We start from the raw sequence: 55,078 nt of genomic DNA on the forward strand, positions 1-55,078 counted from the left end.
CCCGATCAGGGCGACCATTTCGCCCGGCATCACGGTAAGCGCCACCTCGTCGAGCGCACGGCGGCCGCCCCCGAAAGTCTTGGTCAGTCGCTCGATTCGAATTGCTTCGTCCACGGGTCACCTGTCAATCGACTCGCCGGTCCGATCCGATGCTTTCCCGCTAACCGCGCCCCAGGGTGGGAGCACGTCGCCCGCATCGCTCGACTAGCTGTTTTGTGGCAATTTGTGCCAAAAGTGACAGCAGTCTAAGAAGTGCCGATGACAAGACAGTGACAATCGATGAGCTTTTCGATGGGCGTTGAAAATCCTTATTGGGTCAAGGAGTTAACAACGTTTTCGGCGCGACAGCGCGCACGGATGTGCGGGTGCCGAAGTCGCGCCGAGCGGGGCGCGACGTCATCGGCCTCGGGGTCGAGCGCCGATGTTGTCTACACATTTACGCGATGAGGAGTTCCGGGCCGCGAGCGCGCAGTTGGGCCAGCATGCTCTTGTGCGGCGCGGCGTCGCTGATGAGGTAGCGGGCCGCCTCGAAATGGCGGATACGCACGGGCGTCACGCGCCCGAACTTGGTGTGGTCCGCCACCACGGCCGAGATGTTCGCACACAGCAGCATGCGCGCGCGAAGCTCGGCGGCCGCGCGGTTGAAGTCGGTAATGCCACCGTCCTCGGTCACGCCGCCTACGCCGATGAATGCGAAGTCGGCATGGTATTGCGATATCTGGTTGATGGCATCCCAGCCCTGCACGGCATCTTCGTTGTCCTGCAGTTCGCCGCCGAGCAGCGTCACCTGATTGTCGTGATGACGGCCCAGCAATCGCGCGATCTGCCAGTCGTTCGTGTAGATGCGCAACCGATGCTTGGCAAGCAGCGCCTGCGCCACCGCCCGCGTGGTCGTGCCGTAGTCGATGATCACCGACGCCCCGTCGGGCACGAGTTCCGCCGCGCGCATGCCGATGGCCCGCTTGCCCACGGCGTTGACGTTCTCGCGCAGTGTCCAGTCGGGTTCGCTGCGATCGGCGGCCAGCGCGCCGCCGTGCGTCATGAGCAGCAGCCCGCGCGCGGCGAGCGTGTTGAGGTCGCGGCGCACCGTCTCGCGCGACACCCCCAGCTCACGCACGAGATCGCTGATCGCGAGGGCCCCGGTCTTGGCAAGTTGTTCAAGCACGTACTGTTGGCGTTGTTCGGCAAGCATGATGTGGCAATGTCGGTGGGACTACGAATTCTGGGAGGGCATCGGCGCGGGCGCCGCCGCTCATGCGTGGGTGCGCGGGCGTCCTATGCCTGTAGCGCGACGCGCAAGCCCAGGCCGATGAAAATGGCGCCGGCGGCACGGTCGAGCCAGCGCCCTGCCCCGGGGCGTCGCTTGAGCCACGTGCCCAGCACGCCGGCGAACCATCCGTAAGCGCTGAACACGACAATGGTCTGCGCCATGAACACCAGGCCGAGCAACAGCATCTGCGCGCCCGGATGGGCCGTGTCGGCACTCACGAACTGGGGCAGGAACACCAGGAAAAACAACGTGACCTTGGGGTTGAGCATATTCGCCAGCACGCTTTGACGAAAGACGGCCCCGAGCGGTTGCGGCGCGGCCTCGTTGGCCAACGCCAGAGCGCCGCGCGCGCGCAACGCCTTGATGCCGATCCAGATCAGATAGGCGGCCCCCGCGAGCTTGATCCCCTCGAAGGCCCACGGCGACGAACGCAGCACGGCGGCCAGACCGACGGCCGCGACGCTCGTGTGAAAGAGACATCCCGACGTGAAACCGGCCGCCGCGGCCAGCCCCGCCCGACGCCCCTGCGCAATGCCGCGCGCGATGACCTGCATGTTGTCCGGCCCCGGTGCAAGCGTGATCGCCACCGAGGTCAGCAAGAACAGCCAGAGATTGGGCATCGGCGCGTCCGAAGTCGGGTGATGGGGATGATCAGGGAAACGGGGGACGCGGCAAAGCGTCCGCTCAGGCAACCGGGTTCAGTGGCCTTCGAACGAGCACAGCAGGAAGAGCGGCAATCCGGCGTCTCGAATCAGGCGCGAGCCGCCCAGCTCCGGCAGGTCGACGATGGCCGCCCCTTCGATGACCGTTGCCCCCAAGCGCTCCAGAAGCTTCTTGCCGGCGAGCATCGTGCCGCCGGTGGCGACCAGGTCGTCGATGAGCAGCACGCGGTCGCCGGGGCCGCAGGCATCGGCATGAATCTCGACCGTCGCACTGCCGTATTCGAGTTCGTATTCCTCCGCGACCGTCTGATACGGCAGCTTGCCTTTCTTGCGAATCGGGATGAAGCCGATGTTCAATTCGTACGCGAGGATCGATCCGAGGATGAAGCCGCGCGCGTCGAGACCCGCAATGTAATCCGGACGCTGCGTCATGTACCGATGCACGAACACATCGATGAGCACGCGCAAGGTGCGCGGGTTCTTGAGCAACGGGGTAATGTCGCGGAACTGCACGCCCGGCGCGGGCCAGTCCGGCACGGTGCGAATCTGGCTCTTGATATAGGCGGCAGGGGACTCGTCGATCTGCACGGGGATCCTTCTTGGGATACTGAGGGGAAACACGCCACATTATGCCAAAAATCGCCCGGCGCCCCGCGAGGGCGCGGGCAGCGCCGCCCGGCGCATGGTGCGCGCCCCGGCAGCATGCCCCTTCGCGGCCGGGTCGTCCATTCGTCGCCGTCTATTCGTGGCCGCGCAGACGCGCCTCGGCCTCGACCAGCTTGTCGGGCAATCCGCGCAGCACCACGATGTCCTCCGCCATCAGACGCGTCTCCGACACCGGCTCGACCCCGCGAATGCCATGCCGACGGATGGCCGTGACCGTCACGCCGAGCTTGTCGAGCCGAAGTTCACCGAGCGTGCGCCCGACCGCGTCCGAGTGAAGCGTGAGCGGCACCGATTGCAGTCTGACCTGCTCGCGCTCGCCGCCCTCGTCCTCGTCGTCGAGGCCGTGGAAGTAACCCCGCAGCAGGCTGTAACGCTCGTTACGCGCCTGCGCCACCCTGCGCAGCACGCGGCGCATCGGCACGCCCAGAAGCACCAGCGCATGCGACGCCAGCATCAGGCTGCCCTCCACGATCTCGGGCACGACTTCGGTCGCGCCCGCCGCGATCAGTTCGTCCATGTGGGTGTCGTCGACCGTGCGCACGACCACCGGCAAGGTCGGCTCCAACGCCTGCACCTGTGACAGCACCTTGAGCGCCGCGGGGGTGCTGTCGTAGGTCACCACGATGCCGGCGGCGCGGTGAATCCCGGCCGCGACCAGCGCCTCGCGCCGGGCGGCATCGCCGAAGACGACCGTCTCGCCGGAGCTGGCCGCCTCCATCACTCGATCGGGGTCGAGATCGAGTGCCACATAGCCGATGCCCTCCTGTTCGAGCATGCGCGCCAAATTCTGGCCGCAGCGGCCATAGCCGCAGATGATGACGTGGCCCGACGTCTTGATGCTCTGCGTGGCGATCTTCGTCATCTGCAACGACTGCATCATCCATTCATTGGCGACGAAGCGCAGCGCGATACGGTCGGCGTTGATGATGAGAAACGGCGCGCACAGCATCGAGAGCAGCATGCCCGCAAGCACGGCTTGCGACAGCGACGGGTCGAGCAGGTGCCGGTCGATCACCAGATTGAGCAGCACGAAACCGAATTCGCCCGCCTGCGCCAGGCCCAGGCCAGTGCGGATCGCCGTGCCGGGCGGGCTGCCGAACAGGCGCGCAAGCCCCGCGATCAATGTGAATTTGACGACCAGCGGGCCAACGAAGAACAGCAGCACGAGCAGCGGCTGCTGCACCACGATGGACGGATCGAGCAACATGCCGGTCGTGATGAAGAACAGCCCCAGCAGCACGTCGCGAAATGGCTTGATGTCGTCTTCCACCTGATGGCGGAACGGCGTCTCGGCGATGAGCATGCCGGCGATGAACGCGCCGAGCGCCATCGACAGGCCAAGGTTCTCGGTGACATAGGCCAGCCCGAGCGTGAGCAGCAACAGGTTGAGCATGAACAGCTCTTGCGAGCGCCTCGCCGCCACGATGTGGAACCAGCGTCCGACCAGTTTCTGGCCAATCCAGAGCAACAGCGCGAGCGCCCCGGTGATCTTGAGCGCCGCCAGCGACAGTGCCAGGACCAGCGCCTTCGGGTTGCCGCCCAGCGCGGAGATCACGATCAGCAACGGCACGACTGCCAGATCCTGGAACAGCAGCACCCCCATGATGTTGCGGCCATGCTCCGTCTCGAGTTCCAGGCGCTCCGCCAGCATCTTGGTGACGATGGCCGTCGAGGACATGGCCAGCGCGCCGCCCAGCGCCACCGAAGCCTGCCAGGAGAACGACCAGAACAGGTTGACGAGCGCCCCCAGTCCCACCGCCACGAGCAGCGTTCCCATGACCTGGGATACGCCCAGCCCGAGCACGATCCGGCGCATGGTCCTGAGCTTCGGTAGTGAAAATTCGATGCCGATGGAGAACATCAGGAAGACAACGCCGAACTCCGCGAGATATTGCACGCGCTGCGTGTCGGCGGCCAGCGCAACCGCGTGCGGGCCGATCACGATGCCCACGCTCAGGTAGCCGAGCATCGGCGGCAGATGAAGCATGCGGAACAACACCACCCCGACGCAGGCGGCAAACAGCAGGACGAGAGTGAGTTCGAGCGGTGATGCCATCGGCTAAGGTGGGTTTCCTGAGTGAATCTGAATGCTGGCGGTCTGACGGAACGCGGTACTTGCTATGCAAGTGCCGTGCCAGATAGCGTCCGCACGGCGGTCTCCGACGAGGTACCGGGCCGCTTCCTGGGAGGTCTCGAACGGTGCGGGGTCAAGCCTGGCGCGGCTGTCCTCGGCGCCGCGTGCGTTTTGATATACTCCGCGCATGATAGCGAAAATCAATCCAGGCCGGGCACTCGAGGTCGCCCGGGAGGTGTTGCGCACCGAAGCCGACGCCATCGAACGCGTCTCCGCGCACCTCGACGACAGCTTCTTCGAAGCGATCTCTCTGCTGCTCGCCTGCCGCGGGCGCGTGGTCGTCACCGGAATGGGCAAATCGGGCCACATCGGCCGCAAACTGGCCGCCACGTTCGCCAGCACCGGCACACCCGCCTTCTTCGTTCACCCCGCCGAAGCCAGCCACGGGGACCTGGGCATGATCACGACCGACGACGTCGTTGTCGCCCTGTCCAACTCCGGCGAGACGGGGGAACTGGTCAGCATTCTTCCGATGATAAAGCGCATCGGCGCGAAGCTCATCGCCATGACCGGCAACGCCGCGTCCAGCCTGGGGCGCCTGTCCGACGTGCACCTCGACGCGCACGTCGACCGAGAAGCCTGCCCGCTGGGCCTCGCACCGACCGCCAGCACCACGGCCGCCCTCGCCCTGGGCGATGCGCTTGCCGTCACGCTGCTCGACGCGCGCGGTTTCGGCGCCGAAGACTTCGCCCGGTCGCATCCGGGTGGCGCGCTCGGCCGCCGTCTGCTGACGTTCGTGCGCGATGTCATGCGCACCGGCGAGCGCGTTCCGCGCGTGCGCTCCGATGCCAGCCTGTCCGATGCCCTGCTCGAGATGACCGCCAAGGGTCTGGGCATGACGGCCATTGTCGATGCCGACGATCGCGTCGTGGGCATCTTCACGGACGGCGACCTGCGCCGCCTGTTCAAGCGCACGCTCGATTTCACCACGCTCACGCTGGCCGACGTCATGAAGGCCGGCCCGCGCAGCATCGGCCCCGACCAACTCGCCGCCGAAGCCGCCGAACTGATGGAACGTTTCGGCATCACGCAATTGCTCGTGACCGAGAACGACCGCCTCGTCGGTGCGCTCAACGTGCACGACCTGTTCGCCGCCAAGGTCGTGTGAGCCGCTTGCCCATGAATCAGCCCAGTATCGCCCACCCCATCCATTCCGCCCCGTTCGACGCCACCGCTGCCGCAGCGCGCGCCGCTCGCCTGCGTGTCATGGTGTTCGACGTCGACGGTGTCCTCACCGACGGCGGTCTGCGCTACGGCCCGGCCGGGGAAGTCATCAAGACCTTCGATTCGCTCGACGGCCACGGCCTGAAGCTGCTCGCCGAGGTCGGCATCGTCACGGCCATCATCACCGGGCGCCAGTCCGAAATCGTCGCCAAACGCGCGGCCGATCTTCGTGTCGCGCACGTCTACCAGGGCGTGCAGGACAAACGCGCCGCGTTCGAAGACCTGTGCGTCAAGGTGTCCGCGACGAGTGAGGTCTGTGGCCATATCGGCGACGACTGGCCCGATCTGCCGATCCTCAGCCGCGTCGGCTTCGCAGCCTGCCCGGCCAATGCCCACGCCGAAGTCAAGGCACGCTGCCACTGGGTTGCCGCCACGCGCGGCGGCGAAGGCGCCGTGCGCGAGTTGTGCGACTTCATCCTGCGCGCCCAGGGACGTTACGACGCCCTGCTTGCCGACGCGCTCGCCTGACGCGTCGAGGAAGCCGATCATCCATGGCCACTCAACGCCTCTCACCCGCTTCGCTGATCGCCATCGTCGTGCTGGCCGGCCTGGCCGCCGGCACCTACTGGCTCGTGCAACGCACGCTGCCGTCGGATGCCGACCGCGCGCCGTATGTAAAGCAGCACATTCCGGATTACTTCGCCGACGACATGGTGATCTCCACTCTGTCGGCGACCGGCCTCACGCAATACCGCGTCAATGCCGTGCACATGACGCATTTCGAGGACGACCAGACCACGGCCATGACCATGCCCGCCGTGCGCGCGTTCACGCCGAATCAACCGGAAGTGACCGCCACGAGCAAACGCGGCACCCTCAATGCCGACATGTCGGTCGTCGATCTGTACGACGATGCGGTCGTGGTACGTCAGGCCGGACCGCGCGATCCGGAGATGCGCGCGCTGTCCGAGCACTTCCAGGTGCTCGTCAACGACGACATCGTTCGCACGGAATTGCCAGTCCAGCTGTTCCGCGGCGCTTCCGTGATGTACGGCGACGGCATGATTTTCAATAACATCTCACGCGCCGTACAATTGCTCGGCAATGTTCACGGCACGATCCAGCCGGCGGAACTGGGCGGCACTCGCCCGACACCGGCCGCCGCGCCGAGCGCGCCAACTCAGACCAAACCGGGCCCCAAGACCCCATGACCGATCGCCGCCAACCGCGCCCCGTCTCCCTGTCGCTGCGTCGCCTACGCGCACTGGCCGCCGCCTTCGCCGTGCTCGGCGCACTCGCGTCGCCGCTTGCCCATGCCGAACGCGCCGACCGCGACAAGCCGCTCAATATCGAGTCGGATCACATGAGCTACGACGACCTCAAGCAGGTCAACATCTTTACCGGCAACGTGACGATGACCAAGGGGACGATTCTCCTCAAGGCCGATCGCGTCGAAGTGACCCAGGATCCGGAGGGCTATCAGTACGCCACGGCCTATTACAAACCGGGCGGCCCGCTCGCCTACATGCGCCAGAAGCGCGACGGCCTGGACGAATACATCGACGGCTGGGGCCAGACGATCTATTACAACGGCAAGACCGAAGTCGCCACGCTGACCACTCAAGCCACGCTCAAGCGTCTGGCCGGCGGCACGAGGGTGCTCGACGAGATTCACGGTAGCGTGATCACGTACGACACGTACAACGAGGTTTATACCGCCAACAGCGGTGCCGATCAGGTCAACGCCAACAATCCGAACGGCCGCGTGCGCGCCACGCTCGCCCCGCGCAATGCCACTGGCGCGAACCAGGCAAGCGCCGGCGACGCGAGCAAGCCGGCGGCCGCGCCCAAGGGCGATCTGCCGCCGCTGTCTCCCTCCAAAAGCATCGGGAATCCGCGTGAGTAATCCTGTCAACAGCAACGCCTCGACGATCCATCCGGGCGACGGTCAATCCGGCAAGCCGAGCGCGCTCGTCGTGCGCTCGCTCAAGAAACAATACGGTGCCCGTACTGTCGTCAAGGACGTCTCGCTCGATGTGAAGAGCGGCGAAGTCGTGGGACTGCTCGGCCCGAATGGCGCGGGCAAGACGACATCGTTCTACATGATCGTGGGCCTCGTGCCCGCCGACGACGGCGAGATCCAGCTCGACGGCAACGTGATCAGTGAACTGCCGATTCACGAGCGCGCCCGCATGGGCGTCTCGTACCTGCCGCAGGAAGCGTCGGTGTTCCGCAAGCTCACCGTCGAAGACAACATCCGGGCGGTGCTCGAATTGCAGCTCGACGCGCACGGCAAGCCGCTCAAGCGCGACGAGATCGACCGACGCATCGAAGCGCTGCTCGACGAGTTGCAGGTGAGCCATTTGCGCGAGAATCCGGCGATGTCGCTCTCGGGCGGCGAACGCCGCCGCGTGGAAATCGCCCGCGCCCTGGCCACGCAACCGCGCTTTATTTTGCTTGACGAACCGTTCGCGGGCGTCGATCCGATCGCCGTGCTGGAAATTCAGCGAATCGTGCGTTTTCTGAAAGATCGTGGCATCGGTGTCCTGATTACCGACCACAACGTACGCGAGACGCTCGGCATCTGCGATCACGCCTACATCATCAGCGAAGGCTCGGTGCTCGCCGCCGGCACGCCCGACCAGATCGTGGCCGACGAAAGCGTCCGGCGCGTATATCTGGGCGAAAACTTCCGGATGTAAAGCAAATTTTTCGCATGTAAACCCTGCCTCCGATAGGGGGCCGGGCTGGTTTCGCTGGCGTGACAAAGCCTCTACAATGAAGGCGAGAAATGCTATGAAACCGACTCTTCAACTCCGCACCTCGCAGCACCTGACCCTCACGCCTCAGTTGCAGCAATCCATCCGATTGTTGCAACTGTCGACGCTCGAACTTCAGCAGGAAGTCGAGCACGCCCTCACCCAGAATCCGATGCTCGAGCGCGAGGACGATTGGCTCGCCGGCACGATCCGTGTGGGCACTGACGGATCGCTGCGCAATGAACGGAGTTCGTCGAGCGGCAGCACGAACGACGCGCCGGAATCGGCCAGCGGCCAGGACGACGCCCGCGAACTCGACGGCGAGACCCGCTTCGACGACAACGCACGCGACGGCGGCAACGACTGGAGCCTGAACGACTTTGCCCGCTCGGGCAGTGCGTCGGACGACGACGACAATGAGCGACCGCAACTGCACGTCGATCATCCCAATCTTCGCGAACATCTGCTCGCCCAGTTGCGCCTGACGAAAGCCAGCCCGCGCGATCGCCTGCTGGTGGAATTCCTGATCGAATCGCTCGACGAAGACGGCTATCTCGGCACCCTGCTCGATGAAATTCAAGCGGAAATATCCGAGGAGCTTGGGCTCGAGACCGAAGAGATCAATGCCGCGCTCGCGCTGCTGCAGAGCTTCGACCCGGCGGGCGTGGGCGCCCGAACGCCGTCCGAATGCCTTCGCCTGCAACTCCAGCGGCTGCCGGCGAGCAGCGTGCGAACGCTGTCGCTGCGCATCGTCTCCGATCACCTGGAACTGCTCGCCGCGCGCGACTACACGCGCTTGCGTCGCCTGCTGGGGGTGAGCGAAGACAGCCTGCGTGCCGCGCATCAACTGATTCGCTCGCTCGACCCCTTCCCGGGCGCCGCCTACGGCTCGCCGCAGGCGGATTACGTCATCCCCGACGTGCTCGTGCGCAAACAGGGCGGCGGCTGGACCGCCGAACTCAATCCCGAGGTCATGCCGCGCCTGCGCATCAATGAAATGTATGCGCGCATCCTTCGCAACAACCGCAATGCGCCTGGAACCGGCAACCTGCAGCAGCAACTTCAGGAAGCGCGCTGGCTCATCAAGAATATCCAACAGCGGTTCGACACGATCCTGCGCGTGTCGCAGGCGATCGTCGAGCGCCAGAAGAACTTCTTCACGCATGGCGAAATCGGCATGCGGCCCTTGGTTTTACGCGAAATTGCTGATACGCTGGGTTTACATGAATCCACGATTTCACGCGTGACAACCAGTAAGTACATGCTCACTCCGTTCGGAACCTTCGAGCTTAAGTACTTCTTTGGTTCACACGTGGCCACGGAAGCCGGGGGCGCAGCTTCATCGACCGCCATCCGCGCACTCATCAAGCAACTCATAGGAGCAGAAGATCCGCAGACCCCCCTTTCCGACAGCCGTATCGCGGAGCTGCTGGCAGAGCAAGGGTTCGTGGTAGCGCGACGCACCGTCGCGAAATACCGCGAAGCCATGCGAATTCCCGCAGTGAACTTGCGCAAATCTTTGTAGGACGGTCCTGGTGTGCCATCTTGGCTCGCTGGGGCATCACGCCGCAGTGCGACATTGCGTCACGCCAATGGCTCGCACTCCCGCTAGCCAGCGTTGCTTGTGATGCGGCCTGCACTTCGGCATTTCAGCAAGGAGAGCAGCTATGAATCTGAAGATCAGTGGACATCATCTCGAACTCACGCCGTCGCTGCGCGAATTCGTGGTCAACAAGCTTGAACGCGTGTTGCGCCATTTCGACCAGCTCATCGGTGCCGAGGTGATCCTATCTGTCGACAAGACCAAGGAGAAGACCGGACGCCAGATCGCCAGCGTCACCGTGTATCTCAAGGGCAAGGAGATTTTCGTCGAGAAGTGTGACGAGAATATGTACGCCGCCATCGACAAGCTGATCGACATGCTCGACCGCAAGGTTATGCAATACAAGGACAAGGTTCAGGATCATGGCCGCGAGGCCCTCAAGCACCAGGAACCTCCCGAGGCGGAACCGCTGCAATGAGTCTGTCCGGGCAAGGTAGCCGCATCGACCGACACTGACGGCGATTCGCGAGGAAGCCCACGCGCGCATCGACGTCTGTCGTAAATCTGGCATCACCCACCGCGGGGCCGTTGAACGGCCCCTTTTGCATGCTCTCGCGCATCGCCGGGAGCGCATCGACGGGTGGTCTATAATGCGAGGTCAACCGGGGGGCTGGAGGGCGACCATGCGTTCGCCCGCATTACAAGATGAACCGTTTAGTCAAACTCTTACCTGCGTCCAACATATTGCTTGGACTGTCTGTCACCAGCAAGAAGCGCGTCTTCGAGCAAGCCGGGCTTCTCTTCGAGAACAATGCCGGCCTGTCGCGCGCGCTTGTCACCGACAATCTGTTCGCCCGCGAGCGTCTCGGCTCGACCGGACTGGGAGAAGGCGTGGCCATTCCGCACGGGCGCATCAAGGGCCTCAAGCATCCGATGGCAGCCTTCGTGCGCCTGGACGATCCGATTCCCTTCGAGGCCCCCGACGCGCAACCCGTGTCTCTGCTGTTCTTCCTGTTGGTACCGGAGCAGGCAACGCAGCAGCATCTCGAGATACTGTCCGAAATTGCGCAGTTGCTCTCGGATCGCACGATGCGCGAGACCTTGACCTCCGCGCCGAGTGCCGACGATATCCACACCGCGCTCGCGAACTGGCAACCCTGAGCCGGCGCTGGCGCGGCGATCCCCGTGTCTCGGGGTATCGCGCCGCGACGCCGGACGAACTCCGTAGCACCCAACCCCAACCGAACGAGGCGACGCGGTGGAACTGACCGGCATCAACGCGCAAAGCATTTTCGACGACAACGCCGCCACGCTGCGTTTGTCGTGGCTGACCGGGCACGAGGGGTGGGAGCGCGGCTTCACGCCCGAGAGCGTGTCGACGGCCACCTCCAGCGCCGACCTCGTGGGTCACCTGAACCTCATTCACCCGAACCGGATCCAGGTCCTCGGCGAGGCCGAACTGCGCTACTACCAGCGCCTGACGGACGAAAACCGCAAGCGCCACATGGGTGAAGTCATCGCGCTCGAGCCACCGTTCCTCGTAGTGGCCGACGGCCTCGACGCCCCGCCCGATCTCGTGCTGCGCTGTACCCGCTCCTCCACGCCGCTGTTCACCACGCCGATGTCGACGGCGGCGGTCATCGACAGCCTGCGCATGTACATTTCGCGTGTGTTCGCCCCGCGATGCACGATGCACGGCGTATTTCTCGACATTCTGGGCATGGGGGTGCTGCTCACCGGCGATTCCGGTCTCGGCAAGAGCGAACTCGGCCTGGAACTGATCAGCCGCGGTCACGGACTGGTCGCAGACGATGCCGTCGATTTCGTGCGCCTCGGGCCGGATTTCGTCGAGGGCCGTTGCCCGCCGCTGTTGCAAAACCTGCTGGAAGTGCGCGGCCTGGGTTTGCTCGACATCAAGACGATCTTCGGCGAGACGGCGGTGCGCCGGAAGATGAAGCTCAAGTTGATCGTTCAGTTGGTGCGCCGCCCCGACGGCGAATTCCAGCGGCTGCCGCTCGAAGCGCAAACCGTGGATGTGCTGGGCCTGCCCATCAACAAGGTGATTCTGCAAGTGGCGGCCGGGCGAAACCTCGCCGTGCTGGTCGAAGCCGCCGTGCGCAACACGATCCTGCAATTGCGCGGTATCGACACCCTCAAGGACTTCATGGAGCGCCAGCGCCAAGCCATGCAAGACCCGGACGGCATGCAGAACCGGCTACTCTGAGCCATATCCCGCCGGGCGAATGCCCCCGGGTTTACCGCAATTTTTACGTCTTTCTGTCAACGCCGCGCGATTGCGGCGCGTTTTCTTTCATGTTGTAATCGCCACGCGGTCCAATCCCGTGCGTGTCGACCTTATGGAGAGACGATCATGAAAAAAGCATTCGCTGCATTGCTTCTGGTATCCCCGCTGCTCGCATCGCCCGTGTTTGCCCAGACGGCCGCCCCCGCACCTGCGCCCAAGGCCGCCAATACCCAACAAAGCAAGATGGGCGTCTGTAATACGCAAGCTGGCAGCAAGAAGGGCGACGATCGCAAGGCCTTCATGAAGGAATGCCTGTCGAACAAGCCGGCCGCCGCCAAGCCGACCCAGCAGGAAAAGATGAAGACCTGCAATGCCCAGGCTGGCGACAAGAAGGGCGACGATCGCAAGGCGTTCATGAAGTCGTGCCTGTCGAACAAGTAACCGCACTGGGGGGCTCTCCCGCGCCGACCTTCTGACGAATAGACGGATGGGCGGATAAGCGGCGAGACGCCCACAGGCTGACGCAACGGCGCCCCTCGCGGGCGCCGTTGTCGCTTCTCGCGCATCCATTCTCGCGAATGGAGCAAAAACGCACGGAACGTTCTTCTTTTTGGCGGCTCGACACCCATACGACACAATCGCTTACCATGATCGCTGTATCCGGGGAATCTCATGAAGATCGTACTGATTACCGGCGTTTCGGGTTCCGGCAAATCGCTCGCCCTGAACGTCCTCGAAGATGCGGGGTATTACTGCGTCGACAATCTACCGTCGCGCTTCCTCCCTGAACTCGCCGAATATCTGGAAACGCAGAACTACACGCGTCTCGCCGTCGCCATCGACGCGCGCAGCGGCGGCTCGCTTGCCGATCTGCCCCCGATCATTGGCGGCCTGCGTCGCTTCGGTCACGACGTGCGAGCCCTGTTCCTCAACGCCACCACGCAAACGCTGGTTCAGCGCTTCTCGGAGACACGTCGCCGTCACCCGCTCTCCGTGACGGGCGACGATACCGTCTCGGCCAATGGTTCGCTCGTCGAGGCGATCGAGACCGAGCGCGAAATGCTCAACAGCGTGGCCGAACTCGGTCACCAGATCGACACCAGCAATTTGCGCGCGAGTGCGTTGCGCCGTTGGATCCGCGAGTTCGTCCAGCACGATCACACCGGACTCACGCTGATGTTCGAGTCGTTCGGATTCAAGCATGGCGTGCCGCTCGACGCCGATCTCGTCTTCGACGTGCGCTCGCTGCCCAATCCTTATTACGACACGCAGTTGCGTCCGCTGACCGGCCGCGATCAACCGGTGATCGACTTCCTGTCGGCCATCCCCGAAGTCGACGAGATGACCAACGACATCGGCGCCTATCTGCAGAAGTGGCTGCCGAGCTATATGCGCGACAACCGCAGTTACCTGACGGTGGCGATCGGCTGCACGGGCGGTCAACACCGCTCCGTGTTCATCGCCGAAACGCTGGGCAAGCGCTTTCGCACCGAAGCCAGCGTGCTGGTACGCCATCGCGAACTCGCCCCGCTCGAGTCGACGACCTGAACCGGGACAGCCCGCTCAGGTCGGCAACGACAGTTGGCCGTCGCTCGGTGAACCGATCGACAAGGCGTCGGCAATCTTGCGGATCGGCGAGGGTAGGCCGGCGGCGGCAACACCTGCGGCGTCCAGCCACGCGTGGCGTGAGCCGTTTGACGGCGCCGCGGCGCTCGCGCCCAGCGTCACCCGCCACGGCCGCAAATGCAGCCGAAAATGTGTGAAGACGTGCGTGAGACCGTGCAGCGGCTCGAGCGACTGCACCCTCCCCTCATCCGCACCGAGCGCGGCGGCATGCGCGCTCAGACGCTCGCGCAGCGACGCATCGTCGGCGTCGCGCGCGTCGGTCGGCGGGGTCAGCTCCGGCAGGCTCCACAAACCGCCCCAAATACCGCTGTCCGGCCGTCGCTCGAATAACACGCGCTCGCCCGCGCAGATCACCAGTACATCGACATAACGCTCCGGCTGCACCTTTTTGGGCTTGGACGTCGGCAACGTGCGCTCGCGTCCCGTCGCATGCGCGACGCAATCACCGTCGAAAGGGCACTCGCCGCAACGCGGCTTGCCGCGAGCGCACAGTGTCGCCCCCAGATCCATCATCCCCTGGGTATAGGCGGGCAAGTCGCACTGCGGCAGCAGGGACTCGGCCAGCGTCCACATCTGCCGCTCGATCTTCGGCGTGCCTGGAAATCCCTCGATGCCGAACACTCGCGCGAGGACGCGTTTGACATTGCCGTCGAGAATCGCGGCGTGTGCATCGTAGGCAAACGCGGCAATCGCCGCGGCCGTCGAACGGCCGATGCCCGGCAGCGAGGCGAGCGTCTCGGGGTCGGACGGGAAACGACCGCCGTGCTCGGCCACCACGACCTGCGCGCAGCGGTGCAGATTGCGCGCCCGCGAGTAGTAGCCGAGGCCGCTCCAGAGCGCCATCACGTCGTCCTGCGCGGCACTCGCCAATGCGGCGACGTCGGGGAAGCGCTCGAGGAACCGCGCGTAGTAAGGGATCACCGTCGCGACCTGGGTCTGCTGCAACATGATCTCGGAGAGCCAGATGCGATAGGCGTCGCGCGTGTTCTGCCACGGCAGGTCGTGACGGCCATGCTCGGCCTGCCAGGCAATCAGACGCTCGGCGAAGTGGCTCGCCAGCGGGCTGGCGATGGAGTCGTTGGGGGAATCGTTCATATCGATATTTGGGGGCGTCGTGTACGGCGGCAGTCGAGGCCAAATCGCCGACCCGTCGCGCGATCTGCCAGTGCCGCTTGCGTTATTTCTGACAATGCGGGCAGAAGAACGTGGAGCGCTGCCCTTGCACGATCTGCCGGATGGGGGTGCCACACACGCGACAGGGTTGCCCGGCACGATCGTAGACGAAATATTCCTGCTGGAAATAGCCGCGATTGCCGTCGCTGCCGACGAAGTCGCGCAACGTGCTGCCGCCTTTCTCAATCGCCGCGGCAAGCACGTCCTTGATGGCCTGGGCGAGCTTCTCGGCGCGGGGCCGCGAGAGTTTGCCCGCCGCCATGCGCGGTGCGATGCCCGCGCGGAAGAGGCTCTCCGACGCATAGATATTGCCCACACCGACCACGATGCTGCCCGCGAGCAACGCCTGCTTGATGGCGACGGTCCTGCCGCGCGTGCCGGCGTAAAGCCATCGGCCGTCGAAATCGTCTGTCAGCGGCTCGACACCGAGACCGGCGAGCAGCGGATGCGCCAGCACGTCGCCTGCCGAGCGCGGATGGAAAAGCACCGCGCCGAAACGACGCGGATCGCGATAGCGCAAGGCGCATCGCTCGAACACGAGATCGATATGGTCGTGCACCCCGGCGGCCGGCAGCGCCTGCGGCTCGGGCAGGACACGCAACGTGCCAGTCATGCCCAGATGCACGAGCAGCCAGCCGGCGGCATATTCCAGCAGCAGGTACTTGCCGCGACGGGTCACGCCGACGAGCGTTTCGCCGCGCAGTAGCGTGTCGAGTCCGTCGGGCACCGGCCAGCGCAACGAGGCGTTGCGCACGTCGATGCGTGCAACGCGTGTGCCCGCCACGTGCGGCGCAATCCCGCGACGGGTAACTTCGACTTCTGGGAGTTCAGGCATGCCTGCGAACGTTTGCTGAGGATTTAGACTCTATTGTATCGGGCGCGCTACAATCGCTCGAAACCTGTTGTGGATCCCTATGCCGAACACCCGATTCCAGTCCATCCCCGCCGCGACCAGCACGGCGCTCACCGTGGCACCCGTGGTTTTGCGCCTGCGCGGCGCCTTGGCACGCGGGGCGTGGGCCGGTGCAACGGCGCTTGGCGTGACCTGCGCCAGCGCCATCATGGCATTCCTGCCGTCGTCGAACGCGTTCGCACAGTCCCGGCCGACGGCGCAAGCCGCGCCGGCGAGCGCGCCGGCAGGGGCGAGCGACGCTGGCGCGGACGCCGGCAGCGAGGCCGCGGCGTCCGATGCAAGCGTCCCGCGCGAAAAGCTTCCGAATGTCGCGCTGTCCAGCGAGATCGTCTTCGAAGTGATGGCCGCCGAGTTGAGCCTGCAACAAGGCAGCCTGGCGCCCGCCTTCAACACCTACGTCGCACTGGCCAATCGCACGAAGGATCCGCGCATGGCCCGCCGCGCGGTCGAGATCGCGCTCGGCGCCCGCCAGCTCGGAGACGCGCTCATCGCCGCCCGACTCTGGCATGAACTCGATCCGACGTGGCGTCCTGCATCGCAGTTGCTCGCGAGCCTCGAGGTCGGTACGGGCCATCTGTCCGACGCCGAACCGCTGCTCGTCGACGAATTGAACAAGGTGCCGGAAGCGCGCCGTGGCCAGGCCATTCTCGAACTGCAACAGATGATTGCGCGCAGTCCGGAGCGCGCCACGGGGATCGCGTCGCTCAAGCGGATGCTGGCGAACGACATGCAACGCCCCGAGACGCAACTGGCCATCGCCCGCTCGCAACTCGATGCCAGCGACACGGCCGGCGCACGTGCGTCGCTCGAAAAGGCGCTCAGTCTCAAGCCCGATTACGAAGCCGCCGCACTGCTTTACGGTCAGATGGGGCCGGAGGAGCGCAGCAGCGCCATTGCCGGACTGAAGACGTTCCTCGATCGCAATCCGAACGCCAAGGAAGCGCGCTTCGCCTATGCCAAGCTCCTGCTGGCCGACAACCAGCTCGACGCGGCTCAGAAGCAGTTCGAAACGCTGGAAAAGCGTTACCCTCACGAACTCTCGACGCTCATGGCGCTCGCGCTGCTCAACCTGCACGCCAAACATCCGGAGCAGGCCGAACAATATCTGCAGAAGTACGCGTCGGAAGCCGAGCAGCAGAACACCGACGGCGCGCAAGCCTATGTCTATCTTGCGCAGATCGCGCAGGACCGCAAGGATTACCCGGCCGCCGACAAGTGGCTTTCGAAGATTCGCGAAGACAGCAACGCGTATCTGCCCGCGCAGATCGGGCGCGCGCAGCTGCTCGCCGACCAGGGCAAGGTCGACGAAGGCCGTGCGCTGCTGCACAGCATCAGCATCAAGACGAGCGATCCGCGTGAGCAACTCGCGCTCAAGCGCGCCGAGTCGGATCTGCTCGTCAAGGCAAAACGCTACGACGAGGCGGAAAAGCTGCTCGCGGTCGAGGTGAAGAACCATCCCGACGATCCGGACCTGCTGTATCAGTACGGCATGGTGGCCGAGTTGAACAAACACTACGACGTCATGGAAAAGACGATGCGTCGTGTGATGGCGTCACAGCCGGAAAACGCACAGGCCTACAACGCGCTCGGCTACTCGCTGACCGTGCGAAATACCCGTCTGCCGGAAGCGCTCAAACTGCTGCAAAAGGCGTCGGCGCTCGCGCCGGACGATCCGTACATTCTGGACAGCCTGGGCTGGGTGAAGTATCGCCTCGGCGACAAACCACAGGCGCTCGAGCTGCTGCGCCGCGCGTATGGTATTCAGGCGCAGGCCGAGATCGGCGCGCACTTGGGCGAGGTGCTGTGGGAATCGGGCCAGCAGGACGAGGCACGCAAGACCTGGCGTGAAGCCCTCAAGGTCGACGGCGACGACGACACGCTGCGCGCGACGATGAAACGCTACAACGTGACGCCGTAATGCGGATGAGGTCGCCGTTTTCGCTCGTGGCGTCGCGTTCAGCTCGCGCCACGGCCTTGGTGCTGGCCTGCGCGCTCGCCGGGCTCGTCACCGGCTGCGCGAGCCTCGCACCGCCCACCGCGGTGACGTCGGCGGCGGGCGCCAGCGTCGAACACTACCGTGGCCGCTTCTCCGTGCGTTACGAGCAGAATGGCGAGACGCGCAATACCTATGGCAATTTCGACTGGCAGCAGAACGGCGACAACGCGATCGTCCAGTTGCTCGACCCGCTCGGACAAACCCAGGCGATCGTGCGCGAGAATCCGCGTCGTGCGTCGCTCGAATTGCCCGGCAAGGCACCGTTGAGTGGCCCGCGTCTCGAAGATGTCATGCACGACGCCCTGGGCTTTGCACTGCCGGTGGGCGGCCTGCGCTACTGGCTGCAAATGCAGGGCGCTCCGGGATCGCAGGCGAGCATCGAGCGCGATCCCCAGACGCAACGGCCGACGCATCTGAAGCAGGACGGGTGGACCATCGACTACCAGGCCTTTTTCGACGGCGCGCCGCTACGCGTGAAGCGCATCGATCTGTCTCGCGATCTCGACGGGTCGCCGCTCGCCGTGCGGCTCGTGATCGACGAGTAAGGTCGAGCGACACCTTTCGGGCCTGACACCGCTATCGCTTCGGCGCGCTTGTTGCGACGGTGCTATGCTTGGCGCCGCCCGGTCCTGCGCGCGTCGAGTGCCACGCGCGCCTTGAGCGAAGGGATCGAATTGCGCGGGGAAGTCCCCGTCTCCAGACACCGTCGTTGCGACATTGCCGCGACGACGCTCGTTAGCCATCGTTTTGCATCGCCATGTACGAAATCCTGCGTGACTGCCCGGCTCCGGCCAAGCTGAACCTGTTCCTGCACATCGTGGGACGCCGGCCGAACGGCTATCACGAGCTGCAGACTGTCTTCCAGCTGATTGACTGGGCCGATACGCTGCATTTCGCGCGTCGCGACGATGGACGGATCGTCCATACGAACCCGCTGCCGGGGGTGCCGCCTGAGACGGATCTGACGGTGCGCGCCGCCCGCCTTCTGCAGCAGCATTGCGGCGTGCGCTTCGGCGTGGAGATTGCCATCGAGAAGCGGCTGCCGGCCGGTGGCGGCATCGGCGGCGGCAGCTCCGACGCCGCGACGACGCTGCTCGCACTCAATCGCATGTGGCAGCTCGATCTGCCGCGCTCGGAACTTCAGGCGCTCGCCCTGCGACTCGGGGCCGACGTGCCGTTTTTCGTCTTCGGCCGCAACGCGTTCGCCGAGGGGCTGGGAGAGGAACTGCACGCCGTGGATTTGCCGCACCGGTACTTCCTCGTGGTCAACCCGCGTGTACACGTCGCGACCGACAAAATATTTCGCGATCCACTGTTGACAAGGGATTCGAAGATCGTCACAATGGCGTTCTTTCTCGAACACACCAGCAAAAACGTGTTAGGACCGGATGAAATTTTCCGTAACGACATGCAAGCGGCGGTGATTCGAGAATACGCGGAAGTCGCTGCGGTGATTGACTGGTTCAGAACCTTCACCACCGCACGTATGACGGGCTCCGGCGCCAGTGTGTTTGCAGCATTTGACACGAAGGCAGAGGCGGAAGCGGCATACCAGCGATTGCCAGAGCGCTGGCTGGGTCAAGTGACCGCCAGTCTGGCCGAACACCCGCTGTTCGCCTTCGCGTGAAGGGTTTTACTTTGTTGCGTTTCCTACGACGCGGCAAGGGCAACGGTTAGTGTAGGGGAGTCGCCAAGTTGGTTAAGGCACCGGATTTTGATTCCGGCATACGAGGGTTCGAGTCCTTCCTCCCCTGCCAATTTCTCTGTCGTGCAGTCTCAGCATCCCAACGTTCCGCAGGTAGCCAGATGAGTAGTGATAACCTAATGGTATTCACCGGGAACGCCAATCCCGCCCTGGCCCAAGCGGTCGTCGACACTCTCGGCATTCCCCTCGGCAAGGCCATGGCGAGCCGGTTCTCGGACGGCGAGATCCAGGTTGAAATCCAGGAAAACGTGCGCGGCAAGGACGTCTTCGTCCTCCAGTCGACTTGCGCGCCGACCAACGACAACCTGATGGAACTGATGATCATGGTCGATGCGCTCAAGCGCGCGTCTGCCGGCCGGATCACCGCTGCCATCCCGTATTTCGGCTATGCCCGTCAAGATCGCCGCCCCCGTTCGGCGCGCGTGGCGATCTCGGCGAAGGTCGTCGCCAACATGCTGCAAATCGCGGGCGTCGAGCGCATCATCACGATGGACCTGCACGCAGACCAGATTCAGGGTTTCTTCGATATCCCGGTCGACAACATCTACGCGTCGCCGCTGCTGCTGGCCGATGTGCGCGCGCAGAACCACGACAACCTGCTGGTGGTGTCGCCGGACGTTGGCGGTGTGGTGCGTGCGCGTGCGCTCGCCAAGCAACTGCATTGCGATCTGGCCATCATCGACAAGCGTCGTCCGAAGGCCAACGTCGCCGAAGTGATGAACATCATCGGTGAAGTCGAAGGCCGCACCTGCGTCATCATGGACGACATGGTCGACACGGCCGGCACGCTGTGCAAAGCCGCGCAAGTGCTGAAGGAACGTGGCGCACAGAAGGTCTACGCGTACTGCACGCACCCGGTGCTTTCCGGCGGTGCAGCGGCGCGCATCAACGCGTCGGAACTCGACGAAGTCGTCGTGACCGACACGATCGCGCTGCGCGACGACTCGAAGGGCGGCAAGATCCGCCAGTTGAGCTGCGCCAATTTGCTCGCTGAGACGTTCTCGCGTATCCGTCGTGGCGACTCGGTAATGTCGCTGTTCGCGGAATAAGCGTTCGGTAAAATTTTGCGACGGCGCCTGTGCGGCGCCGTTGTTATGTCGGCGGGGAGCATCTCCCCGCCTTTGTCATTCCTGAAGCCGATGTTTTTTTGCACGGCATTTGGGAAGCTATCGCTGCCTGGTCGCGGGCAGTCCAAGGAGTTGTTATGAAAGTTGTCGCTTTTGAGCGTAATCTGCAAGGTACGGGTGCGAGCCGCCGCCTGCGCAATGCCGGTAAGACCACGGGCATCGTGTACGGTGGAAACGTTGATCCGAAGATGATCGAACTCGATCACAACGCGCTGTGGCATGCCCTGCGCAAGGAAGCGTTCCACTCGTCGATTCTCGAGCTGGAAGTTGCCGGCACGACCGAACAAGTGCTGCTGCGCGATGTGCAGTACCACCCGTTCAAGCAATTGGTTCTGCACGTGGATTTCCAACGTGTCGATCCGAACAAGTCGATTCACGTGAAGGTGCCCCTGCACTTCCTGGGCGCTGAGAACGCTCCGGCCGTGAAGCTGGCGTCGAACGTGATCAGCCACACCGTGAACGAACTCGACGTGAACTGCCTGCCGGGCAAGCTGCCGGAATTCCTGGAAGTCGACCTGTCGACGCTGGAAGCAGGCAAGACGGTGCACGCCAAGGACGTCAAGCTGCCCGCCGGCGTGACGCTCACGCTGCACGTCGAGCAAGAAAACCCGGTGGTCGCGCAAGCCGTCCAACCGGCAGGTGCTGCTGCTGACGAAGCGGCTGCCCCGGCTGCCGAAGGTGCAGCGCCGGCCGCCTAAGGCCCGCGCTAGCCTTCAGCGGCGACGCTGGACGCAAGACCCGCCGCGACGTCATGTCCGGCGGGTTTTTTTATGGCGGCGCGCATGCCAATTCGGCGCGCGCCAAGATCGTGATACCGAAATGATCAAGCTGATCGTAGGGCTCGGCAATCCGGGCGCCGAATACACAGCAACGCGTCACAACGCCGGCTTCTGGTTCGTCGACGCGTTGGCGCAGCAGTGTGGTGCGTCGCTCACGAACCAGAAGAACTTCCACGGCTTTGCCGCGCGCACGCGCATCGCCGGCCAGGAAGTCTGGTTGCTCGAGCCGCAGACCTTCATGAACCGCTCGGGGCAGTCGGTTGTGGCGCTCGCACGCTTCTACAAGATTCTGCCGGATGAAATCCTCGTCGTGCACGACGAACTCGATCTGCTACCCGGCACGGTGAAACTCAAACGGGGTGGGGGCAGCGGCGGTCACAACGGCCTGAAGGACATCGCCGCGCATCTGACGACGCCTGAATTCTGGCGTCTGCGCCTGGGCATCGGCCATCCGCGCACGCTTCAGCCGACGGGCAGCCAACAGCAGGTCGTGGACTTCGTGCTCAAGCCGCCGCGCAAGGAAGAGCAGGCGCAGATCGACGACGCGATGTCGCGCTCGCTCGACATCGTCGATCAGGTCGTCAAAGGCGAGATGGAAAAGGCCATGATGCGCCTGCACGCCGCGCCGGGGAAGTAAGCGGCGCTGCCGCGCGCAGTGCGCGGCTGGCTTGGCTTGCGCGCCGCTCAGGCCGTCTTGGCCGCTTGCAGGTGAGTGTACTTCTCGAGCAGTTGCTCGGGTGTCTCGACGTGTTCGGGGTTGATGGGGATACACTCCACCGGACACACCTGCACACACTGCGGTTCATCGAAGTGCCCCACACACTCGGTGCACTTGTTCGGATCGATCTCGTAAATCTCGACCCCCATCGAAATCGCGTCGTTCGGGCACTCCGGCTCGCACACGTCGCAATTGATGCATTCATCGGTAATCATCAAGGCCATACGGCACCTCCAGCCGTATCGCAACGCCGGTCAGCCGCAAGGGCCGGGCCGGCGTACGCGATACTCATCCGTTCGTCGGTAGGCTGCCGACTTTCGTCATCAGCCATTTTTCGACGGAAGGAAACACGAACTTGCTGACGTCGCCGCCCAGTTGCGCGATCTCGCGCACGATCGTGCCCGAAATGAACTGATACTGGTCGGACGGCGTCATGAACATCGTTTCCACATCGGGCAACAGATAGCGATTCATCCCGGCCATCTGGAACTCGTACTCGAAGTCGGACACGGCGCGCAGGCCGCGCACGATCACACGGGCCTGGTGCTTGCGCACGAAGTCCTTGAGCAGCCCGGAAAACCCTTCCACGCTGACGTTCGGATAGTGACCCAGCACTTCGCGCGCGATGTCGATGCGCTCTTCCAACGAGAAAAACGGCTTCTTGTTTCGGCTATCCGCCACGCCGACGATGAGCTTGTCGAAAATCCCTGCCGCACGGCGGACCAGATCTTCATGTCCTCGGGTCAACGGGTCGAACGTCCCCGGATAAATCGCCACTACCATGCCAACGTCTCCTCGCGGCTGGGGACCTGCGCTGCGTACTTGTTCATTGTGGTCTCTAGGTTTTCGGTATCGATTCAAGCAAATGATAATGCACTGCCCCGGCTTTCGCCCGTCGCAGGCATGCGAGGTCGAGCACGGCCAGTGCATCGTCCTCCAGCGCGATGTCCGATTCGGCGTAGATCACCCCGCCAGGGGCAAGCAGACGGGCCGCAGGCGCCAGCAGGTCGTTCATCCAGCCACTCGCGAACGGCGGATCGAGAAACACCACGTCGAAAGCCCCGGGCGGGAGTGTGGTTATCAGGCGGCGGGCATCGGCCTGCACGATCTCGATCTGATCGGCCCCGAGTTTGGCCTGATTGGCACGCAGTTGCCGCACGGCCCGCGCGGCGTGCTCGACCATCAGCACCCGGGCGGCGCCGCGCGAGGCGGCCTCGAATCCCAGCGCGCCGCTGCCTGCGAACGCGTCGAGGCACCGCATGCCGCCCAGATCCTGCCCCAGCCAATTGAACAGGGTTTCCCGCACACGGTCAGGCGTGGGCCGCAGGCCGTCGCCCGACGGCACCGGCAGCGGCGTGCGCTTCCACTGGCCGCCGATGATGCGCACCTGCTGCGGCGCACCGCGTGCCACATTTCCCGAACCGGACTTCATCGTGTTCCCCGCAGCACAGCCTTGCCGGAGACAACGTCACCCGTGCAAAAATGAGTTCGCGCGCGCGGCTGCGCACGCCAGGAATCCAAAATCATGACAATTCACGCTACATTGTTGAGGCGAAACATACCACATCGCCCGCAAGACCCGCCCCATCAAGGCATACGATGGCACGCGACGCGCGCGGCGATGCGTCGGTCCCGAGCGGCGAGCGTCTGCCTCGACGCGGGTGCCACAACGACGACGCGCCCGGCAGAACATCACAGGAGACCACCCGATTCGCCATGACCGATGCCGCCATCGAGGTAACTGAGCTATGCAAGGCCTACGACGGCCGTCCCGTGGTCGATCATCTCTCGCTGCGCGTCGCGCCGGGTGAATGCTTCGGCTTGTTGGGGCCCAACGGGGCCGGCAAGACCACCACATTGCGCATGTTGCTGGGTCTGGTCACGCCCGACAGCGGAGACATCCGTCTCGCGGGTCTGCCCATTCCGCGACAGGCCCCGCAGGCGCGGCGCCGCGTCGGTGTGGTGCCGCAATTCGACAACCTCGACCCCGACTTCACCGTGCGCGAGAACCTCGCGGTCTTCGGGCGCTATTTCGGACTCTCCTCTACCGACCTCCGGGAGCGCGTGCCAGCACTCCTCGCGTTCGCGCGACTCGAGTCCAAGGCAGACGCCCGCGTCGGCCAACTCTCAGGCGGCATGAAACGACGTCTCACGCTCGCCCGGGCGCTCATCAACAATCCCGATGTGCTGGTGCTCGACGAGCCCACGACGGGCCTCGATCCACAAGCTCGCCATCTGATCTGGGAACGGCTCAAGTCGCTGATGAACGAAGGCAAGACGATTCTGCTCACCACTCACTTCATGGAAGAAGCCGAGCGCTTGTGCCATCGCCTGTGCGTGATCGACGCCGGCCGCAAGATCGCCGAGGGCACGCCACCCGACCTTGTTGCGCGCGAAATCGGCTGCGACGTCGTGGAGGTCTTCGGCGACGTGCCGCAAGCCCTGCTCGCGCGCCTGGCCCCGCTGGCCGAACGCATCGAGACGAGTGGCGAGACCCACTTCTGCTATGTGCGCGACGCGGCTCCGGTGGTCGCTGAGCTGCAAGATCAGCCGGGCGTTCGCTATCTGCATCGGCGTGCCAACCTGGAAGACGTCTTCCTCAAACTCACCGGCCGGGAGATGCGCGATGATTGAGCGCGACCTTCACACGCCCCGCTATCTGCCCGGCATCTCGCCGTGGATGGGCGTCTGGCGGCGTAACTTCCTCGTCTGGCGCAAGCTCGCCATCGCGTCGCTGTTCGGCAATCTGGCTGACCCGATGATCTACCTGTTCGGGCTGGGGTTCGGCCTCGGCATGATGGTCGGTGAGGTCGACGGCACCTCGTACATTGCGTTTCTCGCTGCAGGCACAGTCGGCTCGAGCGTGATGTTCTCCGCCAGCTTCGAGTCGATGTACTCGGGCTTCTCGCGCATGCATGTGCAGCGCACGTGGGAGGCGCTCATGCACACGCCACTCACGCTGGGCGACGTCGTGCTCGGCGAAGTCGTGTGGTCCGCGAGCAAGGCCGTACTCTCGGGCCTCGCGATCCTGCTGGTGGCCAGCGTGCTCGGCTACGCGCGCATCGACAGCCTGCCGGTCGTACTGCCGGCGATCCTGCTGGCGGGACTCGCGTTCGCGAGCCTTGCGATGGTGATGACAGCGCTCGCACCGAGCTACGACTTCTTCATGTTCTACCAGACGCTGGTGATGACACCGATGCTGCTGCTCTCAGGCGTGTTCTTCCCGTTGGCGCAACTGCCGGCGGCAGCCCGCCACGTGACCGAATGGCTCCCTCTGGCCCACGCGGTCGCACTGATCCGCCCCGCCATGCTCGGACGCCCGATCGACCTGCCATGGCTGCATGCAAGCGCGCTTGCCGTCTACGCGGTCGTCGGGTTCGCCGTGGCGCTGGTGTTGCTGCGCAGGCGCATTCTTCGGTAACGCCGCACTGTACCTTTCGGCCTGCTCACCGATGCCAACGAAAAACGGCACCGGAAACCGCCGGTGCCGTCTGTCGTATGGCGACACGTCACGTCACGTCAATCCTACGACGATGCGACGATTATTTCGCTGGCGTGCCTGCGGTAGATTTTCCGCTGGGCGCCGCGGCATCTGCGCTTGCGCCGCCGAAGACGCCGCTCGGCCCCACGACGACCGTGACGAGCCGGTCCGGCTGCACGTGGCGCGCGAAGGCGTCCTTCACCTGCGCGGCGGTCACGGCACCCACGTTGCGGGTCCACGTATCGAGGTAGTCCAGGGGCAGGTGATAGAAACCGATAGCGGCTACGTTCGCCAGCAACTTGCGGTTACTGTCGAGTCGCAGCGGGAAGCCGTTGGTCAGGTTGTCCTTGGCGGCCTGCATCTCGGCATCGGTCGGCCCGTCCTGGACGAACTTGGCGAGCGTTTCGCGCACGACCTTGAGCGCTTCCGGTGCCTGCTCGCGACGCGTCTGCAAACTTATCTCGAACGGCCCCTCCTGCAACTGCGGCATGAAGCCACTCGACACACCGTACGTCAGACCGCGCTTTTCACGCACTTCCGACGTCAAGCGGGACACAAAGCCGCCGCCGCCCAGGACATAGTTCCCCACAAGCAACGGGAAGTAGTCGGGATCGCTGCGCGCCACCGATGCCTGTCCCATCACAATGTGCGCCTGCTCGGCCGGGTGCGGAAGATCGATCTGCACGGCACTGCCCAACGACGCGACCGGCGGCATCGCCGGAGGCGTCAGCCCCGCGGGCATAGCGTCGATCAGCGTGGCGACGAGCGTCTCGGCCTGCGCTCGATCGATGTCCCCGACGATCGTCACGACCGCGCGCTTCGGGCTGTACATGTCGCGGTAGAAGCGCACCAGATCGTCGCGCTTCACAGCGTTCACACTCGCCACCGTCGGGCTGACGCCATACGGATGGCTGCCATAGATCGCGCGGCGAAATGCCTTCTCGGCAATCGCCTCGGGCTTCGTATCGGATTCCGCAATCGCCGACGACAGACGCGCCGCCTCCCGCTTGAGCACCGCATCGGGGAACGTGGGATGTTGCAGGAACTGCGCCATCGCGCTGACCGCCGCATCGCGTTCGGTCGCTGACGACAGCGTGCGCAGGGTGACGGTCGCGGCATCGCGTCCGGCACTCGTCGCTTCCATCGCGCCCACATCGGCAAAGCGATCGGCAATCTGCGCCTCGGTCAGCGCGGGGCGCCCCGCTGCGGCGGCCGCGCCCGCGTCGAGCAAGCCCGCCGTGAACATCGCCAGACCGGACTTCCCTGGCGGATCGTAGCGACTGCCGGCATCGAAGTCGATGTTCAGGTCGATCATCGGGATCGAACGGCTCTCGACGAACATCACCTTGGCGCCCGACGGCGCCACCCAGCTTTGAATCGGCAGCGCCGCGCGAGCGCTCAGCGGCGCGACGGCCACAACGAGGCCTGCGGCAACGGCGGCAACGGTCGCCGTAAAGCCCATGCGCGCAGGCACGGAGAACGCACGCAACAGTGCGGAAATTTTCATCATCGTGTGGCCCTCTCAGCGCATGTTCTTCAAGTCTTCCGCCCCTTGGGCGCGGCGCTTTCGTGTCGCTTCGTCGATGGGCTGAGGCACCAGCGTCGCCACGGTCAACGACGCGTCGCCGAAGTACTTGCCCGCCACCGCCTGCACCTGTGCCGGCGTGACCGCCTTCACCTTGTCGAGCATGCGATCGATTTGCCGCCACGAGATGCCCGACATTTCGTTCAGGCCGATCTCCATCGCCTGGCCGAACACCGAGTCGCGTTTGTAGATTTGCGAGGCGACGACCTGGGCCTTCACGCGCCCGAGTTCCGCCGCGGTCACACCATGCGCCGCAATATCGGCCACCTGCGCGCGGAGTGCCTTCTCGAGCTGCTCAGGCGTCTTGCCCTTCGCGGGGGTGCCGTCGAGAAGGAAGAATTGCGGGCCGCGGCCCACGCCATCGTAGTTGGCACCGACATCGTTCGCGATGCGTTGCTCGCGCACGAGACGGCTCGTCAGACGCGCATTGCCATAGCCGTCGAGCACGGCGGCAAGTACCTGCAGCGCATAGACGTCGTCGTCCTTCTCGACGTCGGTCAGGCGCGGCGCACGCCACGCGAGCATCACGTGCGGATTCTCGGCCGGCGCTTTCACGAACACGCGGCGCACGCCCAGTTGTGCCGGTTCGTTCTGCGGACGCCGATCGGGCAACGCATGTGGCTTGAGCGGGCCGTAATACGTCTCGGCGAGTTGCTTGACCTGAGCGGGATCGACATCACCGCTCACGACCACCACCGCATTGTTCGGCGCATACCAGCGCACGTACCAGTCGTGTGCGTCCTGGACGGTCATGTGCTGAAGGTCGTCCATCCAGCCGACGATCGGGCGACGATACGGATTGGCGACGAGCGCCGAGGCCATCAGTTGCTCGTAGAGCAATGCGCGCGGCTGATCGTCCGTGCGCAACCGGCGCTCCTCCATGACCACCTGGATCTCTTTGGCGAACTCGTCGCCGGAGAGCGTGAGGTTGGCCATGCGGTCGGCCTCGAGACGCATCATCTCTGGCAGACGCGACTTTTCCGTCTGCTCGAAGTAGCCGGTGTAGTCCTTGCTGGTGAACGCGTTTTCGCGGCCACCCAGCGCCGCCACCTGACGCGAGAACTGGCCCGGCCCGACAGTCTTGGTGCCCTTGAACATCATGTGTTCGAGCACGTGGGCCACGCCCGTCGTGCCATTGAATTCGTCGAGCGAGCCCGCGCGGTACCAGACCACATGGGCCACCGTCGGTGCCCGGTGGTCTTCGCGCACGATCAGCCGCAGCCCGTTCGATAACGTGAATTCCGAAGTGTTATCCGCCGTTTTGCTGCCGGCGGTGTCGGCCGCATGGCTCAGGCATGCCACACTGGCCAGGATGAGTCCGGCCAAGGTATGTCGCCAGCGCATGGTTCCCGTCATGGATCCCCTTTCGCCCGTCACGGACGTTGATTCGCGTCTGATAAAATACGTCGCATTTCCCGCGTCGGAAACCACGACCCGCCCATTGTAGGGCGTTTTGTGCGACGCGAATGGCAAGACAAATCACAGACGCACGCCGACCGCGTGCGCCCACGTCGAGTTCTTCACCCCATGTTCAGTTTCTTCAAGCGCTTCAAGTCGGGCGGTAACAAAGCCGCCGAGACGAGTCCCGCATCGACCGAATCCCTCGCGTCCGACGCGTTGGCGCCATCGCCGGAAATCCCGGAAACGCCGAGCTTGCCGGTCGAAGACGCTGCGGCGAAGGCCGATATCGCACCGGCGCAGCCCGCCGCGCCCGCCCCCGCGAGCCCGCCGCCGCCTGTCGCACCCGCGGTGGCCCCCGCGACCGCACCGGCCGAAGCCGCGCCGGTACCCGCCGCGCCAATCGACGCCCCGTCCTCGCCTGTCGCCCCGGTCGAAAATGCGGTGCCGTCCGAACCGGCGCGGGGGAAGGTCCCATCGCTCGTCGCGCCGGCGCAGTCCACGCCCACGTTTGCGCCGCAAATCGCGCCCAAACTGGCGGAACCCGTCGAGCCGATTGAGCCGATTGAGCCGATTGAGCCGATTGAGCCGACATCGTCGATCGAGCCGGCCGCCCCGCCCGCGGCCGTTGTTGTCACGGATGCCCACGGCGACGCCATCGGTGAGATCGTCGCGGCCCCCGCCCAAGCCCCGGCAGCCAAGCGGTCCTGGCTCACGCGCCTGAAGGCGGGACTGTCGAAGACGAGCGCCGGTCTCACGGGCATCTTCATCGGCGTGAAAGTCGACGAGAACCTGTTCGAGGAACTGGAAGACGCCCTGCTGATGAGCGACGCCGGCGTGGAAGCCACGGCATTCCTGATCGGCGCCCTGCGCAAGAAGGTCAAGACTGACCGGCTGACCGAAGGCGAGCAGGTCAAGCGTGCGCTGCACGATCTGCTGGTCGAATTGCTGCAGCCGCTGGAACAAAGCCTGGTCCTCGGTCGCGAGGCGCCGATGGTCGTGATGATCGCGGGCGTGAACGGCGCCGGCAAGACGACAAGCATCGGCAAGCTCGCCAAACACTTCCAGCACTACGGCCAGTCCGTGCTGCTCGCCGCCGGAGACACCTTCCGCGCGGCGGCACGCGAACAACTGGCGATCTGGGGCGAGCGCAACAACGTCGCCGTCGTCTCACAGGAAAACGGCGACCCGGCCGCCGTCGTGTTCGACGCAGTGACGGCTGCGCGCGCGCGCAAGATCGACATCGTGATGGCCGACACCGCTGGCCGACTGCCCACGCAACTACATCTGATGGAAGAGTTGAAGAAGATCAGGCGCGTGTTGGGCAAAGCTGCCGAGGGCGCACCGCACGAGGTGCTGCTCGTGATCGACGCCAACACGGGGCAAAACGCGCTCACGCAGGTCAAGGCGTTCGACGACGCGCTGCAACTCACCGGCCTCATCGTGACAAAGCTCGACGGCACGGCCAAGGGCGGCATTCTCGCCGCGATTGCGCGTCAGCGTCCGGTGCCGGTGTACTTCATCGGCGTGGGCGAAAAAGTCGAGGATCTGCAGCCGTTCTCGGCGCGCGAATTCGCCGACGCCCTGCTCGGCTAACTCAGCCAGCTCAATCAAGCGCATCCGCCGGCCACAAGGCCAACGGCCCGCCCGCATCATGTGGCGGGCCGTTGCCTTTTCCGGCGACGCTAGACAGCGCCGCCCGATATCAGCGCGTTACCACTGCTGCGCAACGAGTCCTGCGCAGAGCCCCCACATCATCATGCCGACGATCCCATCGAGGATCTGCCATGCCCGCGCGCGCGCAAATAGCGGCGCGAGCAACCGGGCGCCATAGCCAAGCGTGGTGAACCACAAAACGGAGGCGGTCATCGCACCCACGGCAAACCACGCATTCCCGGGCGGCACCTCGCGCGCGCCGATGCCCCCCAGCAGAATCACCGTATCGAGATAGACGTGCGGATTGAGCAAGGAGAGCATCAGCACGAGCACGAACGCACGTTGCCAGGTCATGTCCTGCGTGGCCGCGCGACTGCCGTCGGCCTGCAGGGCCCCCGCCCCACGCAACGCGGCGCGCCACGCGCGCAGGCCGTACCAGAACAGGAACGCCGCGCCGCCCCAAGTCACCGCCGTCAGGAAGCGGGGATAGGCGGCAATCAAGCCGCCCATGCCCGCCACGCCTGCCGCAATCAAGCCCATGTCGCAGATCGCGCAGACAGTCACGACCACGCCGACATGGCGTCGAAGAATGCCCTGACGCAGCACAAACGCGTTCTGCGCGCCGATGGCCATGATGAGGCTGGCCCCCAGTGCCATGCCCCGCCAGAACGCCGGATCGACCATCGTGCGGCTTACTCGGCGTCGGGTTGCACGTCGGGCGCCGCGCGACGGAAGGCGTCGAGTGTCAGGCAGTGCGCGTTGACCGCGGCGATTCGCGGGAAGGGCGTCATGTCCACTTTGAATCGGTTGGCGTTGTAGACCTGCGGCACGAGGCAGCAATCCGCGAGCGTCGGGGTGTCGCCAAAGGTGAACTTGCCTTGCGGCGACTGCGCCGCCAGCCGGGCTTCCAGCGCCGTGAAACCCTCCACGACCCAGTGGACGTACCAGGCATCCTTCTGCGCGTCGGTCACCCCCAGGTCGTGCTTGAGATAACGCAGCACGCGCAGGTTGTCGATCGGGTGGATGTCCGCGGCGATGTCGAGCGCCAGTGCCCGCACCTGAGCGCGCGCCACCGGGTCGGCCGGCAGGAGCGCAGGCGTCGGATGCACGTCTTCGAGATACTCGATGATGGCCAGCGATTGATGGATATTCACGCCCTCGTCGACGAAGGTCGGCACCAATCCGTTGACGTTGAGCGCACGGTACGCCGGTTTGCGCTGCTCGCCGCCCTCTCGCACCAGATGCACCGGCACGGTCTCGTAATCGAGGCCCTTCAAATTCAGGGCGATCCGCACGCGATACGCGGCGGAACTGCGGAAATAGCTATACAGCGTGGGCATGGCTGACCTCGGAGGCGAAATTGGGGAAGGCGCGGCGCCGGCGTCAAGCCTCAGGGGCCGCGTCTGAACACGAAATGGTACTTCAAGCGCTGGCCCCGATGACACTTGATTGCGTATGATGGATGGATATCCGGCGGCAGGATCACAGCGGCTCGCCCGTCCCCTGCACCGCCCCTGCGACCCCAACACCCACGCGCCATGACCTCTGCCGCTCCCTTCGCCTGTGCACCGCTGCTCAAAATCATCGCTCGCGGGGCGAAAGGCGCACGGGCACTCAACGCCGACGAAACGCGCACCCTGTTCGACGCCATCCTCGCCGGCCGCGTGGCCCCGGCGGAGCTGGGCGGGGTTCTGATCGCCTATCGTATCAAGGGGGAAACGCCGGTCGAACTGCGCGCGATGCTCGACGCCGCTCACGCGACGTTTACGCCCCTTATCTCCCCCACCGACGCCCCGCCGCCGGTGCTGCTGCCCAGTTACAACGGCGCGCGCAAGCAACCGAACCTCACGCCGCTGCTTGCCCTGCTGCTTGCCCGCGAGGGGATTCCGGTACTCGTGCACGGTCAGCATCACAGCGGCGCCAATCGCGTGGGCTCCCAGGCGATCTTTGCCGCGCTGGGTCACGCCGCCTGTCAATCCGCGGCCGAGGTGGAGGCGGCACTGCGAACGCATCGTGTCGCCTATCTGCCGATTGCGGCGCTTTCCCCCGCGCTGGAGCGACTGCTGGAGATGCGTTCGGCGCTGGGTGTTCGCAACTCCGGCCACACCGTGGTGAAGTTGTTGCAACCGTTTGCCGGTCCCGCGTTGCGGCTCGTGAATTACACGCACCCGGAATATCGAGAAACGCTCAGTGAGATGTTTGCCGACGCGGCCAACAGTGCGGCGCCGGGCGTGCTGCTCGCGCGTGGCACGGAAGGCGAACCGGTCGCGGATGCCCGCCGCCAGGCCGCCATCGACGGCTTTTCGGACGGGGCTTACCAGCTATGGCAGGAAGCGGAAGACGGTGCGACGGGCACGCCGCCGAGGCTCCCGGCGGCCGACGCACCCGCAACCGCGCAGTGGATTGAAGCCGTGCTGGCCGGCACCGTTGCCGTGCCCGCGCCGATCGCCCGGCAAGTCGAGGTGATTCGTCAGGCACTGGGACGCATCCAATAGAAAGAAGGCGCACGCGCGCAAGCGACGCTCGAGCGCAACGGCGAGGCAATCCCCTGGATTTCGACGCCCCGCCCCCGGGAATTCTCAATAATTTTCGGAACATTTCATTCCGAAATTAGTCAAATATGCTGTTTTGGGACGCATATCCAGCGAGCGCCGGGGGAGCGCGCGGCCCGATCGGCCTGACGAAATACGGTCGATTCAGTCGGTCGACGCCATGCGGGTCGCTTGCCACGAGATGAGGTGCCATTCGTTGGCTTCGAGCACGTGCACCGCCGTATAAGCCATTTGCGACTCAAGCGAGCCGGTGGCAGTTTCCAGTTCGACCTTCAGCTTGCCCGTGACGACCACGGTGTCGCCGAACTGGCGCAGTTCCTGCGCGCGAATATCGATGTCGAGGTAACGGCGGCGGCCCGACGTGAGCGCGTCGAGAAATTCGCGCTTGCTTTCGCGTTTGCCGTTCGAATGGACGTAGTGGAGGCCGTCGGCCAAGAGGGCGTCGAGTTGTTCGACGTCCCCTTCGACCATTGCGTCAAAGCGCGCCGACTCGCGTTCGCGTACCGCGTCAATTTGCTTCTCCGCCATGTCGACCTCCCGTCGTCTTCGCCCCAAACGCGCGCGGCTTGGGTTGCAATTTACACCATCCGCGTGACGTTTGCGCCAGTGACTTTCCCCGTTAGATGGGGGGTGCTGGAAAACCCCGAGATTGCGGAAACTTCCCACCCGGTAAGGGTTCTAACGTCTTTAGCACTCATTCGAAGAGAGTGCTAAAATGTTTTCCAGAGGCTAACCAGGAGTCTGCCACTTGAGTACTGCCGCCACTTTGCATCCGACGACGCCGGCCACCGGCACGGCGCCGACTTCGCGTGCCCTTGCGTTTGCCCCGTCTGCATTGATGCTGCCGGGCAGTCTGGGCAATATCGAAAGCTATATTCAAGCCGTCCACCGTATTCCGCTGCTTACCGCCGAGGAAGAACAGTCGCTTGCCAAGCGTCTGCGTGAGAACGACGACCTCGAAGCCGCCCGTCAGCTCGTGCTCTCGCACCTGCGCCTGGTGGTGTCGATCGCGCGTAACTACCTCGGCTACGGTCTGCCGCACGCTGACCTGATCCAGGAAGGCAACATCGGCCTGATGAAAGCCGTCAAGCGCTTCGATCCGACCCAGGGGGTGCGACTCGTGTCGTACGCCATGCACTGGATCAAGGCCGAGATTCACGAGTACGTGCTGCGCAACTGGCGCACGGTCAAGGTCGCGACGACCAAGGCCCAGCGCAAGCTGTTCTTCAATCTGCGCAGCCAGAAGCAAGGCTTGCAGGCGTTCACGCCGGACGAGATCGATCAGGTCGCCCGCGATCTGAACGTCAAGCGCGAAGACGTCATCGAGATGGAAACGCGCATGTCGGGCGGCGATATCGCCCTCGAAGGGCATAGTGACGACAGCGACAGCGCAAGCTTCGCTCCCATCGCCTATCTGGCCGACTCGCACCAGGAGCCGACCGCCGTGATCGCCGCACGCGAGCGCGACCGTCTGCAAAGCGATGGCCTGCAAACGGCCCTCGGCCGTCTCGACGCACGCAGCCGCCGCATCATCGAAGCGCGCTGGCTGTCGGTGGCCGACGACGGCAGTGGCGGCGCCACACTTCACGAGCTGGCAGACGAATTCGGCGTGTCCGCCGAGCGTATCCGTCAGATCGAAGTCGCCGCGATGAAGAAGATGAAGGGCGCGCTGCAAGCCTCTGCGTAACACCTCGATCGGATTGTCGATGGCGATGCTTCACGTTGCCACACGACATCGCCGACACCGAAACCCCGTGAGATCCACGGGGTTTTTTTATTGGACTTCGAAAGTTCACGCGACATTTGCGTCGAACTTGATGCATCGCAAGGTCGCCGGCGAGCGCGGTCGATAGAATGAATTCGTACGTGGCCATGCTACGTGCGAAGGACGGCCCGGGGGCCGTTCGCTGCGCCGGACCCGTGTTTCGAATCCGCATCGAACCGGCGTCATCGGCGTGTCTTCCGCCCCCCACGCCGCGGTTTGACATTTTCAAGCGATGAGGCAAAATGCGGCGAAAGTCGACGCGGTTTTCGACACAACGACTTTCGACGCCAGGAGCCGTCACGGATGGACACCCACTCTCCTAGCAGTCTGAAGCCTCCCGCCACGGCCGCGCCTGTCGCGGCGTCGCGTCCCGCCATCGCCGCCCTGCGTGCCTGGGCGATGCAGCGCTGGCGCAACCGCCCGTCCCGCTTCATGTTCGAAATCCTGATCGTCCTCGCGATCAAGGTAGCACTCCTTTTCATCCTGAAGCACGCGTTCTTCGACGCCCCGATGGCCAAGCACATGCAATTGCCGCCGGATGTCGTGGCGCGCGCCCTGATCGGGCCGCAAGCCGTCGAAGCGCCATCCCCCACCCCAAGTCAAGGTGTCCGCCATGATCAGTAGCGAAGTCGTTGACCTCTCGCGCCTGCAGTTCGCCATAACGGCGTTGTATCACTTCCTGTTTGTCCCGCTCACCCTGGGCCTGTCGTGGCTGCTTGTCATCATGGAATCGGTCTACGTCATGACCGGCAAGCCGATCTACAAGGACATGACCCAGTTCTGGGGCAAGCTCTTTCTGATCAACTTCGCGATGGGCGTAACCACCGGTCTCACGCTCGAATTCCAGTTCGGCACCAACTGGGCGTACTACTCGCATTACGTGGGCGATATCTTCGGCGTGCCGCTCGCGATTGAAGGCCTGATGGCGTTCTTCCTCGAAGCCACGTTCGTCGGTCTGTTCTTCTTCGGCTGGAACAAGCTCTCGCGCATCGGCCACCTGGCCACCACGTTCGCGGTGGCACTGGGCTCGAACCTCTCGGCGTTGTGGATTCTCGTGGCCAACGGCTGGATGAACAATCCGGTCGGCGCGCACTTCAACTACGAGACCATGCGCATGGAGTTGACCAGCATCTGGGACGTGATCTTCAACCCCGTGGCCCAGGTGAAGTTCGTGCACACGCTCTCGGCCGGCTACGTCACCGCCGCCATGTTCGTGCTCGGCATTTCGGCCTGGTACCTGCTCAAGCGCCGTGACGTGCCGTTCGCGCTGCGCTCATTCGCCGTCGCGGCCGGCTTCGGTCTGGCCTCGACGCTGTCGGTCATCGTGCTGGGCGACGAATCGGGCTACACCACGGGCGAAGTGCAGAAGGTCAAGCTCGCCGCCATCGAAGCAGAATGGGAGACGGCCAAGCCGCCTGCATCGTTCACGCTGTTCGGCTTCCCGAACCAGAAGGAAGCGCGCACGGACTATGCGGTGAAGATTCCCTGGGCCATGGGCCTGATCGCCACGCGCTCGATCGACACGCCGGTGATCGGCCTCACGCAATTACGCGACGAACACGAGGAGAACATCCGGCGCGGCATGCTCGCCTTCGCGGCCCTCGAGAAGCTGCGCGGCGGCGACACGTCGCCGGCCATGCACGCCGAGTTCGACAAATACAAGGACGATCTCGGCTACGGTCTGCTGCTCAAGAAGTACACGCCGAACGTCGTCGACGCCACGCCTGAGCAGATCCGCCTGGCGGCCAACGATACGATTCCGGCGGTCGCGCCCGTGTTCTGGTCGTTCCGCGTCATGGTCGCGCTGGGCTTCCTGTTCCTGTTCACGTTCCTCTGGGCGTTCTGGCTGTGCGCACGCCGTCGTCTGCTCAAGCCTCGCTCGGCGTGGTTCCTGCGCTGGACGGTGTGGGCGATTCCGCTGCCGTGGATCGCGATCGAATTCGGGTGGATCGTCGCCGAGATGGGGCGTCAGCCGTGGACCATCGCCGGCGTGCTGCCGACCCACCTTTCGGTCTCGTCGCTCTCGGCAACCGACCTGTACCTGAGCCTCGCGGGCTTCATCATCTTCTACACCGCGTTGCTCATCGTCGAAATGTTCCTGATGGTGAAGTACGTCAAGCTCGGCCCGTCGTCGTTGCACACCGGCCGCTATCACTTCGAGACCGAAGGGACCGACGGCGCGGCCATGGTTGGCAAGCGTCCGACGGCTTCGGTCTGATCGTCAGGGAGACACCACATCATGATGATCGATTACACCGTACTCAAGCTGGTCTGGTGGGTGCTCATCGGCGTTCTGCTGATCGGCTTCGCCTTCTTCGACGGCTTCGACATGGGCACGGCCACGCTGCTGCCCTTCCTGGGCAAGACCGACGCGGAGCGCCGCGTCATCATCAATACGGTCGCGCCGACCTGGGAAGGCAACCAGGTCTGGTTCGTGACGGCGGGCGGCGCCATGTTCGCCGCCTGGCCGCTCGTCTACGCGGCGGCGTTCTCGGGCTTGTACTGGGCGCTGCTGCTCGTGCTTTTCGCGTTGTTCCTGCGGCCGGTCGGCTTCGACTACCGCAACAAGCTGCCGAGCGCACGCTGGCGCAATTCGTGGGACTGGGCGCTGTTCGCCGGCAGTGTGGTGCCGTCGCTGGTGTTCGGGGTGGCCTTCGGTAACTTGCTGCTCGGCCTGCCGTTCTCGTTCGACGACACCATGCGCTCCACGTACACCGGCTCGTTCTGGGCGCTGCTCAATCCGTTCGCGCTGCTGTGCGGGTTGGTGAGCCTGCTCATGTTGCTCACGCACGGCGCGGCCCATCTGCGCATGAAGGCCGATCCGATCGTGGCCGAACGCGCCGGACGCATCATGCGCCTCACCGCGCTGGGCACGCTGCTGCTGTTCCTCGTGGCGGGCGTGCTCGTCGCCACGCACATCGACGGCTTCGCCATCACGAAGATGGCCGCGACCGACTCGCCGGCCAACCCGCTCCTGAAGCAGGTCACGACGGGCCCCGGCCTCTGGCTCACGAACTATCAGACCTACCCGTGGATGATCGCGGCACCGGTCGTTGCCTGTCTGTGCGCCCTGCTCGCGGCCTTGCTGGCGAACAGCCGGGCCTACGCGTGGACGTTCGTCGTCACCGGACTGATGATGGCCGGCATCATTCTCACCGCGGGCTTCTCGATGTTCCCGTTCGTGATGCCCTCGGCCACGGTACCCGGCAACAGCCTGACGGTCTGGGACGCCACCTCGAGTCAGCTCACGCTGCAAATCATGCTCATCGCCGTCGTCGTCTTCCTGCCCGTCGTCCTGCTCTATACCGGCTGGGTGTATCGCGTGATTCGTGGACGCGTGACGATCGAGACGGTCAACGACAACCCGCACACGATGTATTGATCAAGGAGTCGCGACATGTGGTACTTCTCTTGGATTCTCGGCCTCGGCCTCGCGCTCGCGTTCGGCATCATCAATGTGATGTGGTTCGAAGCGCATGACGACCTCGAACGCCGCAGTCAGGAAGGCAATGGCCCCTGAGCGCATCCGTTCGGGACATGGTCGGCAGAAATGAAAATCGCGCCCCGAGGGGCGCGATTTTTTTGTGCTTCATGTCGACCGGCGCGATTCCATGCGCAGGCCGGCATCGCGCGATGCCAACTCAGCTCAGCAGCGTCTGCAGATCCTTGGCCATCGCATCGACCGACTCGTCGGGACGCATGAACAGGCGCAACTGGCCGCTCGGGTCGAAAACATAGATGCCGGCGGTATGGTCGATGGTGTAGTTGGTTGGCGTGGAGCCTTCCACCTTGTTCACCACGACGCGGAACGACTGGGTGACGGCCTTGAGCGCCGCGTCGTCGGCCGGACGCAGCCCCACGAACGTCGGGTTGAACGCAGGCGCATACTGAGCCATCAGTTCCGGCGTATCGCGCTGCGGATCGACGGTCACGAACACGACCTGCACGCGTTGCGCGTCCGGGCCGAGCTTCTGCATGACCTGATTGAGCTGCGCCATCGTGGTCGGGCAGACATCGGGGCAATGTGTATAGCCGAAGAACATCACCACCGCCTTGCCCTTATAGTCGGCGAGCGTACGCGTCTTGCCCTGCGGATCCTGCAACGAGAAGTTTTGCGCAAACGCCTTGTTGCCGGTGATATCGAGACTCTGGAACGTCGGGCCGTCTTTGCCGCAGGCGGCGAGCAGCACGGTGAGTCCCATCAGCAACATCGCGCGACGCAACCAGATGACAGCCAGATTCATGAACGAATGCCCCAAAAAACGGAGGAATAAAATGCCTCGCGCAAAGACAACAGGCGCGCCGGCCAGGAATACCGTAACGCGCCTGTCATCGTGACTCGAACGACTGCGGACCACGCACCCGTGACTGCAGCTGCAACGGCAAGGGCTTAGCCCAGCAGGAAGATCTGAACGTAATGATCCACCAGCAGTGCGGCGAACAGCAGCGACAGGTAGACGATCGAGTAGCGGAACATCGAGCGCGAGAGCGCATCGGAATAGTGGCGCCACAGCTTGATCGCGTAGCCAAGGAAGATGCCCGAGAGCACGACCGCCGACACCAGGTAGACGTAGCCGCTCATGCGATGCGCGAACGGCAGCAGGGACACCGCGAACAGCACTACGCTGTAGAGCAGGATTTGCAGACGCGTGTATTTCTCGCCGTGCGTGTTCGGCAGCATGGGCAGCCCCGAATTCACGTAATCCTGACGGCGATAGAGCGCGAGCGCCCAGAAATGCGGCGGCGTCCAGACGAAGATGATGAGCACCAGTATCCAGGCATCCGCCGGCACGGCGCCGGTGGCCGCGGCCCAGCCGAGCGCCGGCGGCATGGCCCCCGACGCGCCGCCGATCACGATGTTCTGCGGTGTGGACGGCTTGAGGACGATGGTATAGATCAGCGCATAGCCGACGAACGTGGCCAACGTGAGCCACATCGTCAGCGCATTGGTGAACGTATAGAGCACCGCCATGCCGGCTGCGCCGAGGATCGTCGAGAAGACGATGATCTGCCACGGCGCGATCTCGCCACGGGCGGATGGTCGCCACGCCGTGCGGCGCATCAGCGCGTCGACGCGTTGCTCGATCAGGCAATTCACGGCGAAGGCGGATCCGGCCAGAAGCCAGATACCGAGGGTGCCGCCGATCAGCACCTGCAGCGGCACCATGCCCCGCGTGGACAGGAACATGCCGATCACGGCGCAGAACACGGCGAGCTGCGTCACACGGGGCTTGGTCAATGCCCAGTATTGTGCGATACGGCTCGCTGGCGGATGGGGAAGGGTCGTGCTTTTCATACACTCAGAGGCAATGCGCTACGCCGAGCCAGTCGGGGCGCCGGCGAGTGGTGCGGCAGCCGGCTGCGCTGCTGGGAGAGGCTTTTGGCGGGCCGGAAGGTCTGCCTGATCGCTCGGGCGGGCCGCCATGGACGCCGTTTTGGCGGCGCGGATGCGGAAGTTTAACATAACGAGCAACAGCAGCAGGATCGCCGCCCCGCCGTTGTGGGCGATGGCGTTGAGCAGCGGCCATTGGAAAACGATGTTCGACAAGCCGGTCGCGAATTGCACGAACACCAGGATCAACATCAGGATCGAGGGCATTCTGAGCGCGGCATGACGTCGCAGCCGGCTCGCAAGCCAAGCCAGGTAAGCCACCACCACCACCGCGAATGTCCGATGCACCCAATGAATCGCGACCAGCGCGTCCATGGGAATCACCTCGCCACCGGCCGTTTTCCCCAGCGCGCGCCAGAGCCTGAAGCCGTTATGGAAATCCATCGGCGGCACCCACTGGCCCTGACACGTCGGAAAATCGGTACAGGCGAGCACCGCGTAGTTGGTGCTCACCCATCCGCCGAGCGCGATCTGGAACACCAGCAACACCAACCCGAAGAGCGCGGCCCAGCGCCAGCGCAGCGCACCGGGATCGGCCGCCACGCTGGCGAGCGGCATCTGGCGCGACGCCAACCAAACGAGCGACCCCAATAAAGTGAGCGCCAACATCAAGTGGGTCGAGACGATCACCGGCTGAAGCTTCATCGTGACGGTCCAGGCGCCGAACGCACCCTGCACGCAAACGAGCACGAACAGCCAGGTGGCGAGCCAGGGCGACTGCTTCAGTTCGCGCCGCTTCACCCAGGCCGTCACCATCAGCGCAATGATGAGCACGCCCACGGCCATGGCGAAGTAGCGATGAACCATCTCGATCCACGCCTTGACGAACGTCACCGGGCCGCTCGGCAGCAGCAACTGCGCGGCATGAATGTCCGCATGGGCAGCGAACGGCGACGACGTGCCGTAGCAGCCCGGCCAATCCGGACACCCGAGCCCCGAATCGGTGAGCCGCGTAAAGCCGCCGAACATGATCAGGTCGAGTGTGAGAAAGGTCGTCACCCAGGCCAGTTTGCGGTATTTGTTCGCGTCGCGGCGCAACAGCACCCAGCCGAGCGGCAGCACCGCGATACACAGGCCGATAAAGCCCAGTTCCAGAAGGTAAAGCATCGGTTTTACGTCAGGTCTTCGTCATGTCCGGTGCGTCATTGCACGCGGTCTCGTTGCGGTTGCCGGGTCGCGCCCCTCAACCCGTTCCCGACCACTTGAGCAGACGAGACAGGTCGCTCTTGATCTTGCTCGGGTCGGCGTGCTTCGGGAACGCCATCATCAGGTTGCCCAGCGGATCGACCAGATAGATGTGGTCGCGCAGGCTGCTACCGTCCTGCGTTGGCAGCCATGCCGCCAGCGCGGCCGGATCGGCACGCAGACGTCGCGTGTCCGGATACGCGCCGTCGACCTTCTCCGGCACGGCAGCGGCGTCCGTCACCAGCCACAGCGTTTCCACTCGAGTGCGTTCATTGCCTTGCAACACGCGGATCTGCCGCATGTAGAAAAGCTTGCTCACGCAATTCTCGTCGCAAGCGGCGGTGTCCGCGCTGATCATCAGCCACTTGCCCTTGAGCGACGACAGGGGCAGCGTCTGCCCGGTCTCGTCGTCACGCACCACCAGCGCGGGCAGCGGCCGCTGCGGCTCGATCAACTTGCCGTAGGCCGACGTGCCGCCCTGTGGCTTGAACACGTAATACATCAGATACGCCGCCACCGCCGGCGCCGCACACACGACGAACAGCAGCACCAACATACGCCGTGCGCGGCGTCGCTGCGCCGGGTCGATGGCGGGGCCGTCGGCGTGCCCGGGATTCACCTCTGTACTCATGCTCGCCTCATGCCCGCTTGAAGTTGTCGGGGGCCGCCGCCAGCCGGCGTCCTCGCCGATACGCCAGACGCAAGCCCAGCAGCGCGAGCACCAGCGACATGCCGGCCCACTGCGCCATATACCCGTAGTTGCGATCCGCCCCGCTGGCCGGCGCAGGCCAGTCGCGCAACAGATGATCGCCCGTGTCGTTCGTCTGCATGATCACGAACGGCTGCAGCGGCAGCGCCGTTTCGCGCGCGTAATCCGCCACGTCGAGATTCTGGCGAATCGGCATCCCCGCCGCAGAACCGCCTTTCCCCAACTCGAAGGCACGCGACGGATCAGGCTGCGCCAGGCCTTCGATGGTGACGTCACCGGCCGGGGTCGCGTACGGCATGATCGACGTGCGATCGCGCAAATCGCGCGGCAACCATCCACGATTGACGAGCACCACGTGATCCGGCGCGATCTGCAGCGCCATCACCACATAGAAGCCGGGCAGTTCGTTGCGGGGACGATTGTCCAGGTACACCACGCGGTTCTGCAGGAAGCGTCCGGTGACGCGCACGCGCCGGTTCGCCACGTCACCGAGCGTGTAAGTCTGTGTGCCCAGCACGCGCACCGGCGCGTGTTCGGCCTGCTCGACCTGCGCCTGACGCGCCAGACGCATCTGGGCGCGCTCGTATTGCCACACACCAAGCGCCGCCGTAAGCACCACGGCCAACAGTATCAACACCGCCGGCACCGGGCGCATACCGCGTAAAAGGGTTCTCAACACGTCCATTCCTTGTCTGGCAGCGCGACGGAGGCGGGCGATCAAACACACCGCATTGCAGCGTGCCAGCGCGAGTTCGTTGCCCGATAATGTCGCATCATTGTCATCGGACACATCATGCGCATTATCGTTGCCATCGCCTTCGTCCTGATTCTCGGCAGTCTGGCGTCCGCATTGTTTTTCATGATGCGGGACAAGGGCGGATCGAATCGCACCGTGCATTCGCTCATGGTGCGCGTCGGCCTGTCGGTGACGCTGTTCCTGCTTATCCTGTTCGCCAACTGGATGGGATGGATTCACAGCACGGGCATACGATACTGAGTCCCGCGCCGCTTCTCTGCGGCAAATCGCCGCACCCCATGTCTATCGTCCGGGTTCGCTCCGGGTCATGCGACCGGTGGTCGCGCGGCGACATGGCTTCCGGCGCGGCGATCGCTGTGCGACATAAAGCCGCATTGCACGCGCATCCGAGAACTTGCCGCTCCCACTGCAAATGGAAACGCCGCCGGAATCCGGCGGCGTCCCGATACCATTGCGGGTCTTGACGTCAGAGCCAGTAGACCACGACGTAGAGTCCCAGCCAGACCACGTCGACGAAGTGCCAGTACCACGCGGCGCCTTCGAAGCCAAAGTGATGGTCCGGCGTGAAGTGTCCCTTCATCAGCCTCACAAGCATGACGCTTAGCATGATCGCGCCCAGCATCACGTGAAAGCCGTGGAAGCCGGTGAGCAGGAAGAACGTCGAGCCATACACACCCGAGGTCAGCTTCAGGTTCAGTTCGGTATAGGCGTGGTGGTATTCATAGGCCTGGAAGCCCAGGAAGGTGAAGCCCAGCGCCACGGTGGCGAACAGCCAGAAGATCGCACTGGCGCGATGGTTGGCGCGCAGGGCATGGTGCGAGATCGTCAGCGTGACGCCCGAGGTCAGCAGCAGTGCCGTGTTGAGCGTGGGGATCGGCCACGGGCCCATCGTCTCGAAGGCGTCCACCACACCCGCAGGGCCAGCGTTCGGCCACACGGCGCTGAAGTCGGGCCAGAGCAGCTTGTTGTCGAGATCGCCAAGCCACGGCATTGCCAGCGTGCGAGCGTAGAACAGCGCGCCGAAGAACGCCGCGAAGAACATCACCTCGGAGAAGATGAACCAGCTCATGCCCCAGCGGTAGGACGCGTCGATGCGCTTGCCGTACAGGCCGCCCTCGGACTCGGCGATCGAGTCGCCGAACCAGCTACGCAGCACCCACAGTACCCACAGCAGGCCGGCCAGCGCCGTCCACGGGGCCCACGGTTGTCCGTTGACCCACGCGGCCGCCGAGCCGAGCACCACCAGCAGGCCGACACTGCAGCTCACGGGATGGCGCGACGGGGCCGGTACGTAGTAGTAAGGCGCCGTTTGGTGTTGACCACTCATTCTTATCTCTCCAGGCTTGGTTCTCTTTGTCGATGCCACTCACGTCGCGAGCCGAATGGCGAGCTTCGCCAGCAATACCAGCGCCACGACGAACAGGATGCCTCCGATCAGCCCCGCGACGATCAGATGCACAGGGTTGAGCTGCGCCATGTCGCGGTCGTGATCACGCCCCTTGCGCACGCCGAAAAACGACCAGAACACGGCTTTGATGGTCTGGACGAATGACAGCTTGCGCTGGGTCGCCTCCTTCAAGTCATCCATTGCTGCCCTTGCCTCCCCCCGTCGGTCCTGCGTTCAACTCGCCAGCCTGGGCACCGGTTGAGGTATCCGCGCGCGGACTGGCGTCGTTCTTGCCGAGATCGAAAAAAGTATAGGACAGCGTGATCGTATTCACATCCTTGGGCAGCTTCGTGTCCACCACGAAGACCACCGGGTATTCCTTGGCCTCTCCGGCCTTGAGTGTCTGCTGCGTAAAGCAGAAGCACTCGATCTTCTTGAAGTAGCTCGCGGCCAGCGCCGGTGCATAGCTCGGAATCGCCTGTGCACGCACCTCATGCGACTGCTGATTCGCCACTTCGTACTCGATGGTCGCGATCTGCCCCGGATGCACCGTCAGACTGCTCTTCGCCGGCTTGAAGCGCAACGGCCCCTGGGCATTGGCGTCGAACTCGACGGTGATCGTGCGGCTTTCGTCGACCTGCGAATTGCGAGCGGTGATCTCGGTCGCGCGATCGCCCAACTGGTTGATACCCACCAGATTGCAGAACGCCCGGTAGAACGGCACCATGGCGTAACCGAAACCAAACATCACCGCGACCATCAGCAGCAACTTGCTGAAGGTGCGCACATTGATTCGTCGCAAACCGCTCATATTCGCCTTGCCGGTTCCCCGCTTGACGGCCATCAGTCCTCCGATGCCGTCGGTTGCCGTGTGCCGCCGTATGCCCTCGTGAACCGCCTTCCCTTACCGCGCGTCCCGCCGGTGCGACGGGACGTCCGGATCAGATGCCGCCCACCAGCTTGACCTTGATCATCACCCCAAAGAAGAACACCAGCACGACGGAGCCCAGGATCAGCCCCGTGCGCAGGTTCTTCGCGCGTTGCTCGCGAGTCGAAGCCATGATCAATGCACCTTCGGCGGCGTCTCGAACGTATGGAACGGCGCCGGGCTCGGCACGGTCCACTCGAGGCCCTCCGCACCATCCCACGGCTTCGCTTCGGCCGCCGGACCACCTCGCCACGTCGGCAGCGCCACGAAGAACAGGAAGTACACCTGCATCAGGCCGAAGGCGAATGCGCCGATGGTCGCCACCTGGTTGAAATCCGTGAACTGCGCCGGGTAGTCCGCATAGCGACGCGGCATGCCGGCCAGCCCCAGGAAGTGCATCGGGAAGAACGTCACGTTGAACGAGATGAGCGTGCCCCAGAAGTGGAATTTGCCACGCCACTCGTTGTACATGTGGCCTGTCCACTTCGGCACCCAGTAATAGAACCCTGAGAAGAGCGCAAAGAGCGAACCGGCCACGAGCACGTAGTGGAAGTGCGCCACCACGTAGTAAGTACCGTGCATCTGGATATCGAGCGGCGCCATGGCGAGCATGAGGCCGGTGAAGCCGCCCATCGTGAACACGAAGAGGAAGCCGATGGCGAAGAGCATCGGCGTCTCGAACGTGAGCGAGCCCTTCCACATCGTGGCAACCCAGTTGAACACCTTCACGCCGGTCGGCACCGAGATCAGCATCGTGGCGTACATGAAGAAGAGCTGACCGGTGACCGGCATGCCCGTCACGAACATGTGGTGTGCCCAGACCATGAACGACAGGATCGCGATCGACGCCGTGGCATAGACCATCGAGCTATAGCCGAACAGCGGCTTGCGCGAGAACGCCGGAATCACCTGCGAGACGATCCCGAACGCCGGCAGAATCATGATGTACACCTCCGGGTGTCCGAAGAACCAGAAGATGTGCTGGTACATGACCGGATCGCCGCCGCCCGCCGCGTTGAAGAACGACGTGCCGAAGTGACGGTCCGTGAGCAGCATCGTGATCGCGCCGGCGAGCACCGGCATCACGGCGATGAGCAGATAGGCGGTGATCAGCCACGTCCACACGAACATCGGCATCTTCATCAGCGTCATGCCCGGCGCGCGCATGTTCAGGATGGTCACGATGATATTGATCGCCCCCATGATCGAGGACGCACCGAGAATGTGTGCACCGAAGATCGCCATATCCTGGCCCGGCCCCATCTGCACCGACAGCGGCGCGTACATCGTCCAGCCGGCTGCCGTGGCCCCGCCCGGCACGAGGAACGACGAAATCAGCAGCAGGCCGCCAACCGGCAGCAGCCAGAAGCTGAAGTTGTTCATACGCGCGAAGGCCATGTCCGACGCGCCGATCTGCAGCGGGATCATCCAGTTCGCAAACCCCACGAACGCCGGCATGATCGCGCCGAAAATCATCACCAGCCCGTGCATGGTGGTGAGCTGGTTGAAGAACTCCGGACGAATGAACTGCAGGCCCGGTTCGAACAACTCCGTACGGATCATCAACGCCATCACGCCGCCCGAGAGCAGCATGACGAACGAGAAGATCATGTACATCGTGCCGATGTCCTTGTGATTCGTCGCGAACAGCCAGCGACGCCACCCGTGCGGATGGTCGTGCGCGTGATCGTCGTGACCCGCCACGTGATCGTGAGCGATGGAACTCATACCCAATCTCCTTCCTCGAACTGGTCGAACGGCACTTAACTGTTCTTCGCTGCGCCAGCGTCGGCAGCCCCTGCGGCCTTGGCCGACTTATTGCCACGCGCTTCGCGCACCTGTGCCGGCTGAATTATGTCGCCGGTCTTGTTGCTCCACGAGTTGCGCTCGAACGTGATCACGGACGCAAGCTCCACATCGTTCAGATGCGACCAGTTAGGCATCGCATTCTTGCCATGCAGCACGATGCTGATGTGATCGGCCACCGGACCGTTCGCGATCTTCGAGCCGTCGAGCGCCGGGAAGGCGCCGCCGCCCTTGCCGTTCGGCTGGTGGCACACCGCGCAATTCGACGCGTAGACCTTCTGGCCGCGCTCCATCAACTCCTGCACGGTGTAGGTCTTGTTCGGATCGTCGGCCGACGCGGCCATCAGCTTCTTCTGCGACTCGACCCATGTGTTGTAATCCGCTTCCGAGACAACCTTCACGACGACCGGCATGAACGCGTGCTCCTTGCCGCACAGCTCGGTGCAGAAGCCGCGATACTCGCCGACCTTTTCGGCCTTGAACCACGTATCGCGCACAAAGCCCGGAATCGCGTCCTGCTTGATGCCGAAGGCCGGTACGTAGAACGAATGGATGACGTCGTTGGCCGTGGTGATCAGACGCACCTTCTTGTTGACCGGCACGACCATCGGATTGTCGACTTCCTGCAGATACGTGTTGCTCTTCGGCGCCTGTCCGTCGATCTGGCTGCGCGGCGTGGTGAGCGTGGAGAGGAACTTGATGCCCTCGCCGTCGCCCTTGAGGTAGTCATAGCCCCATTTCCACTGATAGCCGGTAACCTTGATCGTGAGATCGGCGTTGGTGGTGTCTTTCATGGCGACCACGGTCTTCGTGGCGGGCAGCGCCATGAGAATCACGATGATGAACGGCACGACCGTCCAGATCACCTCGACCGTGGTGCTTTCATGGAAATTCGCGGCTTGATGGCCCTTGGATTTGCGGTGCTTGAAGATCGAGTAGAACATCACGCCGAACACACCGAGGAAGATCACCAGGCAGATGATCAACATCATGGTGTGCAGGCTGTGAAGCTCTTGCGCGAGTTTCGTGACCGGCGGCTGGAAGTTGAGTTCGTTGACGGCCGGCCCCCCGGGCATGTCCGTGACCGCCGCCAGGGCCGGAACGCAGGCGAGCAGCGAGGCGCCCGCAAGGAAGGCCGCCAAGGCGTGTTTCGTTTTTTTCATAGCTTCCTTACCCAAAATTACCATCCAAACCTCCCTGGCGGTCGCCCGAGATTGTCTCCATCTCTCAGGCCTGTTGGGCAAGACAACGGCGCAGCTCGCGCGCAAACGTTTCGCGGCGATGCGGCGCAAGATAGGCACCGACAGTGACCGAGCGGCTACCCGAGCGCAAGACTATGCGCAAACGCGGCGGCTTCTCGATGTCGATGCGCACCCAGCGGGGATTGAACTCGTACTGCGTCAACCTCTGTGCTGAACGTTGCTCGACCACAAGGCTCACGGGCGACAACCGAATGACCTCGTAATCTGTGGCATGCCGGGCATGAATGACGAACGCAACGCCCACCACGAGCAAGTCCAGGCCTGTGAACGGCAAGACCAACCACCCACCGCGCCACGCCGCAATCAAGGCAACACCCAGCGACACGGCGGCCAACGACAGGTAGAACAGGACAAACTGGCGCGGCGATATCGCGCAGTTGCGCTTGTGCTTCCATTCCTTCGTCACCGAATCGGCATCGGAAGAAGAGGCTGCGAGCATCGCCGTCACCCGTGGGGCATTTTGGGTCTTTCATGTCCGACGGCCGGGAACTTGCTGCGTCCGGGCCGCGACAAACTGCCGCATTATAGAACGCGCCTTCTCCAAGCGACAACATTGATACGGAGTATTTGGCGCGCCATAGCATTCTCCTGAACTCATTGATGCAAAAGGGAAATCCGTTTATTCCCCTAGTCTGAAATCGCGACGGCGAAGCGACTACGGGATACTCCCTATGCGTCATCGGTTTGACACATTGCAACAACGCGACGACTCGTTGCGGTGTCCTGACTACCTGAAGCGCCCCCTCCGCAGACGACCGTCACCCCACCCCGTCCAATGCCCGTCACGCAAATGGCGCAATGCGACGCACGCCCCGCCGCCTTCGCTGCGATGCGGGATTCGTCCGATATCCGTCAACCGTCGATGCGGCACCCGGGGGCGCGTGCGACGTTATGTCGCGCCCTGAGATGGCGCGCCGCAACCGCTACACGGCGGGTGCGCGCGAGTCCCTCGGTGACCCTCGATGCGCGCAACGATACAACGCGTGCTAAAACCAAAGCCTGTTCCCCACCTCGCCATGCCATGTGTGCCACGCGTTGCGTCACTCCCCGCTCGTTTGCCGACGGTCTGAGCGCCTTGCGCTCCGCCACCGACTTCGATGCCTTGTGCGCCGTGCTGCAAACGTTGTGCGGCTCGCTCAGCCACCGCTATTTCAGCTATCGCGGACATTTCCCCCTGCCGGGCGGGAAACGGGCAACGCCGCGACTCGGCAACTTGCCGCATGCGTGGCAAGCGCACTACGACGCTCAACGCTATGCGACCGTCGATCCTGTGCTGACGTGCGCCAGCCGGCAACTCACCCCCGTCGAATGGACGCCGACGCTCTACACATCGCCCGACGCCCGGCGGTTGCTTCGTGAACAGCGCGCCGCGGGCATGCGCTACGGCGTGACGTATCCGGTATTCACCCCGTCGGGCGCGTTGGGCATGTTGAGTCTCTCGTCAACCCGCCCGCCTCCTTGCTACGTGCGAGCACTCGGCGCGCATGCCTGGAAGCCGCATGCCGGCGCGTTGCTGGCAATGCACGTGCATGAAGCCGTATGGCGCATCGTGCAGCGCGACGCCGTGCATCATGGCGCCCCCGTGCTGACACCGCGCGAGCGCGAGTGCCTGCGGTGGGTGGCGCGCGGCAAGACCTCGTGGGAAATCGGGCGCATTCTCACGCTGTCCGAGCATGGTGTGGTGTTTCATCTGCGCAGCGTCATGCGCAAGTTCGACGTCTCGAGCCGCCATCGGGCAGCGAAGCTGGCGAGCGATTACGGCCTGCTCGACGACTTCGCCGGCGGCGCATCGCCCGTCATTGGTTCCGCGCCGCAAGATCGGCGAGCGTCTTGTATCGCGTCAACGTGAAGGTGTCGCTCGCGGCATTCACGAACGAGCCGCCGCCCAATCGCCCCACGGGACGGAGCGCCTGCAAATCCACGTGATGAGTGACGGGGTCGAGCAACGCGTCGTCGACATGGACCGCGACGACGGTGCCGAGCACGACCCATCCGCCGCCCGGCGCGGCGCTGATCTCGATAATGTCGCGGACCTGGCATTCGTACGCGACCCCAGCCTCCTGAACACGCGGCGGCCGCACGCGCGACGAGGCAACCGGGGTCATGCCGGTCAGCGCAAACTCAGACTCGCCAGGAGGCAATGGCGCCGCCGAGAGGTTCACGGCCTCGATACACGACAGGCTCGCCACGTTCACGACGAACTCGGGCACCGCCTCGACGTTGAGCAACGTGTCCTTCTTTCGGGTCGGCGCCGGCGGCACCACCGGGCAGAACAGCACCGTCATCGGCACACAGCACACGCCCATGAAGTACGCATAGGGCGCCAGATTGGGCCGGCCTTGCGCGTCGACGGTACTCACCCATGCAATGGGCCGCGGCAGAATCGTACTCATCATGAAGTTGTAGCGACTTGCCTCGTCGAGCGTCTCCGGATCCAGTTCCATGTCGTCTCCCAAGGTTGTCGTCCCTCGCCTGCTATCCGAAGGCGGGGGCTAGTTGTGCGATGCCACGCCCGTCAGCCGAAGCACCTCATTGGCGCATCCCCACGACAACGTGAAGCCCCCGCCCCCGTGGCCGTAGTTGTGAAGCAGACGCGGGTGGTGCGCGTCGCACGCCACGCGCGACACCCGTCGCATCGGCCGAAATCCGAGGCGGACTTCGACGACACGCAGCGCGGCTACGCCCTCACACAGCCGGGTGCATCGGCTTACGATGTCCTCGACCTGCCGCTCGTCGATCACGGTCGACGTCAGGTCGGGATCGGCGGTGCCGCCCAGTACGACGTCTTCGTTCCGTTCGATCACGTATGTCGGCGCCTGCGGATCCGAATCGTCGATATAGCAGCCGCTCACGGCGGCGTCGCGTTCTGCCCGAAGCACAATGGCGCGCGACAACGATAAATCGCTGTCGCCAAACGGCCGGCTTCCATAACCGCAGCAATTCACGACGTGCTCGGCGTCGCCGAGCAACGACGCAGGGTCGCCGACGCGCTGCGCCACATACCGGCCGCCGAGGTCGAGGAACAGCGTCATCAGGTAGCGAAGATAGACCGCTGCGTCGGCCACGGGCACGTTCATGCGGTAAGCGCAGGCGAAGCGCGACGGCACCTCCGCCGGTGCCAGACGCTCAACGTCGCTGGCGCATTCTGTCCACCACGGCGCCCCGGCATCGCGTTGAAAATATTCGGTGAGCACGCGCATCCGTACGCCGGACGCCGCGTCGGCGGACAGTCGACGCATCGTCGCGTAGGTTTGCCGGGCGCGTTCGAGATAGACGAAGTCGGGCGCCTGATAGAACGGATGCCAGATGGCCGCCGCGAGCGCCGACGTCGTCTGCGCCGGCCCCTCCGCCGCGTAAATAACGACGTCGCACCCGGCGAGCGCCATCGTCGCGGCCGTCGTCAGGCCGCTGACACCGGCACCGAGCACAATGATGCGCGGGCGGATCACGGCTGCGCCTCCGATTGCACGTATCCTGGGTCGTCAGGCATGCGGCGCCGCGCGGCATCGACATAGTCCTGCAGATGGCCGGGCGTCACAGCGTCAAAACACTGCGGGGATTTCAGGCCGCTCCCCGTCCCGAGCAGCACCACATGCGACCGGGGCGGGATACGCCCCGTCGCGAGACACTCGCCCAATGCGGCGTAGCCGGCGGCCGTCGACGGTTCGAACCACAGGCCGAAGCGCTGCGCGAGATCGCGCGCCGCCGCCATTATCCGAGCATCACTGAGGGCGACACACACGCCGCGCGTGGCGCGCAAGGCATGCAGCGCCGCGAAATGATCGCGTGGACGACCGACCGCCAGACTGTCGGCCACGGTGTCCGGGCTGACCTGCGTGGGCGACTCAGGCAAGGCCATGGCATCGTCACAGGCGCGCCAATCGCGTGTGACGCTGTTTGCGCTGTCGGCCTGCGCCGCGAGCAGTCGCGGCACGGCGGAGGTGATGCCGAGTGTATAGAGATCGAGAAACCCCGCCGCGATGCCCGACAGAATGTTGCCGTCCCCCGTCGGCACGATGACCCAATCGGGCACACGCCAATCGAGCGCTTCCGCCATTTCGAACGCGCACGTCTTCTTCCCTTCGCGCGTGAAGGGGTTGATGCCGGTATTGCGGCAGCACACACTGGCGTCGTCGGCCATGCGCTCGGCGATGTCGAAGGCGTCGTCGTAGCTGCCCTCGACCTCGCAGACCTTCGCTCCATACGCGCGAATCTGCGCCAGCTTGACGGAGGGTGTGCTCGCCGGCACGACCACGGTGGCCGACATTCCCTGCGACGCCGCGAGGCACGCCAGAGACGCACCGGCATTGCCGGTCGATGCGGTCACCGCGTGCTGGCACCCGGCGCGTTTGGCGACCGCCAGCACCACGTCGGTGGCGCGGTCCTTGAGCGATCCGCTTGGGTTCCGCGCCTCATCCTTCACCCAGAGACGGACGCCGCCGTCGTCGCCGCAATCGACCAACGGCGTGGCGCCCACGACCAACCGGCTCGCCCAGTGAGCTTCAACCGGAAGGAGTGCGCCATATCGCCACATTCCTCGTCCCTGAAACGTACTCACGATGTCCGCGGCGCATGGCGAATCCGCGTCCGCCCGCCGTTGAATGCGAAGATTCTGTCCGCACACGGGGCAGCGATAACGGATCGCGCCCCACGACTGCGGCGTTGCACACCTCACACACACGTAGTGATACGAAAACGGCGGCGTCACGCGAGGCACCCCGGATTCAGCAGGTGAGCCATCACGGCATTCTGCGCATGAAGCCGATTCCCGGCCTGATGGAAGACCCACGACGAGGGGCCATCGACCACGTCGTCCGTCACCTCCTGCCCGCGGTCAGCGGGAAGGCAATGCAGGTACCCGGCGTCGGGCGCTGCGCGTCGCATCACGTCGGCGTCGACGCACCAGTCGCGGTGCCGCTCGAAGACATCGTGCATGGCTGCCTCGTCGACGGGATCGCCGTGACGTTGGGGAAGATGCGCGAGACTGCACCACGATTTGGCGTAAACGGCGTGCGTATCGGTCACGCCGTCGCGCAGATCGTGGGTCACGCGCAGACGCGCACCGGTCTGCTCGGCGAACCGCGTGGCCGCGGCCATCACCTGCGGATCGAGGCCGAACGACGCCGGATGCGCAAGCGTCACGTCCATCCCGGATTTCACTGCGGCGAGCAACAGACTCTGCGGCACGGCCACTGGCTTGTGCCAGCTACCGGAATACGCCCAACTGATGCACAGCCGCCGGCCGGCCAGCCCGCCCAATTGCTCACGCATCGTCATCACATCGGCAAGCGCCTGACACGGATGAAAGCGGTCGCACTCCATGTTGATGACGGGCACCCGACTTGCCTGAGAGAAAGCTTCGAGATGACGATGCGCCGCACCGTACACCCACCCGGCCGGCGCGCCATACATGCGAATGGCAATCGCGTCGCCATAGGATGAGAGCACGCGCGCCACGTCGGCCACCCGCTCCGTCGAGTACGGAATCTCCGCCTCGGGTAGCGCGGGCGTATAGATCCCGTTCAGCGGATCGAGCACGATGGCATGGCCACCCATTCGCGACAGACCCGTCTGGAAGCTGCTGCGAGTGCGTAACGACGCGTTGTAGAACAAAAAGTAGATCGTTCGACCCCGTAGCGCAGAGTCAGTGTGCTGCGGATAGCGGCGCTTGAAAGCGAGCGCCGCCTCGAGGAGTGCGCGATACTCCGCCGCACTCATGGTCAGATCGGGGGCTAGCCAGTGGCAATTCATAGATCTCTCCTGATTGCGTATCGGCGAAGGGCGGGGACAGCACGACGTTGCCCGCCAGGTTGAATCGGATCGGTCGCGCGATCGCGCGCGTCGCAACGTCAGCCGCTCGATGGCCCGACGCTCAAGGCGGCCGCCAGCGACTCGCTTGTTGCGCGAAGCGTTCGGCACAGGCCATGCCCAATCGCTCAAACAAGCGCCGTGGCACCAGCGCGGCTTCCATCATGTGCACGCCCACTTCGAGCGGGTCGATGCTCTCGTGGATCACAAGATCGGCTTCCGCGGCATCCAGCCCGACGGCGCACAGATGCGCTCGCCACACCGGCAATTCAGGCGCAAGAAACGCCACCATCAGCTCTGGAAGCAACGTGTCGAGAAACGCGCGCTCCGCAGGCGACAACGACGGAATCCACTCGCTGGCAAAGCGGATAAACGCCGCTTGATGACGCCGCTCGTCCGCGCCATGTTCGCTCAGCATTGCGCATACGGGCGGGTAGATATTGTCACCGGCCCCCGCCTGTCGCAGCGTGCCGGTGATCAACGTCTCGGTCACCGTTGCCGCTGCGACGATGGCCATCTCGCGATGTGTTTCGGGCACCGCTTCACACAACGCCAGCACGCGCACGACACTCAACGATGGCGTTCGCGCCAGCGCATACCCCGCCTGTTTCAACAGATGTCTGCGGAATCGCTCCATCATCCACGTGTGAAATCCCTCGTCCGTGTAGATGGCGAGCAGATCGTCACGGCTGACCGACGCGATGCCAGGAATGTCGAGCATCTGCTCGATGGCGCGATTCACGATATGTAATTCGACACGTTCCGTCTTGTTCAGGTAATCGGCCAGACGGCGCGCACTCAACTGCTGCCGAGCCGCCTGACCGCGTTCACAGACCAGCGGATGCGTGGCATACGGCATGAGCGACAGGTTGAAGAACAGGTGTTCGGGCCGCAGCGGCGGGAACGGTGCCTCCCCGCCCCCACGGG

At 64.3% G+C, this 55,078-nt stretch carries 59 protein-coding genes, 1 tRNA gene and 1 pseudogene (2 of these 61 only partly in view); 29 read left to right on the plus strand and 32 right to left on the minus strand.

From position 1 onward, the window contains the following. From phnC to PSO31014_RS11645, 5 genes are all read right to left on the minus strand, one after another. A protein-coding gene (phnC, locus tag PSO31014_RS11625; protein WP_150551760.1) for a phosphonate ABC transporter ATP-binding protein crosses the window boundary here: on the minus strand, nt 1–114 show its 5' end (the start). Its footprint begins 780 nt before the window's first position; the window shows 114 of its 894 coding nt (coding positions 1–114); it begins with the start codon at nt 112–114; its stop codon lies off the left edge, out of view. Nucleotides 115–436: 322 nt separating this feature from the next. Next, nucleotides 437–1,192 carry a DeoR/GlpR family DNA-binding transcription regulator gene (locus PSO31014_RS11630; RefSeq protein WP_017232639.1) on the minus strand — a complete coding sequence of 252 codons (756 nt, stop codon included), beginning with the start codon at nt 1,190–1,192 and terminating at the stop codon, nt 437–439. Nucleotides 1,193–1,275: 83 nt separating this feature from the next. Next, nucleotides 1,276–1,890: a LysE family translocator gene (locus PSO31014_RS11635; protein ID WP_150551761.1), complete on the minus strand. Its 615-nt coding sequence runs from the start codon at nt 1,888–1,890 to the stop codon at nt 1,276–1,278. A gap of 78 nt (nt 1,891–1,968) precedes the next feature. After that, on the minus strand, nt 1,969–2,520 hold the full coding sequence (locus PSO31014_RS11640; protein WP_174966532.1) for an adenine phosphoribosyltransferase: 552 nt from the start codon (nt 2,518–2,520) through the stop codon (nt 1,969–1,971). 151 nt (nt 2,521–2,671) lie between these two features. Further along, nucleotides 2,672–4,654: a monovalent cation:proton antiporter family protein gene (locus tag PSO31014_RS11645; protein ID WP_150551762.1), complete on the minus strand. Its 1,983-nt coding sequence runs from the start codon at nt 4,652–4,654 to the stop codon at nt 2,672–2,674. A gap of 205 nt (nt 4,655–4,859) precedes the next feature. On the opposite strand from PSO31014_RS11645, the gene PSO31014_RS11650 reads away from it, so the two are divergent. The 11 genes from PSO31014_RS11650 to rapZ all read left to right on the plus strand — a co-directional run bounded on the left by PSO31014_RS11650 (nt 4,860) and on the right by rapZ (nt 13,991). Further along, the gene (locus PSO31014_RS11650) at nt 4,860–5,840 is read left to right on the plus strand and encodes a KpsF/GutQ family sugar-phosphate isomerase (RefSeq protein WP_150551763.1); all 981 of its coding nucleotides are present in this window, start codon (nt 4,860–4,862) and stop codon (nt 5,838–5,840) included. A gap of 11 nt (nt 5,841–5,851) precedes the next feature. Beyond that, entirely contained in the window at nt 5,852–6,424 is a 573-nt protein-coding gene (locus tag PSO31014_RS11655) for a KdsC family phosphatase (protein ID WP_150551764.1), read from the plus strand. 23 nt (nt 6,425–6,447) lie between these two features. After that, nucleotides 6,448–7,107, plus strand: coding sequence for an LPS export ABC transporter periplasmic protein LptC (gene lptC, locus PSO31014_RS11660; protein ID WP_150551765.1), 660 nt, complete (start codon nt 6,448–6,450; stop codon nt 7,105–7,107). Continuing rightward, nucleotides 7,104–7,802, plus strand: a complete 699-nt coding sequence (gene lptA / locus PSO31014_RS11665) for a lipopolysaccharide transport periplasmic protein LptA (protein ID WP_150551766.1) — start codon at nt 7,104–7,106, stop codon at nt 7,800–7,802. Before lptC ends, lptA begins: the two co-directional genes overlap by 4 nt. 25 nt (nt 7,803–7,827) lie before the next feature. Beyond that, on the plus strand, nt 7,828–8,598 hold the full coding sequence (lptB, locus tag PSO31014_RS11670; RefSeq protein WP_026131715.1) for an LPS export ABC transporter ATP-binding protein: 771 nt from the start codon (nt 7,828–7,830) through the stop codon (nt 8,596–8,598). A gap of 94 nt (nt 8,599–8,692) precedes the next feature. Next, nucleotides 8,693–10,180, plus strand: a complete 1,488-nt coding sequence (locus PSO31014_RS11675) for an RNA polymerase factor sigma-54 (RefSeq protein ID WP_150551767.1) — start codon at nt 8,693–8,695, stop codon at nt 10,178–10,180. A 142-nt stretch (nt 10,181–10,322) separates the two neighbouring features. Continuing rightward, nucleotides 10,323–10,676 (plus strand): ribosome hibernation-promoting factor, HPF/YfiA family, encoded by a 354-nt coding sequence (gene hpf / locus PSO31014_RS11680; RefSeq protein WP_017232648.1) that lies wholly within the window; start codon nt 10,323–10,325, stop codon nt 10,674–10,676. A gap of 227 nt (nt 10,677–10,903) precedes the next feature. Beyond that, nucleotides 10,904–11,359, plus strand: coding sequence for a PTS IIA-like nitrogen regulatory protein PtsN (gene ptsN, locus PSO31014_RS11685; protein ID WP_026131716.1), 456 nt, complete (start codon nt 10,904–10,906; stop codon nt 11,357–11,359). Between the two features lie 97 nt (nt 11,360–11,456). Beyond that, nucleotides 11,457–12,422 carry an HPr(Ser) kinase/phosphatase gene (gene hprK / locus PSO31014_RS11690; protein ID WP_150551768.1) on the plus strand — a complete coding sequence of 322 codons (966 nt, stop codon included), beginning with the start codon at nt 11,457–11,459 and terminating at the stop codon, nt 12,420–12,422. A 147-nt stretch (nt 12,423–12,569) separates the two neighbouring features. Further along, on the plus strand, nt 12,570–12,884 hold the full coding sequence (locus tag PSO31014_RS11695) for a PsiF family protein (RefSeq protein WP_150551769.1): 315 nt from the start codon (nt 12,570–12,572) through the stop codon (nt 12,882–12,884). Nucleotides 12,885–13,115: 231 nt separating this feature from the next. Further along, nucleotides 13,116–13,991, plus strand: coding sequence for an RNase adapter RapZ (gene rapZ / locus PSO31014_RS11700; protein WP_150551770.1), 876 nt, complete (start codon nt 13,116–13,118; stop codon nt 13,989–13,991). A 15-nt stretch (nt 13,992–14,006) separates the two neighbouring features. On the opposite strand, the gene mutY is transcribed toward rapZ, so the two are convergent. Further along, the gene (mutY, locus tag PSO31014_RS11705; RefSeq protein ID WP_150551771.1) at nt 14,007–15,164 is read right to left on the minus strand and encodes an A/G-specific adenine glycosylase; all 1,158 of its coding nucleotides are present in this window, start codon (nt 15,162–15,164) and stop codon (nt 14,007–14,009) included. Nucleotides 15,165–15,246: 82 nt separating this feature from the next. Then, nucleotides 15,247–16,077, minus strand: coding sequence for a bifunctional DNA-formamidopyrimidine glycosylase/DNA-(apurinic or apyrimidinic site) lyase (gene mutM, locus PSO31014_RS11710; RefSeq protein WP_150551772.1), 831 nt, complete (start codon nt 16,075–16,077; stop codon nt 15,247–15,249). Nucleotides 16,078–16,156: 79 nt separating this feature from the next. On the opposite strand from mutM, the gene PSO31014_RS11715 reads away from it, so the two are divergent. From PSO31014_RS11715 to pth, 7 genes are all read left to right on the plus strand, one after another. Continuing rightward, nucleotides 16,157–18,073: a tetratricopeptide repeat protein gene (locus PSO31014_RS11715; protein ID WP_150551773.1), complete on the plus strand. Its 1,917-nt coding sequence runs from the start codon at nt 16,157–16,159 to the stop codon at nt 18,071–18,073. 5 nt (nt 18,074–18,078) lie between these two features. Next, nucleotides 18,079–18,696 (plus strand): outer membrane lipoprotein LolB, encoded by a 618-nt coding sequence (locus PSO31014_RS11720; protein WP_150551774.1) that lies wholly within the window; start codon nt 18,079–18,081, stop codon nt 18,694–18,696. A gap of 212 nt (nt 18,697–18,908) precedes the next feature. Then, nucleotides 18,909–19,778, plus strand: a complete 870-nt coding sequence (gene ispE / locus PSO31014_RS11725; RefSeq protein ID WP_150551775.1) for a 4-(cytidine 5'-diphospho)-2-C-methyl-D-erythritol kinase — start codon at nt 18,909–18,911, stop codon at nt 19,776–19,778. 53 nt (nt 19,779–19,831) lie between these two features. Continuing rightward, nucleotides 19,832–19,908: transfer RNA gene (locus PSO31014_RS11730), tRNA-Gln, on the plus strand. 49 nt (nt 19,909–19,957) lie between these two features. After that, nucleotides 19,958–20,905: a ribose-phosphate pyrophosphokinase gene (locus PSO31014_RS11735; protein WP_150551776.1), complete on the plus strand. Its 948-nt coding sequence runs from the start codon at nt 19,958–19,960 to the stop codon at nt 20,903–20,905. Between the two features lie 155 nt (nt 20,906–21,060). Further along, nucleotides 21,061–21,681 carry a 50S ribosomal protein L25/general stress protein Ctc gene (locus PSO31014_RS11740; RefSeq protein WP_150551777.1) on the plus strand — a complete coding sequence of 207 codons (621 nt, stop codon included), beginning with the start codon at nt 21,061–21,063 and terminating at the stop codon, nt 21,679–21,681. 121 nt (nt 21,682–21,802) lie between these two features. Continuing rightward, entirely contained in the window at nt 21,803–22,399 is a 597-nt protein-coding gene (pth, locus tag PSO31014_RS11745) for an aminoacyl-tRNA hydrolase (protein ID WP_130024767.1), read from the plus strand. A 47-nt stretch (nt 22,400–22,446) separates the two neighbouring features. Here pth and PSO31014_RS11750 read toward each other — a convergent pair whose 3' ends face one another. The 3 genes from PSO31014_RS11750 to rsmD form a co-directional block, all read right to left on the minus strand. After that, the gene (locus PSO31014_RS11750) at nt 22,447–22,704 is read right to left on the minus strand and encodes a YfhL family 4Fe-4S dicluster ferredoxin (protein WP_017232661.1); all 258 of its coding nucleotides are present in this window, start codon (nt 22,702–22,704) and stop codon (nt 22,447–22,449) included. 64 nt (nt 22,705–22,768) lie between these two features. Further along, a complete protein-coding gene (coaD, locus tag PSO31014_RS11755; RefSeq protein ID WP_150551778.1) occupies nt 22,769–23,263 on the minus strand; it encodes a pantetheine-phosphate adenylyltransferase in 495 nt (164 codons plus the stop codon). Between the two features lie 55 nt (nt 23,264–23,318). After that, on the minus strand, nt 23,319–23,912 hold the full coding sequence (gene rsmD, locus PSO31014_RS11760) for a 16S rRNA (guanine(966)-N(2))-methyltransferase RsmD (RefSeq protein WP_150551779.1): 594 nt from the start codon (nt 23,910–23,912) through the stop codon (nt 23,319–23,321). A 284-nt stretch (nt 23,913–24,196) separates the two neighbouring features. Between rsmD and nodI the strand changes: the two genes are divergently transcribed. Further along, on the plus strand, nt 24,197–25,114 hold the full coding sequence (nodI, locus tag PSO31014_RS11765) for a nodulation factor ABC transporter ATP-binding protein NodI (RefSeq protein WP_150551780.1): 918 nt from the start codon (nt 24,197–24,199) through the stop codon (nt 25,112–25,114). Beyond that, nucleotides 25,107–25,901: an ABC transporter permease gene (locus PSO31014_RS11770; protein WP_150551781.1), complete on the plus strand. Its 795-nt coding sequence runs from the start codon at nt 25,107–25,109 to the stop codon at nt 25,899–25,901. Before nodI ends, PSO31014_RS11770 begins: the two co-directional genes overlap by 8 nt. Nucleotides 25,902–26,022: 121 nt before the next feature. On the opposite strand, the gene PSO31014_RS11775 is transcribed toward PSO31014_RS11770, so the two are convergent. Next, nucleotides 26,023–27,468 (minus strand): M16 family metallopeptidase, encoded by a 1,446-nt coding sequence (locus tag PSO31014_RS11775; RefSeq protein ID WP_425494873.1) that lies wholly within the window; start codon nt 27,466–27,468, stop codon nt 26,023–26,025. A 15-nt stretch (nt 27,469–27,483) separates the two neighbouring features. Next, nucleotides 27,484–28,890, minus strand: a complete 1,407-nt coding sequence (locus PSO31014_RS11780; protein ID WP_425494874.1) for a M16 family metallopeptidase — start codon at nt 28,888–28,890, stop codon at nt 27,484–27,486. A 183-nt stretch (nt 28,891–29,073) separates the two neighbouring features. Between PSO31014_RS11780 and ftsY the strand changes: the two genes are divergently transcribed. Beyond that, complete coding sequence (ftsY, locus tag PSO31014_RS11785) at nt 29,074–30,540, plus strand: signal recognition particle-docking protein FtsY (protein ID WP_150551783.1); 1,467 nt, start codon at nt 29,074–29,076, stop codon at nt 30,538–30,540. 117 nt (nt 30,541–30,657) lie between these two features. Here the strand turns inward: ftsY and PSO31014_RS11790 are convergent, their stop codons facing one another. Both PSO31014_RS11790 and maiA read right to left on the minus strand, forming a co-directional pair. Next, a complete protein-coding gene (locus tag PSO31014_RS11790; protein WP_150551784.1) occupies nt 30,658–31,284 on the minus strand; it encodes a LysE/ArgO family amino acid transporter in 627 nt (208 codons plus the stop codon). 8 nt (nt 31,285–31,292) lie between these two features. Further along, nucleotides 31,293–31,940, minus strand: a complete 648-nt coding sequence (gene maiA, locus PSO31014_RS11795) for a maleylacetoacetate isomerase (protein ID WP_150551785.1) — start codon at nt 31,938–31,940, stop codon at nt 31,293–31,295. A gap of 198 nt (nt 31,941–32,138) precedes the next feature. Here maiA and ybiB point away from each other — a divergent pair, with 198 nt between their 5' ends. Beyond that, a complete protein-coding gene (gene ybiB, locus PSO31014_RS11800) occupies nt 32,139–33,095 on the plus strand; it encodes a DNA-binding protein YbiB (protein ID WP_150551786.1) in 957 nt (318 codons plus the stop codon). Nucleotides 33,096–33,296: 201 nt separating this feature from the next. Here the strand turns inward: ybiB and PSO31014_RS11805 are convergent, their stop codons facing one another. After that, nucleotides 33,297–33,680, minus strand: coding sequence for a nuclear transport factor 2 family protein (locus PSO31014_RS11805; protein WP_017232672.1), 384 nt, complete (start codon nt 33,678–33,680; stop codon nt 33,297–33,299). A gap of 220 nt (nt 33,681–33,900) precedes the next feature. Between PSO31014_RS11805 and rpoH the strand changes: the two genes are divergently transcribed. The 5 genes from rpoH to cydX all read left to right on the plus strand — a co-directional run bounded on the left by rpoH (nt 33,901) and on the right by cydX (nt 38,437). Beyond that, nucleotides 33,901–34,839 carry an RNA polymerase sigma factor RpoH gene (gene rpoH / locus PSO31014_RS11810; RefSeq protein ID WP_150551787.1) on the plus strand — a complete coding sequence of 313 codons (939 nt, stop codon included), beginning with the start codon at nt 33,901–33,903 and terminating at the stop codon, nt 34,837–34,839. 381 nt (nt 34,840–35,220) lie between these two features. Continuing rightward, complete coding sequence (gene cydP / locus PSO31014_RS11815; RefSeq protein WP_017232674.1) at nt 35,221–35,541, plus strand: cytochrome oxidase putative small subunit CydP; 321 nt, start codon at nt 35,221–35,223, stop codon at nt 35,539–35,541. After that, nucleotides 35,531–37,135 carry a cytochrome ubiquinol oxidase subunit I gene (locus tag PSO31014_RS11820; protein ID WP_017232675.1) on the plus strand — a complete coding sequence of 535 codons (1,605 nt, stop codon included), beginning with the start codon at nt 35,531–35,533 and terminating at the stop codon, nt 37,133–37,135. Before cydP ends, PSO31014_RS11820 begins: the two co-directional genes overlap by 11 nt. A 27-nt stretch (nt 37,136–37,162) precedes the next feature. Further along, nucleotides 37,163–38,299: a cytochrome d ubiquinol oxidase subunit II gene (cydB, locus tag PSO31014_RS11825; protein WP_174976489.1), complete on the plus strand. Its 1,137-nt coding sequence runs from the start codon at nt 37,163–37,165 to the stop codon at nt 38,297–38,299. A 15-nt stretch (nt 38,300–38,314) separates the two neighbouring features. Further along, a complete protein-coding gene (cydX, locus tag PSO31014_RS11830; RefSeq protein WP_017232677.1) occupies nt 38,315–38,437 on the plus strand; it encodes a cytochrome bd-I oxidase subunit CydX in 123 nt (40 codons plus the stop codon). A 121-nt stretch (nt 38,438–38,558) separates the two neighbouring features. Here the strand turns inward: cydX and PSO31014_RS11835 are convergent, their stop codons facing one another. The 5 genes from PSO31014_RS11835 to PSO31014_RS11855 form a co-directional block, all read right to left on the minus strand. After that, the gene (locus PSO31014_RS11835; protein WP_150551789.1) at nt 38,559–39,161 is read right to left on the minus strand and encodes an SCO family protein; all 603 of its coding nucleotides are present in this window, start codon (nt 39,159–39,161) and stop codon (nt 38,559–38,561) included. A gap of 146 nt (nt 39,162–39,307) precedes the next feature. After that, on the minus strand, nt 39,308–40,213 hold the full coding sequence (cyoE, locus tag PSO31014_RS11840; RefSeq protein ID WP_150551790.1) for a heme o synthase: 906 nt from the start codon (nt 40,211–40,213) through the stop codon (nt 39,308–39,310). A gap of 18 nt (nt 40,214–40,231) precedes the next feature. Beyond that, a complete protein-coding gene (locus PSO31014_RS11845) occupies nt 40,232–41,416 on the minus strand; it encodes a COX15/CtaA family protein (RefSeq protein ID WP_150551791.1) in 1,185 nt (394 codons plus the stop codon). A 76-nt stretch (nt 41,417–41,492) separates the two neighbouring features. Then, a complete protein-coding gene (locus PSO31014_RS11850) occupies nt 41,493–42,125 on the minus strand; it encodes an SCO family protein (protein ID WP_174976478.1) in 633 nt (210 codons plus the stop codon). 7 nt (nt 42,126–42,132) lie between these two features. After that, a complete protein-coding gene (locus PSO31014_RS11855; RefSeq protein WP_150551853.1) occupies nt 42,133–42,858 on the minus strand; it encodes an SURF1 family protein in 726 nt (241 codons plus the stop codon). Nucleotides 42,859–42,996: 138 nt separating this feature from the next. Between PSO31014_RS11855 and PSO31014_RS11860 the strand changes: the two genes are divergently transcribed. Further along, on the plus strand, nt 42,997–43,200 hold the full coding sequence (locus tag PSO31014_RS11860; RefSeq protein WP_026131724.1) for a twin transmembrane helix small protein: 204 nt from the start codon (nt 42,997–42,999) through the stop codon (nt 43,198–43,200). A gap of 226 nt (nt 43,201–43,426) precedes the next feature. On the opposite strand, the gene PSO31014_RS11865 is transcribed toward PSO31014_RS11860, so the two are convergent. From PSO31014_RS11865 to PSO31014_RS11890, 7 genes and pseudogenes are all read right to left on the minus strand, one after another. After that, the gene (locus tag PSO31014_RS11865; protein WP_150551792.1) at nt 43,427–44,287 is read right to left on the minus strand and encodes a cytochrome c oxidase subunit 3; all 861 of its coding nucleotides are present in this window, start codon (nt 44,285–44,287) and stop codon (nt 43,427–43,429) included. 39 nt (nt 44,288–44,326) lie between these two features. Then, nucleotides 44,327–44,548: a DUF2970 domain-containing protein gene (locus tag PSO31014_RS11870; RefSeq protein ID WP_017232685.1), complete on the minus strand. Its 222-nt coding sequence runs from the start codon at nt 44,546–44,548 to the stop codon at nt 44,327–44,329. Next, nucleotides 44,541–45,191 carry a cytochrome c oxidase assembly protein gene (locus PSO31014_RS11875; RefSeq protein ID WP_425494872.1) on the minus strand — a complete coding sequence of 217 codons (651 nt, stop codon included), beginning with the start codon at nt 45,189–45,191 and terminating at the stop codon, nt 44,541–44,543. Before PSO31014_RS11875 ends, PSO31014_RS11870 begins: the two co-directional genes overlap by 8 nt. A gap of 97 nt (nt 45,192–45,288) precedes the next feature. Beyond that, nucleotides 45,289–45,408, minus strand: coding sequence for a cytochrome oxidase small assembly protein (locus PSO31014_RS22510; RefSeq protein WP_217424916.1), 120 nt, complete (start codon nt 45,406–45,408; stop codon nt 45,289–45,291). A 2-nt stretch (nt 45,409–45,410) separates the two neighbouring features. Continuing rightward, nucleotides 45,411–47,003 carry a cytochrome c oxidase subunit I gene (ctaD, locus tag PSO31014_RS11880; protein ID WP_150551793.1) on the minus strand — a complete coding sequence of 531 codons (1,593 nt, stop codon included), beginning with the start codon at nt 47,001–47,003 and terminating at the stop codon, nt 45,411–45,413. Between the two features lie 47 nt (nt 47,004–47,050). Next, nucleotides 47,051–48,268 (minus strand): annotated as a pseudogene (coxB, locus tag PSO31014_RS11885) (cytochrome c oxidase subunit II); the annotation flags it as partial. 40 nt (nt 48,269–48,308) lie between these two features. Beyond that, the gene (locus tag PSO31014_RS11890; protein WP_017232690.1) at nt 48,309–48,782 is read right to left on the minus strand and encodes a DUF2244 domain-containing protein; all 474 of its coding nucleotides are present in this window, start codon (nt 48,780–48,782) and stop codon (nt 48,309–48,311) included. Between the two features lie 582 nt (nt 48,783–49,364). On the opposite strand from PSO31014_RS11890, the gene PSO31014_RS11895 reads away from it, so the two are divergent. After that, nucleotides 49,365–50,192, plus strand: coding sequence for a helix-turn-helix transcriptional regulator (locus PSO31014_RS11895; protein WP_174976480.1), 828 nt, complete (start codon nt 49,365–49,367; stop codon nt 50,190–50,192). Here the strand turns inward: PSO31014_RS11895 and PSO31014_RS11900 are convergent. The 5 genes from PSO31014_RS11900 to PSO31014_RS11920 form a co-directional block, all read right to left on the minus strand. Continuing rightward, the gene (locus PSO31014_RS11900; RefSeq protein WP_150551795.1) at nt 50,140–50,787 is read right to left on the minus strand and encodes a flavin reductase family protein; all 648 of its coding nucleotides are present in this window, start codon (nt 50,785–50,787) and stop codon (nt 50,140–50,142) included. The two genes, PSO31014_RS11895 and PSO31014_RS11900, sit on opposite strands and share 53 nt — an antisense overlap. Before the next feature lie 48 nt (nt 50,788–50,835). After that, nucleotides 50,836–51,792, minus strand: coding sequence for an FAD-dependent oxidoreductase (locus PSO31014_RS11905; RefSeq protein WP_174976481.1), 957 nt, complete (start codon nt 51,790–51,792; stop codon nt 50,836–50,838). Beyond that, nucleotides 51,789–52,901, minus strand: a complete 1,113-nt coding sequence (locus PSO31014_RS11910) for a threonine synthase (protein WP_150551797.1) — start codon at nt 52,899–52,901, stop codon at nt 51,789–51,791. The genes PSO31014_RS11905 and PSO31014_RS11910 overlap by 4 nt, the downstream gene beginning before the upstream one ends. Nucleotides 52,902–53,047: 146 nt before the next feature. Beyond that, nucleotides 53,048–54,094, minus strand: a complete 1,047-nt coding sequence (locus PSO31014_RS11915; RefSeq protein ID WP_150551798.1) for an ornithine carbamoyltransferase — start codon at nt 54,092–54,094, stop codon at nt 53,048–53,050. Between the two features lie 121 nt (nt 54,095–54,215). Continuing rightward, nucleotides 54,216–55,078, minus strand: partial view of a diiron oxygenase gene (locus PSO31014_RS11920; protein WP_150551799.1) — the 3' portion only. Its footprint extends 103 nt past the window's final position; only the last 863 of its 966 coding nucleotides appear in the window; the start codon falls outside the window, past its right edge; it ends in the stop codon at nt 54,216–54,218.

It is taken from the genome of Pandoraea soli (assembly GCF_902459595.1).
Taxonomy (GTDB): domain Bacteria; phylum Pseudomonadota; class Gammaproteobacteria; order Burkholderiales; family Burkholderiaceae; genus Pandoraea; species Pandoraea cepalis.

Excerpts from the sequence above, each read along its gene's own strand:
- coaD (WP_150551778.1), bottom strand. The coding sequence starts at position 23,263 with ATGGTAGTGGCGATTTATCCGGGGACGTTCGACCCGTTGACCCGAGGA.
- PSO31014_RS11655 (WP_150551764.1), top strand. The coding sequence starts at position 5,852 with ATGAATCAGCCCAGTATCGCCCACCCCATCCATTCCGCCCCGTTCGAC.
- PSO31014_RS11855 (WP_150551853.1), bottom strand. The coding sequence starts at position 42,858 with ATGCGCCCGGTGCCGGCGGTGTTGATACTGTTGGCCGTGGTGCTTACG.
- cydP (WP_017232674.1), top strand. The coding sequence starts at position 35,221 with ATGGACACCCACTCTCCTAGCAGTCTGAAGCCTCCCGCCACGGCCGCG.
- PSO31014_RS11820 (WP_017232675.1), top strand. The coding sequence starts at position 35,531 with ATGATCAGTAGCGAAGTCGTTGACCTCTCGCGCCTGCAGTTCGCCATA.
- mutY (WP_150551771.1), bottom strand. The coding sequence starts at position 15,164 with ATGAACGATTCCCCCAACGACTCCATCGCCAGCCCGCTGGCGAGCCAC.
- PSO31014_RS11650 (WP_150551763.1), top strand. The coding sequence starts at position 4,860 with ATGATAGCGAAAATCAATCCAGGCCGGGCACTCGAGGTCGCCCGGGAG.
- PSO31014_RS11865 (WP_150551792.1), bottom strand. The coding sequence starts at position 44,287 with ATGAGTGGTCAACACCAAACGGCGCCTTACTACTACGTACCGGCCCCG.
- PSO31014_RS11630 (WP_017232639.1), bottom strand. The coding sequence starts at position 1,192 with ATGCTTGCCGAACAACGCCAACAGTACGTGCTTGAACAACTTGCCAAG.
- PSO31014_RS11850 (WP_174976478.1), bottom strand. The coding sequence starts at position 42,125 with ATGAGTACAGAGGTGAATCCCGGGCACGCCGACGGCCCCGCCATCGAC.
- ispE (WP_150551775.1), top strand. The coding sequence starts at position 18,909 with ATGTACGAAATCCTGCGTGACTGCCCGGCTCCGGCCAAGCTGAACCTG.
- PSO31014_RS11835 (WP_150551789.1), bottom strand. The coding sequence starts at position 39,161 with ATGAATCTGGCTGTCATCTGGTTGCGTCGCGCGATGTTGCTGATGGGA.
- PSO31014_RS11750 (WP_017232661.1), bottom strand. The coding sequence starts at position 22,704 with ATGGCCTTGATGATTACCGATGAATGCATCAATTGCGACGTGTGCGAG.
- PSO31014_RS11875 (WP_425494872.1), bottom strand. The coding sequence starts at position 45,191 with ATGGCCGTCAAGCGGGGAACCGGCAAGGCGAATATGAGCGGTTTGCGA.
- PSO31014_RS11900 (WP_150551795.1), bottom strand. The coding sequence starts at position 50,787 with ATGGAACTGGATCCGGAGACGCTCGACGAGGCAAGTCGCTACAACTTC.
- hpf (WP_017232648.1), top strand. The coding sequence starts at position 10,323 with ATGAATCTGAAGATCAGTGGACATCATCTCGAACTCACGCCGTCGCTG.
- PSO31014_RS11715 (WP_150551773.1), top strand. The coding sequence starts at position 16,157 with ATGCCGAACACCCGATTCCAGTCCATCCCCGCCGCGACCAGCACGGCG.
- rapZ (WP_150551770.1), top strand. The coding sequence starts at position 13,116 with ATGAAGATCGTACTGATTACCGGCGTTTCGGGTTCCGGCAAATCGCTC.
- PSO31014_RS11895 (WP_174976480.1), top strand. The coding sequence starts at position 49,365 with ATGTGTGCCACGCGTTGCGTCACTCCCCGCTCGTTTGCCGACGGTCTG.
- ftsY (WP_150551783.1), top strand. The coding sequence starts at position 29,074 with ATGTTCAGTTTCTTCAAGCGCTTCAAGTCGGGCGGTAACAAAGCCGCC.
- lptA (WP_150551766.1), top strand. The coding sequence starts at position 7,104 with ATGACCGATCGCCGCCAACCGCGCCCCGTCTCCCTGTCGCTGCGTCGC.
- PSO31014_RS11915 (WP_150551798.1), bottom strand. The coding sequence starts at position 54,094 with ATGAATTGCCACTGGCTAGCCCCCGATCTGACCATGAGTGCGGCGGAG.
- cyoE (WP_150551790.1), bottom strand. The coding sequence starts at position 40,213 with ATGAAAAGCACGACCCTTCCCCATCCGCCAGCGAGCCGTATCGCACAA.
- ybiB (WP_150551786.1), top strand. The coding sequence starts at position 32,139 with ATGACCTCTGCCGCTCCCTTCGCCTGTGCACCGCTGCTCAAAATCATC.
- PSO31014_RS11675 (WP_150551767.1), top strand. The coding sequence starts at position 8,693 with ATGAAACCGACTCTTCAACTCCGCACCTCGCAGCACCTGACCCTCACG.
- PSO31014_RS11770 (WP_150551781.1), top strand. The coding sequence starts at position 25,107 with ATGATTGAGCGCGACCTTCACACGCCCCGCTATCTGCCCGGCATCTCG.
- ptsN (WP_026131716.1), top strand. The coding sequence starts at position 10,904 with ATGAACCGTTTAGTCAAACTCTTACCTGCGTCCAACATATTGCTTGGA.
- PSO31014_RS11740 (WP_150551777.1), top strand. The coding sequence starts at position 21,061 with ATGAAAGTTGTCGCTTTTGAGCGTAATCTGCAAGGTACGGGTGCGAGC.
- PSO31014_RS11860 (WP_026131724.1), top strand. The coding sequence starts at position 42,997 with ATGCGCATTATCGTTGCCATCGCCTTCGTCCTGATTCTCGGCAGTCTG.
- PSO31014_RS11780 (WP_425494874.1), bottom strand. The coding sequence starts at position 28,890 with ATGCGCTGGCGACATACCTTGGCCGGACTCATCCTGGCCAGTGTGGCA.
- PSO31014_RS11805 (WP_017232672.1), bottom strand. The coding sequence starts at position 33,680 with ATGGCGGAGAAGCAAATTGACGCGGTACGCGAACGCGAGTCGGCGCGC.
- cydX (WP_017232677.1), top strand. The coding sequence starts at position 38,315 with ATGTGGTACTTCTCTTGGATTCTCGGCCTCGGCCTCGCGCTCGCGTTC.
- PSO31014_RS11720 (WP_150551774.1), top strand. The coding sequence starts at position 18,079 with ATGAGGTCGCCGTTTTCGCTCGTGGCGTCGCGTTCAGCTCGCGCCACG.
- PSO31014_RS11775 (WP_425494873.1), bottom strand. The coding sequence starts at position 27,468 with ATGAAAATTTCCGCACTGTTGCGTGCGTTCTCCGTGCCTGCGCGCATG.
- PSO31014_RS22510 (WP_217424916.1), bottom strand. The coding sequence starts at position 45,408 with ATGGCTTCGACTCGCGAGCAACGCGCGAAGAACCTGCGCACGGGGCTG.
- PSO31014_RS11645 (WP_150551762.1), bottom strand. The coding sequence starts at position 4,654 with ATGGCATCACCGCTCGAACTCACTCTCGTCCTGCTGTTTGCCGCCTGC.
- nodI (WP_150551780.1), top strand. The coding sequence starts at position 24,197 with ATGACCGATGCCGCCATCGAGGTAACTGAGCTATGCAAGGCCTACGAC.
- PSO31014_RS11845 (WP_150551791.1), bottom strand. The coding sequence starts at position 41,416 with ATGCTTTACCTTCTGGAACTGGGCTTTATCGGCCTGTGTATCGCGGTG.
- maiA (WP_150551785.1), bottom strand. The coding sequence starts at position 31,940 with ATGCCCACGCTGTATAGCTATTTCCGCAGTTCCGCCGCGTATCGCGTG.
- PSO31014_RS11790 (WP_150551784.1), bottom strand. The coding sequence starts at position 31,284 with ATGGTCGATCCGGCGTTCTGGCGGGGCATGGCACTGGGGGCCAGCCTC.
- lptC (WP_150551765.1), top strand. The coding sequence starts at position 6,448 with ATGGCCACTCAACGCCTCTCACCCGCTTCGCTGATCGCCATCGTCGTG.
- PSO31014_RS11635 (WP_150551761.1), bottom strand. The coding sequence starts at position 1,890 with ATGCCCAATCTCTGGCTGTTCTTGCTGACCTCGGTGGCGATCACGCTT.
- pth (WP_130024767.1), top strand. The coding sequence starts at position 21,803 with ATGATCAAGCTGATCGTAGGGCTCGGCAATCCGGGCGCCGAATACACA.
- PSO31014_RS11695 (WP_150551769.1), top strand. The coding sequence starts at position 12,570 with ATGAAAAAAGCATTCGCTGCATTGCTTCTGGTATCCCCGCTGCTCGCA.
- PSO31014_RS11890 (WP_017232690.1), bottom strand. The coding sequence starts at position 48,782 with ATGCTCGCAGCCTCTTCTTCCGATGCCGATTCGGTGACGAAGGAATGG.
- mutM (WP_150551772.1), bottom strand. The coding sequence starts at position 16,077 with ATGCCTGAACTCCCAGAAGTCGAAGTTACCCGTCGCGGGATTGCGCCG.
- PSO31014_RS11735 (WP_150551776.1), top strand. The coding sequence starts at position 19,958 with ATGAGTAGTGATAACCTAATGGTATTCACCGGGAACGCCAATCCCGCC.
- PSO31014_RS11870 (WP_017232685.1), bottom strand. The coding sequence starts at position 44,548 with ATGGATGACTTGAAGGAGGCGACCCAGCGCAAGCTGTCATTCGTCCAG.
- ctaD (WP_150551793.1), bottom strand. The coding sequence starts at position 47,003 with ATGAGTTCCATCGCTCACGATCACGTGGCGGGTCACGACGATCACGCG.
- rsmD (WP_150551779.1), bottom strand. The coding sequence starts at position 23,912 with ATGAAGTCCGGTTCGGGAAATGTGGCACGCGGTGCGCCGCAGCAGGTG.